The sequence below is a fragment of the Spirillospora albida genome (assembly GCF_000718255.1).
GTDB lineage: Bacteria > Actinomycetota > Actinomycetes > Streptosporangiales > Streptosporangiaceae > Spirillospora > Spirillospora albida.
This window is the reverse complement of record NZ_JOFJ01000012.1, coordinates 114,724-171,043: the sequence shown is the minus strand read 5'-3', so window position 1 is coordinate 171,043 and position 56,320 is coordinate 114,724. Positions and strand designations below refer to the sequence as shown.

The following is a 56,320-nucleotide window of genomic DNA, read 5'->3' as shown; positions in this document are numbered from 1 at the left end:
GGGCCTCCTCGGCGTACAGGAGGAACACCAGCCGCATCATGACGACCAGGGCGCTGCGGTAGGCGTCGCGCGGCTCCACCCCCGCGAGCAGGCGGCCCTCCACGGCCCGGTCGAGCTGGCCCATCTCGGCGACGAGCAGCTCCACCGCGTCCCGCACCTGGGCGCCGAGCGTCGTGGTGATCTCGGCCTGCGCCTCGGCGCTGCGCGCGAACAGGGCCGCGAGGCTCGCCGAGTGCCCGCCGTCCGGCGCCGTCGCCGGGGGCAGCACGCGCTGCGCCGACAGCAGGGTCGCGAAGGCGCGCAGGAGGTCCGTCTCCTCCAGCCACAGATCGGCGTCGAACGACGCGATCGTGGCGGGTTCGTTGGGCCGCGCGTGCACGAGCACCCACGACCGGCCGTTCGTCAGCAGGGCCAGCGGCGTTCCCCGGTGGCGGCACAGGTCGGCGGCGTGCTCGACGGGGGTGCCGATGGCGCGGCCCGGCCTGTCCAGCGCCTCCGTCCACGGCCGGCGGAACAGCAGCAGGCGCTCGGCCCGGCCGCCCTCGCCGTCCGGCCCGTACAGCACGCCGTCCGGCCGGGCCCGGTGGTCGCCGGGCGCCGTCCGCAGCGCGCCCGGGAGCGCCGCGCCCTCGGCGATGACCCCGCCCGTGAGCCTCAGGACCTCCTTCAGGACGAAGTCGCACCAGGCCGCGTTGAGAAGGTCCGGCGCCTCCTGGACCTCCTTCCACGCGAGCCGCAGGCGGTCCATCACCGGCCCGGGGACGGTGTCGAGCCCCTGCCCGAAGACGGCGGCGAGGACGGGGACGGCGATGAACGGGCCCTCCGTCGGCAGCAGCCGGACCCAGGCCGCGTGCTGCCGGGCGATGGACGGCGCCTTCGGCCTTCTTCCGCGCGGCGGCATCAGCGGTCACTCCCGTGGGCGATCGAAGCGGGCACGAGGAACGTCACGGCGGCGGGGAACCACCGCGCCTGCGGCTCGGCATAGCGGCGGCGGAGGGCATCGGTCTCGTCCTGGAGCTGCGCGGGGATCGTCGCGAGCCGGCTCCGGAGCGCCTCCCGGTCGGCGCGCAGCTGCCGCTGCTCGACCTCGAACAGGCTCGGCTGCTCCCACCGCGCCTCGTCGTCGAGCGCCGCGCGGATCGACTGCTCCAGCTCGGCCAGGACCTTCTCCATCGCGGCGATCTCCTCGGTGCACCGGGCGTCGAGGTCGGCGCCGAGCCGCCCCTTGCGCTGGTTGGCGCGGGTCTCCAGAAGGCGGGCGAGGCGCGGCTCCAGCTCCTCGTCCCAGAGACCGGTCAGGCGGTCGAGCACGTGCGCGGGCGGCCGCTCCTCCGACGCGGCGGCCAGCCACGCCTCCAGGTCCTCCGCCTTCACCCGGACGAGCCTGCCGCCCTCCAGCACCCCGCCGGCGACGATGATCTCCTCGTGCAGGCGGGTGCCCTCCGCGCCCGTCACCACCACCCGCATGTGCGCGGCGATGGCGGGCGTGCGCAGCAGGTCGCCGGGGACGACGCGGGCGGTCACGCGGTTCAGCCTCGTCCGCCGCGCGATGTCGTGCGCGCTCGACCACAGCTCCGCGCGCAGCAGCCGCAGGCACATCTGGACGAGGCGGTGGCCGAGGTGCAGCAGGACCACGTCCGTCCGGCCGCCCACGGCGTCGCCGTCGAACGTCACGACGCGCTCGGCGCCGGTGAGCGGGTGGTGCAGGCCGTCGTTGCGGGCGTCGGCCCAGGACCCCGACAGCGCGGGCAGCCGAAAGCACGCCGCAGGGAAGTCCGGCGGCGGCGGCGCCGGGACGAGGTCCTTGTTGTGCTCCAGGCGCAAGGCGGTGCGCACCACCCGCTCGATCGTCTCCGGCGAGAGGTTGAGCTGCGTCCGGCTCCCGGCGAGGGTGTCGGCGAGCCGCTGCAGATCCCGGGCGAGATCGTGCTTGACCTTCAGCGCGGCCCGGCCGCCGCGCGTGGTGATCTCCGCGTCGGCCGTCTGCCAGTCGGCCCGCCTGCCGAGCATCTTCTGCTCGACCTGCACGGCGATGACGTCACCGGCGCTGCCCAGGTCCTCGCGGATCTGCTCGACCTTCCTGGCCGCCACGTACAGGAAGTGCAGCTCGTCCTCCAGCGAACCGTCCTCGCCCGGCTGCGTCGCCTCCCAGCCCTCGGGGACGAAATGGAACACCTCGACGCGGTCGGCGCTCTGGCCGTGCCGGTCGATGCGGCCGTTGCGCTGCTCCAGCCGGTTCGGGTTCCACGGGATCTCCCAGTGCAGCAGCCGGTGGCAGTGGTTCTGCAGGTTGATGCCCTCGCTGGCGGCGTCGGTGGCCAGCAGCACGCGCATCTCGCCGCCCTTGATCCGCGGATCCTCCTGGAAGACGTTCTTGACGTGCTCGCGCTCCCCGACGTCCTGGCCGCCGTACAGCTGCGCGATCCGCGCCGCCGGATACCCGGCCGCGATCAGCCGGTCGCGCAGCCAGCGCTGCGTATCGAGGTACTCGGTGAACACGATGACGCGCTGGTCGGTCCAGCCGCCGTCCGGGGTCCGCACGATCGGGTCGAGCCACTCCAGGAAGGCCGCGAACTTGGCGTCCGGCCGGTCCATCGCCGTGCCCGCCCACGCGTGCAGCTCCTTGAGGAGCCGCTTGTCGTCGGCGCCGAGCGGCGCCATCACGCGGCGTGCCGCGCCGAGCGCCTCCGCCTCGGTCTCCGTGTACGAGTCGTCCTCCTCGGCCGTCTCGTCGAGACGCTCGATGAGAGGACGCAGGACCCGCTCGCCCGCCCTCTCCGCCGCCCGCTCCAGCTCGTCCGGCCGGTCGGCCGCGCGCTCCCGCTCGGTCATGGTGCGCAGGTGCGTGCCGACCGTCTCGTAAAACGCCTTCGGGGAGGAGAACAGGCGCTTCTTCAGCAGCATCGTCACGAAGTCGGCGGCCGTCCGGCCGCTGTCGGACGAGGCCGCCCTCCGGCGGTTCGCCGCGTACGCCGCGAGCTTGGCGTGTGCCTCGCGCTCCTCGTCCGAGTAGGCGGTCTCGAGGTAGGACGTGACCCGCTCGGGGAACTCCGGCGAGCCGTCCCAGCGCCGGGGCAGCTCCCGCTTGAGGCGGCGGACCATGATCTGGGCGAGCTGCTCCTCGCCCGGCGGGACGTTGCGCGCGAAGCGCTGGTCGTCGAGGAGTTCGAGGAGGGCCGTCCAGGACTCCTCGAAGCCGTTGTGCGGCGTCGCGGACAGGAAGAGGCGGTGCTCGCAGTGCGGCGCGAGCAGGCGGATCGCCTCCGTCCGCCGGGAGTCCATCGCGTACCGGCCCCGGGTCGTCGGCGCGCACGTGTGGACCTCGTCGACGACGAGCATGTCGAACCTGCGCGGATACCTCGGAGCGGCGGGAAGGACGTCGCGCAGCAGGCGCCTCGGGCGGTCGCGCTTCAGCCAGTCGACGCTGACGATGATGCGCGGATAGTGCTCCCACGGGTTCACGTACAGCCCGCGCGACCTGCGCAGCTCCTTCAGCCGCGCCGAGTCCAGCACGACGAAGTCGAGGCCGAACTTGTCGCGCATCTCGGCCTGCCACTGCAAGGTCAGGCCGGCCGGGCACACGATCAGCATCGTCCGGGCCCGGTGGCGGAGCATGAGCTCCTGCATCACCAGCCCCGCCTCGATCGTCTTGCCGAGGCCGACGTCGTCGGCGATCAGCAGGTTCGTCCGCGGCATCGACAGGGCCCGCACGACCGGGTCGAGCTGGTAGTCCTTGATCTGCACCCCCGAGCGGAACGGCGCCTGGAGCACCGTGCGGTCGGCGGAGGCGATGGCGCCCCAGCGCACCGCGTCCAGGAACGCGTCCAGCTCGCGCGGGTCGTCGAACCCCCTGCCCGGATGGGGGAGCGCGTGCTGATCGTGGGCGACCGCGTTCGGCTCCAGCTCCCAGACCACCTCCAGGCGCTCGTCGCGGGCGTCGTCCTCGATGCTGACGAGCTCCACCAGATGGGGCGTGCGTCCGGTCAGCGTGCTGTCGGTGGCGCCGCTCACCGTCCCCGGCACGACGTTGGCGGCGACCCAGACGCGATTGCGCACCGTGACGAGCTGCCCGTGGGCGGGAACGTCACCGTCGAGTGGCACCGTTTCCGTCATGCGCTCCCCACTCCCCGTTGCGTTCAGGTGGACATCGTGCCCTACCAATCACGAGAATTCACCGTGAACCGCCCGCATCACCGTGCGCTCTGAATCCTGATACCACGGAGGCGAACAAGCGTGCCGAGACTCGCGATCGCGAAGAGCTTTCTGACAGGCTATGCAAACCTGGAGAAAACGGTGCGCAAGTCCGTCGATGAGGCGATCGCCCGGTTCGAGCACCACACCTTCGCGGGCCTCCACCTGGAGAAGCTCCACGCCGCCGAAGACCCCAACGTGCGCACCATCCGGATCGACGGGGGCCGGCGCGGCATCGTGCTCAAACCCGAGACGGGCGACGTCTACTGCCTCATCGCGGTGATGGAGCACGACGCCGCCATCAAGTATGCCAAGAGCCGCAGGTTCAGCGTGAACCAGAGGCTCGGCGTCCTCGAGGTCCGCGACGCGACGGCACTCGCACAGGTCAGGCCCGCGCTCGACGCCCTCGCGCGGACGCAGCCCGAACGGCTGTTCGCGGCCTACGGCGACGGCGAGCTGATCAACCTCGGGCTGGACGCGGACGTGCTCCCGATCGTCCGCCTGCTGACCAGCGAGGACCACCTGGCGGCACTGGAGAGCATGCTCCCCGAGCCGCAGTACCTCGCGCTCGTGGCCCTCGCCAGCGGGATGACCCCGCAGGAGGCGTGGGAGGAGATCTGCCGGCTCCTGCCGGACGCCTCGCCGCCCCCCGCCGTGGACACCTCCGACCTGGTCACGGCCATGGAGCGGTCGCCGGGCGACGTGGTGTTCGTCTCCGGCCCGGACGAGCTGGCGCAGATGCTCGCCCACCCCTTCGACCTCTGGCGCGTCTTCCTGCACCCGGCCCAGCGCAGGCTCGCCCTGCGGCCCTCCTACAACGGAGCCGTCCAGGTCACGGGAGGAGCGGGAACCGGGAAGACGGTCACCGCCCTGCACCGCGCCCGCCACCTCGCCGAGCGGGGCTCGCCCGTACTGGTGACCACCTTCACCACCACCCTCGCCGACACCCTCGACGACCAGCTCGACCTCCTCATCGACGACCCGGACGTCCGCGCCCGGATCGAAGTGGTCAACATCGACAAACTGTCCTACCGGATCGTCAAGGACGCCGCCGGGCACAATCCCAAGATCGCGGGCGGCGCCGAAATCCAGGCCCTCTGGAACATCGCGATATCGCAGACCGAGACGCCCTACTCGGCGGCGTTCCTGCACCGCGAGTGGGAGCAGGTCATCCTGGCCCAGGACCTTTCCGGCCGGGAGGCGTATCTCGGCTCCACCCGCCGCGGGCGCGGCAAAGGGCTCAGCCCCGCCCAGCGGGAGAAGGCATGGGCGGCCATCTCCCGGTTCCTGGAACTGCTGGCCGAGACGGGCGCCCGCACCCACATGCAGATCGCGGCCGAGGCCGCGCGCGTCCTGGCCGCCGAAGCCGCCCCGCGCTACCGCCACATCATCGTCGACGAGGCCCAGGACCTGTACCCCGCGCAATGGCGGATCCTCCGCGCCGCCGTCGCGCCGGGGCCCGACGACCTGTTCATCGTCGGCGACCCCCACCAGCGCATCTACGACCACCGGGTCTCGCTGAAGAGCCTCGGCATCACCGTCACCGGCCGCAGCCACAAACTGAAGCTCAGCTACCGCACGACCGCGGAGATCCTGAACTGGGCCGTCCGCCTCCTCGGCGTCGAACCGGTCGCCGGGCTGGACGACAGGCAGGACAGCCTGGCGGGGTACCGGTCGTCCCTGCACGGGCGGCGCCCGGTCGTCCAGGGATTCCCCGACCGCGACGCGGAACTCGACGCGCTCGTCGAGCAGGTCAGGGCCTGGCTCGACGCCGGGGTCGAGCCCCACGCCATCGGGATCGCCACCCGCTTCCTCAGCGCCGCCGGCAGGACCGAGCGGGCCCTCGCCGCCGCGGGGATCGGCACGGCGTCCCTGGCGGCCGGCGGGTCCGCCCAGGACAGCGTCCGCGTCGGCACGATGCACCGCATGAAGGGCCTGGAGTTCCGCTGCGTCGCCGTGACCGGGGTGAGCGCCGACGCCATGCCGGCCGCCGTCGTCCTCACGGACCCCGACGAGGACCCCGCCACGCACGCCGACGACGTCCAGCGGGAACGCTGCCTGCTCTTCGTGGCCTGCACCCGCGCCCGCGACGCGCTCTACGTCTCCCACACCGGCGCCCCGAGCCCGTTCCTGCCGACCAGGGCCCGCTGATGTTCCGGGTCACCGACGCGGAGACCTCTACACCGCCGTCATGCACGCCTCCGGCGACGCCAACGAACGCCCGGAGACCAGTGCATCGACGGGCAACGGGACGTCGCGAACCAGCGCATCGAGGACGTGCCATGATCGCGGTCTGTGGTGAATAGGCTCCGGAATGCGTGCGTTCTTGCTGGTCAGGACCTGGGTGGCCTGGTTGTGGGGGCGCGCCCGGCAGGATTCGAACCCGCGACCGTCGGATTAGAAGTCCGATGCTCTATCCAGCTGAGCTACGGGCGCTCGGCGGCCCGGCGGGACGCCGGAACACAGTGTAAGGGTGCGCGTCCTCCGGCTCCACATCCATAACGGGCGTAACGGGCGGATGGCGCGGGTCGGGGGCAATATCTTGGGTCCCCTGGCGGTGGTCGTGGCGGTGTCGCGCACCGAGGGTGACGTTGGGTGCTCGGGAGGGGTGTCGATGCGGGTCTCGTCTGGAGGGCTGGCGGCCGGGGTGCTGCTGGACGCGCTGCTCGGGGATCCTCGGCGGTGGCATCCCGTGGCAGGGTTCGGGCGGGCCGCTTCGCGGGTCGAGCGCCTGGTCTACGGGGACTCGCGGGGGCAGGGGGTCGTCTTCGTCGGTGTGGTCGTCGGGAGTGCCGCGCTTTTCGGGGTCGGGCTCGAGCGGGTCGGGCGGGGACGGGTGGCGCATGGGATCGTCACCGCCGGGGTGACGTGGGCCGTTCTCGGCGGGACGTCGCTGGGGCGTGAAGGGCTGTTCATGGCCCGCGCGCTCGAGCGGGGCGATGTGAAGGCGGCTCGCGCGCGGCTTTCCCATCTGTGCGCGCGGGATCCCAAGGGGCTCGGGGCCGATGATCTGGCACGGGCGACCGTGGAATCGGTCGCCGAGAACACGTCGGACGCCGCCATCGCGCCGTTGTTCTGGGGAGCCGTCGCCGGGATTCCGGGAATGGTCGTCTACCGGGCCGTCAACACGCTGGACGCGATGGTCGGTTATCGGAATCCGCGCTACGAGCGGTTCGGGTGGGCCGCGGCGAAACTGGACGATGTCCTCAACTGGGTGCCGGCGAGGGTGACCGGTGCTCTGGTGGCCGCCTGTTCGGGGAGTCCGGACGCCTGGCGGGTGCTGGTGCGGGACGGCGGTGAGCACCCGAGCCCCAACGCCGGACGGTGCGAGGCGGCGTTCGCGGGGGCTCTCGGAGTGCGGCTCGGGGGCGTCAATTCGTACGGCGGGCTCGTCGAGCGGCGGCCTGAGATGGGGGATGGGCGCAAGGTGGAGGTCGCGGATATTCGTAAGGCCGTCCGGCTGTCGGCGAAGGTGACGTTCACGGCCGCGGCCGTCGCGGTGGTGGCGCGGTGGTGGCGGTGAGCGGGGCGCTGCTCGTCGCGGGGACGACATCGGACGCCGGGAAGAGCCTGGTGACGGCCGGGTTGTGCCGGTGGCTGGCGCGGCAGGGAGTGAAGGTCGCGCCGTTCAAGGCGCAGAACATGTCCCTCAATTCGATGGTCACGGCGGACGGGGCCGAGATCGGGCGGGCGCAGTTCATGCAGGCGCAGGCGGCCGGGATCGAGGCGCGGGCCGTCATGAACCCCGTGCTGCTCAAGCCGGGGAGTGACCGGCGCAGTCAGGTGGTGGTGCTCGGCAAGCCCATCGCCGATGTGGACGCGTTGCAGTACCGCGAGAAGAGGGAGTTCCTGCGGGGCGTTGTGCGGGAGAGCCTCGCGGAGCTGCGGAGCGAGTTCGACGTCGTCGTGTGCGAGGGGGCGGGGAGCCCCGCGGAGATCAATCTGCGCGATGGCGACATCGTCAACATGGGGCTCGCGAGGGACGCCCGCATCCCTGTCGTGGTGGTCGGCGATATCGACCGGGGTGGAGTCTTCGCCTCGCTCTACGGAACGGTCGGGCTGCTGGAGCCGGAAGACCAGGCGCTGGTCGCGGGATTCGTCATCAACAAGTTCCGCGGCGCCGTCGAGCTGCTCGAGCCCGGTCTCGAACAGCTGAGGGCATTGACGGGGCGTCCGGTATTCGGCGTCCTCCCCTGGCAGGACGGCCTCTACCTCGATTCCGAGGATTCCCTCGCCCTCGACAAGCCCGCCTTCGGCCCCGGGGCGCCTTTCGGGCGTGACACCCTCAGGATCGCCGTCGTGCGGTTCCCCCGCATCTCCAACTTCACCGACCTCGATGCGCTGGCCTGCGAACCCGGTGTCGTCGTCCGGTACGCGAACGGTGCGGGCGACCTCGCCGAAGCCGATCTGGTCGTCCTTCCGGGCAGCCGTGCCACCGTTCACGACCTGCGATGGCTGCGGGAGCGGGGAATGGCGGACGAGATCGTCCGGCGCCGCCTTCCCGTCCTCGGCATCTGCGGCGGCTATCAGATGCTCGCCCGGGAGATCCACGATGAGGTCGAGTCGGGCGCGGGCCGGACAGAAGGACTCGGCCTGCTCCCCACCCGTGTCGTCTTCCAGAAGGACAAGACGCTCGGACGCCCGGAAGGCAGCGCATACGGCGAAGAGGTCCGCGCCTACGAGATCCACCACGGCATCGTGGAGGTCGAAGGCGGCGAACCCTTCCTCGACGGATGCAGGCAGGGCGGTGTCTGGGGCACCACCTGGCACGGCGCGTTCGAGAACGACGCCTTCCGCCGAAGGTTCCTGACGGAGGTCGCGGAGCATGCCGGCCGCGATTTCACCCCCGCCCCAGACGTGACCTTCGAAGGCATCCGGCAGAGCGCCCTCGACACGCTCGCGGACATGGTGGAGCGCCATCTCGACACCGAGGCCGTCCGGCGGCTGATCGAACGGGGCGCGCCGGAGGGGCTGCCCGTGGTCGCGCCGGGTGGGGCGCCGCGCGCCGGGTGAGGCGGGGGAAACGGCTGTAGGCTGATCCATCCGGAGTCGGAGCCTGCGGAAGGCATCAGGAGGAGCGTCCCGTGACCGAGCCGCGGTCTGGTCTCGTCGTGCCGCTGATGAAGGCGCGGGTCCCCGCCGAGGTGCAGCTGGAGTTCCCGCTGCCGCCGGACGAGGAACCGGTCCGCGAGGCGTTCGCCGGGGATCTGTACGTCACCTACGCCCTGGAGATCGCGGACGAGGCCGCGCCCGACGGCCGCCGCTACGAGCATGTGGCCCGGCGGCACTGCGCCGCCCTCGGTGTCGAGCCGGGCGACCTGCGCCGGCTCGCGACGATCAACCTGCGGGACCGGCGTCCCGATCTCGTCCTCAGCTGGTACCCCGACGTCCGGGCCGTCACGGTGACGCTCGGCGACGGCCGGACGCCCGAGGGCGCGCCCCGCAGCGGCGGTCTCGAGGCCGCCCTGCTGCTGGACGAGGGGTTCCTCGACAAGCTGGCGCAGGACGTCGAGGGCGACCTCGTCGTGGCGGCCCCCGCGCGCGACGTGTTCGCGGCGTCCGGGACGGGCCACCCCGACGGGGTCGATAAGCTCCGCTGGGCCGTCGGCCAGATCTGGGCGGAGGGCGGTGCCGAGCCGGTCTGGCAGGTGTCGCCGTCGACCCTGCTGACGCATGAGCTGTTCGTCCGCCGCAACGGGTCCTGGGACGTCCTGCCCGCCTGATATCCGGTGGGATCGCCGCCTATGCGGCGTTAAAGTGCGCGAATGGTGTCACTGGAGCAGGTGCTGTCGTTCGGCGCGGTCGCGCTCGTCATCATTGTGATCCCCGGCCCGAACGTCCTGTTCGTCGTGGGGCGGGCGCTCGCGCACGGGCGCCGGACGGCCCTCGCCGGGGTGCTCGGCGGGGTCCTCGCGTCGGTGGTGCTGACCGCGGCGGTCGCGTTCGGGGTAGGTGCCGTCGTGGAACGATCCGTGATCGTGTTCACCACGTTGAAGATCGCCGGTGCGCTGTTCATCGTGTACCTGGGCGTCCAGGCCGTCCGGCATCGCGGATCGCTGCGGGACGCGGTCGGCGGCATCGACGGCGGCGAGACCCGGGGCGCCGGACGCGACCTGCTGCAGGGCTTCCTGGTCGGCGTCACCAACCCGAAGACGATCGTGTTCTTCGCCGCCGTCCTCCCGCAGTTCGTCGAGCGGGGGAACGGCCACGTCCCGCTGCAGATGGTCGTGTTCGGGCTGATCTTCGGGCTGCTCGCGCTGCTGTCGGACGGCCTGTGGGGCCTGGCCGCCGGGACGGCCCGCGCCTGGTTCGCCCGGTCACCGCGCCGCCTGGCCGCGATCGGCGGGACCGGCGGCCTCATGATGATCGGCTTGGGCGTCTCCATCGCGCTGACCGGCCGCAGGGACTGACCTCAGCCGGCGGACGGTCTCGGGCTCGCACCGTCGACGTCCGGGGACGTGGCACCCGCACCGGGGCCGAACGAGGCGAGTTCGAAGTCGTCGAACAGGCCCATCGGCCAGCCGGTGGCCGCGTTCGGTTTGGCGATGAGGAGGCCGGTCCGGCCGTTGTCGCCGCTGTCGCCCGCGTCGTCGGCCGTGACCCGCACGACCGGGTCGCCGTCCACCCACATGCCGAGCCGGACGGACGCGCCGTCCACCGCGCACGCGGCCTGGAGGCGGAGCTTGTCGTCGGGTTCGACCGTGCCGGTGGCGAGGGTCTTCAGGGTCATCGGGCCGTCCATGAGGGCGATGCGGGCGGAGCCGTCGGCGCGGACCAGGAACGCGAACCCGGTGTCCTCGTGCCGGTGGCAGAAGACGCCGGATTCGCCGCCGTGCGAGGCGGGGACGAGATCGACCTCGATGAGCTGCCGGCTGGGGATGTTCGGCGCCGGGGCGTCCACGACGGTGCTCGGCATGGGCGGATCCACCTGCATCGCGTACTTCCCGTCCTGGTAGGCGGCGTCCCAGGTGGCGGTGGCGTCATGCCTCCAGCCGGAGTCCTGCTTGTGGAACCGGTCGGCGAAGAGCCTCTCGCGCTCGTCCGGCGGGTCGCCGGTGAAGGCGCCGGACACCTTCCGCGCGCCGTCCGCGCCGGGGGTCTTCCCGCTCTCATCGAAGGGGTTGATCAGGCTGATCACGACCGCCACGGCCAAGAGGCCGAGCACGGCACCGATCCCCAGCAGGGTCTCGGGGCCTCGCCGGGGAAGGGGCCGCCGCGATGCCGCTCCGGAAGGCCGGGTCGGCGGATCGGCGTCCTGCGCGGTGGCGTGTGCCTGAGGGGGTGGGGAATCGACCGTCGTCGGCGGGGTCGGGGCCGTGAGGAGGGGCGGCGGCCCGGCCGGGGGCAGGGCCGGGGCGACCGGGGGCTCCTCCTCGCCGGTCAGCGTCTGGATCAGCCGCTTGACCGTCGGACGGGCCGCGGGCTCCTTCGCGAGCGCCCGGCTCACCAGGTCGCGGAGCGAGGCGTCCAGGCCGGTGAGGTCGGGGTCGGCGCTCGTGACCCTGTGGATGATCTCCGGGAGGGTGGCGCCGTCGAAGGGGACGCGGCCGGTGGCGGCGTAGGCGACGACGCAGCCCCAGGAGAACACGTCGGCGGCGGCGGTGATGTCGCCGCCGTGCATGATCTCGGGGGCGATGTAGGCGGGGGTGCCGACGAACTGGCCGGTGCGGGTGGGGCCGTCGGAGCCGGCGTCCAGGGCGCGGGCGATACCGAAGTCGATCACGCGCGGGCCGGTAGGGGACAGCAGCACGTTGGACGGCTTGAGGTCGCGGTGCACGATCCCGGCGCCGTGCACGGCGGCGAGCGCGGTCGCGATGTTGACCGCGAGGGCCTCCAGGTCACCGCCGCGCAGCGGGCCGCCCGCGCGGACGGCCTCGTCCAGCGAGGGGCCGTTCACGTACTCGGTCACGACGTAGACGGGGTCGCCGTCCAGGGACGCGTCCAGGACGGCGGCGGTGCAGAACCGCCGGACCTGGCGTGCCGCCGTCACCTCGCGGCGGAACCGCTCCTGGAAGTCGGGATCGTCCGAGAGGTCGGGGTTGATGACCTTGATCGCGACCTCGCGGCCCTCGGCGTCCGCGCCGAGGAAGACCGTCCCCATGCCGCCGCGCCCGAGGCGGGCGGTGAGCCGGTACGGCCCCAGCTCGGTGGGATCGCTCGGACGCAGCGGCGCGTGCATGCTGTGCGGCTCCTGGGGGGGAGGGGGTGTGACGGTCCCAGTCTCTCGGACGTCCGGCCCCGGCGGCGGGTTCCCGTACGCTTCCCCAATGAACGTCACCGCTGATGTGCTCGGGCCCGGCTACGAGGCGATCGAGCTGCCGATGGGACGGGACGCCGAGGGCGAGGTGGTGGCCACGCTGGTCCGCCGCCGCGCCACGGAGCCGTCACGCCGTGCCGTGCTCTACATCCACGGGTTCATCGACTACTTCTTCCAAAAGCACCTGGCGGACTTCTACACCGGCCTCGGGTTCGACTTCTACGCGCTCGACCTGCGCAAGTACGGACGCTCGCTGCGCCCGCACCAGACCCCGAACTACATCGACAGCATGTCGGACTACTTCCCGGAGATCGACGAGGCCGTCCGGATCATCCGGGACGTGGACGGCCACGGCGCCCTCCTCATGAACGGCCACTCCACCGGCGGCCTCATCGCCGCGCTGTGGGCCGACCGGGCGCGCGGCAAGGGCCTCGTGGACGCGCTGTTCCTCAACAGCCCGTTCTTCGACATCGCGGAGCCGCTCGTCATGCGCAAAATCGGCGCGGGCCTCGCGCGGGCGCTGCGCCCGCGGTTCCCCAAGGCGAAGCTCCCCGCGGGCGTGTCCGACCGGTATCCGCGCAGCATCCACAGCGAGCACGAAGGCGAATGGGAGTTCGACCTGGAGTGGAAGCCGCTCCTCGGATTCCCCGTTCGCGCGGCCTGGCTCGCGGCGGTGCGGCGCGGGCAGCTGCGCCTGCACAAGGGCCTCGACATCGACGTGCCGGTGCTGGTGATGGCGTCGACGCGCAGCGTCCGCCCGACCCGGCGGGTCCTGGACGTGACGGGCGCCGACGCCGTCCTCAACGTCGAGCACATGGTGCGCTGGGCGCCGCGCCTCGGACGGCACGTGACGCTCGTCCGCATCGACGGAGGGGTGCACGACCTCGTGCTCTCCGCGCAGCCCGCCCGCGACCGGGTGTTCGAGGAGCTGACCCGCTGGACGAACGGCTACCTGCCCGCGGACTAGTCCAGGATCTTCGACATGTCGAAGTCGTCGAAGTCGGCGACGACCTGCTGGGCCGCGTTGCCGCCGCGCTCGACCGTGATCCCCGAAGGCCCGTTGGGGAGGGGCTGGTCGGTGTCGGTGATGTCGAGAACCTGTTTATCGTTCACCCACAGCCGCAGCCGGACCTTTTTGCCGCCGTCCTGACTCTCGCAGGCGACCTGGAGCTTGTTGGTCTCCCCCTCGGCCCAGCCGGGGACGGAGTCGACGTTCACGAGCTCCTTGGTGCCGAGGTCGCCGTTGTTCTTGCGGATGAGCGCACCCTTGCCGTCGGCCCGGACAAAGATCATGTACTGCCGATCGCCGTTCTCGGTCGCCCTGGCGAGCATGCCGACGCGGGAGTCGGGAGCGCCCTGCTCGACCTTCACCGTCACGGTGGACAGGAGCCGGTCGGGAAGGTCCTGCGCGTCCTTGGGAGCCCCCCGGCTATGGGGGTTGTACGCGGAGTTCGTCTCGATGCGGAACTTGGCGTCCTTGTAGCCGTAGCCGCTGGTGAACTGGCCGCCGCCCCAGCCGGAGCCGTCCTGGGAGAAGTCGTCGCTGAAGACGGTGGCGAGCTTGCCGGGCGGGGCGTCCGACCCGAGGACATTGAATGCGACGACGGCCGCGACGATCAATGCGACCGCGGCCGCGGCCGCGCCGATGAGCACCGGCAGGGGCGGCTTGCCGCTCTTGCGGGAGGGAGGCGCGTCGTGGCGGGTCTCGTCGGCGCCGAGCATGGCCGTGGGCTGCTGGTGCGCGGCCGGCTGCGGGCCGGTGCCGGCGCGGTCGGGGCCGGCGTGCCAGGACGCCTGGACGGTCTCGGCGATCGCGGCCGGGTCGGTCTGGCCGTGCCCGACGAGGCGTCCGAGGAGGTCCTGGACGGTGGGGCGGTTGCGCGGGTCCTTGTCGAGCGCGGCGGTGACGATGTCGCGGAGGCCGGGGTCGAGGCCGTCGAGCTTCGGTGCGTCGTGCGCGACCTTGTAGAAGATCTCGGGGACGGAGCCGCGACGACAGCAGGACGTTCGCGGGCTTGAGGTCGCGGTGGACGATCCCGGCGCCGTGGATGGCGGCGAGCGCCGTCGCGACGCCGACCGCGAGGCCCTCGAGGTCGGAGCCGGGCAGGGGCCCCCGCTCCTGGACGGCCTGCTCCAGCGACGGCCCGTCGATGAACTCGGTGACGACGTAGAGGGGATCGCGGTCGAGTTCGGCGTCCAGCACGGGCGCGGTGCAGAACCGGCGGACCTGCCGCGCCGCCGTCACCTCGCGGCGGAACCGCTCCCGGAACGCGCCCTCGCCGGCCAGTTCCCGGTTGATGACCTTGACGGCGAGCCGCCGGCCGGCGCCGTCCTCGCCGAGGTAGACCGTCCCCATGCCGCCGCGGCCGAGCCGGCCGAGCAGCCGGTAGTGGCCGAGTTCGCGAGGGTCTCCGTCGCGCAGGGGCTCCTCGGGGCGCAGGGTCTCTCCGTTCTCACCGGCATGCGTGGTCATCGATCGGTGTCCTGTGTGAGGGGTTTCGGGAGTCTTCCGCAGCACCCTAGCGGCCTGCGGTGCGCCGTGCCTTCGGCAGTGTCCGGAACGGCGGGAGTTTCTCTCCGGTGAGCCCGAACGCGTAGGCGACGACGCGGGACGTCCAGCGCTGGCAGCCGGCGGCGAAGCCGTGCAGGCGGCGCGGGTAGCGGCCGGTGAACGGGATGACGAACCAGCTGAGCAGCATGATCGGCACGAGCGCCGCGCACAGCAGGAGCATGACGGTGAGGTGCGGGAGGACGAGCAGCCCCCGCAGCGGGGTGAGCCAGCGCCGGGGACCGTTCCAGGACGCCGGGTACGGAAGATCGACGTGGACGACCGTCTCCGCGGCCTCCGGAGCGGGGGCGGGCGGCGGAGCGGCGGGTGCCTCGGTGTCCGGAACCGGTCGCGGCGCGGGGACATGAGCCACCGGCGGCGCGGGCGCCGGCTCCTCGGCGGACAGGAACCCCTGCCAGGTCGTGGAGACGGTCTCGGCGGTGCGCGCCGGGTCGGCCCGGTCCTGCCCGACCAGCCGCGCCAGGAGCTCCCGCGCGGCCGGGCGGGCGCCGGGGTCCTTGCTCAGCGCGGCGGCGACGACGTCACGGACGGCGGGGTCGAGGCCGTCCAGCACCGGTTCCGCCGACCCGATGAGCCGGAACGTCTCCGCGACCGACGCGCCCTGGAACACCGGGCGGCCCGTCCCGGCGTAGGCGACGACGACGACAGCAGGACGTTCGCGGGCTTGAGGTCGCGGTGGACGATCCCGGCGCCGTGGATGGCGGCGAGCGCCGTCGCGACGCCGACCGCGAGGCCCTCAAGGTCGGAACCCGGCAGCGGCCCCCGCTCCCGGACGGCCTTCTCCAGTGACGGGCCGTCGATGTACTCGGTGACGATGTAGGGCGGGTCCTGGTCGAGTTCGGCGTCCAGCACGGGCGCGGTGCAGAACCGGCGGACCCGCCGCGCCGCCGTCACCTCCCGGCGGAACCGGGCCAGGAACGCGGGCTCCCCGGCCAGCTCCCGGTTGACGACCTTCACCGCGACCCGCCGGCCGTCGGGCTCGGCGCCGAGGTAGACGGTGCCCATGCCGCCGCGGCCGAGCCGGCCGAGCAGCCGGTACGGGCCGAGAACGCGGGGTTCGTCCTGGTCGAGCGGTCCGGCGGCGTACGTCGTCATGGGGAAAACGGCTCCTCTGGTGATCGTCTGCCGCGCCCACCCTACGGGAGCCCGGCGTCACCGGCCGGTGATCAAGGAGTGATCGGCGGCTTCCCGGTGGAGCCGCCGCGGACCGAACGGCGGGACCGCGCCGCCCGCCGGGGCCCGGCCGACCCTCAGAACCAGTCGCGCACCGTCGCGCGCGCGACCTCGATGGCGTCCTCGACCCGGCCGGCGACGGTCTCGGGGTCCCAGATGTCGCGGCGGGCGCAGTCCTCGAACGCGATCCGCGCCACCGACATCTGGAACGCGACGAGGATCTCGGGACGCAGGTCGCCCTCCGGGTCCACGCCCTCGCGGCGGGCGATCTCGGCGGCGAGCGCGTGCTGCACCTCCGAGTAGCGCGCCATCTGCGCCGCCTCCAGCATCGGGGTCGCCTCCACGACCTGCCGGACGCGCCGGAACCGGGCGCTGCCCCGCGGGTCCGCGCCGATCGTCCGCAGCACGACCCGGAGCGACTCGAACAGCGCGGTGAACGGCCGCTCCTCCGCCGGGCGCGCGGCGAGGGCCTCCTTCAGCACTTCGTCGTACTCGCCGAGGAACCCGGTGACCAGGTCCTCCTTGGTGGCGAAGTAGCGGAAGAAGGTCCGCTGCGACACGTCGACCGCCGCGACGATCTCGTCGATGGTCGTCGCCTCGTACCCCTTGGCGAGGAACAGGTCCAGGGCGGCGTCGATCAGCGCCAGCCGGGTCCGCCGCTTCTTGCGCTCGCGGAGCCCGGTGCGGCCCGGCTCGCCGGCGGGATCGGACGGCATGAGGCTGGCTCCTTCACCCCGGCGCGGGCATGGACGCGCCCGGCTCACGCCCCTGTGGTTCGCTACAGCAGGGTCTATCACGAACGGCGGCTCCGACACATGCCCGTTCCGGCCCGCGGTCGGCGCAGAGGCAAGGCCCGCCGGTGCGCCGCCGGTGCGCCGTTCGCGGCGCGCCGCGCACCGCTCACCGGACAGGCCCGCGCGTCCCGCCGATCCGCCTCCTCACTCTTCGTGTTCTCCCTGCGCGGCGGGTGCGGACAGGTCATGCTGGTGATCTGGTCACCAGTCGTCGCCGCCCGATGGCCATCGGTCACCGGGACGGCTCGGACCCCTGCTGAGGCGGCTGATCGTGGTGTCTGCAACCGGTGGACGGGAGATCGCCGACGTGCGTCGGCATCACCTCGCGGCCCTCGCCTACGAGGTGGAGGCGCGCGGCCTGCACTGGCGGCTCGCCGGTCCGGGGGACGCGGTGCTCGGTGTGCTCCACCCGCGGACGCGGCGGCACGTCATGGTCGTCGCGATGCCCGCCGGCGCGGGCTGGTCGTACCTGTGGACGGGCGGCGGCGCCGCCGATGTGGCGGCCGTCTCGCAGGTCGCGGACCGCCTCGCCCGCCTGCTGACCTGAGCCTTCCCGGGCCTTCGCGGGCGGGGGGCGGCTTGCCCGGCGGTGCCGCCGTTCCCTAGACTCGGTTGCGAACGTATGTTCGATTTGCCCGCATGCTCCTTCCCCCGTGCGGTCCATGCGAGGGGGAGGCAGATGACACGGGTGTTCGGCGATCCGGTCGACGTCCTGCTGGGCGGCGACGGGCGCCCGGTCCGGTTCGTCTGGCGCGGCCGGCGCCACACCGTCCGGAGGGTGCTGGAGCACTGGGTCACGACCCGGGACTGGTGGCACGAGCAGGACCCCGCCGTCGAGGCGGGCGGCGAGCGCGAGTTCTGGCGGGTCGAGGCGACGCCCGACCGCGAGATCGGCGTGTACGAACTCCGCCACGACACGGCCGCGGGCACCTGGCGGCTGTCCCGCGTGTGGGATTGAGGCGGCCGATGCACCTGCACGTGGCGTCCGCCTACTCCCTGCGGCACGGGGTCGCGACCCCGGCGGCCCTCGCGGCCCGCGCGGCCGAACTGGGCATGGAGACGCTCGCCCTCACCGACCGCGACGGCCTGTACGGCGCCGTCCGCCACGTCCGGGCCTGCGCCGCCGCCGGCATCGCCCCCGTCCTCGGCGGCGACCTCGGGCTCGGCGGGGACGAGCGGGTCGTGGTGCTCGCCGAGGGGGCCGCGGGATGGCGGTCGCTGTGCCGGCTCGTCACCGCGGCGCACGAGGCGGGGGGGCGGGGGGCTCCCGTCGCGACGCGCGAGCTGATCGGGGCGCACGCCGAAGGGCTCGTCGTCCTCCTCGGGCCCGCCTCCGACGTCGGGCGCGCGATCGCGGCACGGCGGCCGGACGTGGCCGCGCGGCGGCTGGCCGCCTGGCGCGGCACCGCCGAGACCGTGATCGAGATCGTGAACCACCACGACGCGGGCGAAGGGCCCCGGGCGGCGCGGCTGCTCGCGCTCGCCCGCGAGGCCGGGGTCCCGGCGGTGCTCGCCAACGCCGTCCGGTACCTGGAGCCCGCCGACCACCCGGTCGCGCAGGTCCTGGACGTGACGCGCCGGCTCGTCCCGCTGCACCGCCGGCACCTCGACGACCGGACCGGGCACGCCTACCTCAAGTCGCTCCCCGAGATGCGCAGGGTGGCGGCGCTGACCTGCGGCGACGACGAGGCCGACGCGCTGCTCGACGCCACCCGGCGGCTCGCCGAGCGGTGCGTGCTCGACCCGGGACGCGACCTCGGCATGGACGGCGTCCACCTGCCGCCCGTCGAGGGCGACGCCCAGGCGCGGCTCGCGGCCCGCTGCGCCGACGGCCTCGTCCGGCGCGGCCTGCGCGGCCGCCGCGTCGAGGAGCGGCTCGCCGCCGAGCTCGCCGTGATCGCCCGCAAGGGGTACGCGGCGTACTTCCTCACCGTCGCGGACGCCGCCGCGCTGATCCGGGGGCGCGGCATCCGGTGCGCGATCCGCGGGTCCGGCGCGGGCAGCCTCGTCAACCACCTGCTCGGCATCGGCGACCTCGACCCGCTCCGCCACGACCTGCTGATGGAGCGGTTCCTCGCCGACAGCCGCACCGGCCTGCCCGACATCGACCTCGACGTCGAGTCCGCCCGGCGCCTCGAGGCGTACGACGTGCTGTTCGACCGGTACGGGACGCGCAACACCGCGTGCGTGTCGATGATGGAGACCTACCGGGCGCGCAGCGCGATCCGGGACGTCGGCAACGCGATCGGCCTGCCGCCGGGCGAGATCGACGCGGTCGCGAAGGCGTTCCCGCGGATCCGGGCGAGCCAGATCGGCGCGGCCCTCGACGACCTGCCCGAGCTGCGGCAGAGCAACCTCGGCCGGGGCCTGCTCGGCGTCCTGTTCCGGATCGCCGAGCGGCTGGACGGTCTGCCCCGGCACATCGCCATGCACCCGTGCGGGGTCGTCCTGTCCAACGCGACCCTCCGCGACCGGACGCCGGTGGAGAGCAGCGTCCTCGGGTACCCGATGACCCAGTTCGACAAGGACGACGTGGAGGCGATGGGCCTGCTGAAGCTGGACGTCCTCGGCGTCCGGATGCAGTCGGCGATGGCGCACGCGGTCGCGGAGGTCGCCCGGACGGACGGGACGGAGATCGACCTGGAGGCCGTCCCGCTCGACGACCCCGCGACGTTCGAGCTGATCCGCACGTCCCGGACGCTCGGCTGCTTCCAGATCGAGTCGCCGGGGCAGCGCGAGCTCATCGGCCGCCTCCAGCCCCGGGACCTGGACGACCTCGTCATCGACATCTCGCTGTTCCGGCCGGGACCGGTCGCGTCCGACATGGTCTCGCCGTTCCTGGCCGCGCGCGAGGGGACGAGGGAGCCGGCGTATCCGCATCCGGACCTGGAGCCGATCCTGCGGGAGAGCCTCGGCGGGATCGTGTTCCACGAGCAGGTGCTCCGCGTGCTGGACGCGATGACCGGCTGCGGCCTGTCCACGGCGGAGGCGGCGCGGCGCGCGCTGAACGAGCCGGCCGTCGCCGCCTGGTTCCGGGAGGCCGCCCTCGCGCGGGGGTACGACACCGCCACGGTCGAGAAGGTGTGGGCGATGCTCGCCGCGTTCGGGTCGTTCGGATTCTGCAAGGCCCACGCCGCGGCGTTCGCGATGCCGACCTACCAGTCGGCGTGGCTGAAACGCCACCATCCCGCGGCGTTCTACGCGGGTGTCCTCACCCACGACCCCGGCATGTATCCGAAACGGGTCATCCTCGACGACGCCCGGCATTTCGGGGTTCCGATCCTGCCGCTGGACGTGAACCGCTCCGGCGCCGCCTGGCACGTCGAGCCCGTGTCGGCGGGCGGCCCGGCCGGGATCCGCGTCGCGCTCGCCGAGGTCAAGGGCATCAGCGACGCCGAGGTCGGCCGGATCACCGGCGGCCGCCCTTACGACTCGCTGACCGACTTCTGGGAACGCGCCCGCGTGTCCCGCCCGGTCGCCGAACGGCTCGTCCTCACCGGGGCGTTCGACGGGATCCACGGACCGGACGTGCCGCGCCGCGACCTGCTGTGCCGCGTCGGCGCCCTCGACCGGGGGACCGTCCGCCCGCCGGTGGAGGGGCAGCTCCCCCTCGACATGGACGTCACCGAGCGGATCCCCGCGGGCGAACTGCCCCCGATGACCCCCGCCGAGATCGTCGAGGCCGAGCTCGACATCCTCGGCATGGACGTCAGCCGGCACGTCCTCGGCTTCTACGACGGGCTCCTCGCCGCGCTCGGCGTCGTCCGCGCCGCCGACCTGCCGGGCCGCCCGGCCGGGGCGGACGTCCTCGTCGCGGGAGTGAAGGTCGCGACGCAGACCCCGGCCGTCCGGTCCGGCCAGCGGGTGATCTTCGCGACGCTGGACGACGCGACCGGCCCGGTCGACCTCGCGTTCTTCGAGTCCGTCCAGGACCGGTGCGCCGCCACCGTGTTCGGGTCGTGGCTGATGGTCGCCCGGGGCCGGGTGCGGCGCGCCGGGGCGCGGGCGGTTTCGATCACCGCGGCGGCCTGCTGGGACCTGTCGGTCCTGCACGAGACCTGGCGCCGGGACGGGCTGGACGCCGTCCGCGCCCTCATGGCCCGGCCGGGACCGCCGGGCCGTCCCGTGGGGCGCCGGATCGTCCGGCCGACGGGGTTCGCGATGTCGCCGTACGCCGACATCGGGCACGCCGGGCCGTCCGCGAAACGGATCCTGTGGCACACCAGCGGCGGCTCGTCCGGCCCGCTCCCGTCCTAGGCTTCGCGGCCGATCTGGATGCGGGTGATCTGGAAGACGGTCACCATGCAGAGCGCGGCGGCGAGCGCCTGGCACGCCGCCGCCGCGACGCCCACATGGACGTCGAACCGGGCGTCGGCGAGCGTCGCGACGCTGCCGTGGGTGAAGACGTGCGCGAGCAGGACGCCGAACAGCACGAACGTCCACCAGCCCGCCACGACCAGGCCCGCGAGCTGGCGCTCCGCCGTCCGGTACCGGCCGCTGTTCACCCACACCTCGTACACCATCCGCGGCGGCAGCCAGAGGTTCACGACGGGCAGCAGCCAGCCGAGCACCACCCACCCCCGGTGGTGCCGGTGCGGGCCGGGCGACTGCCCGTAGGCGCGCCAGAACCAGCCGACGTAGAGCAGCCCGGTGATGGCCGCCAGCACCGCGCCGATCGTGAACACGTCCGCGTACGGGGCGATGACCCTGCCGGTCGCCTCCGGGTCGTAGGTGTCATGGGTCGCGCCGCGCAGCGGGTCTCCGAGCCGCATCAGGCTGATCCCGGCGCCGAGCGCGATGAACGCGTTGAAGCCCAGCAGCATGAACAGCGCCACGCCGACGGCGCGGAAGTCCCGCCGCCGCGCCCACGCCCCGCACGCAGGGCAGCGGGCCACTTCGGTCGGGATGATGTCACCGCACAGGGCGCACGGCATGAACACACCTCCCGACGGTCGCTGGCACCCGCTTTCCACGGATACTACGTACCTTTGACCCACCCGTCCTATGACGGGTTCGGCACCCCCACGGTGCCTTCAGTGCAGGACGGTCTTTCCCGCCCACACCGCGCCCGCCGCGGCGAGGGCGGCCCAGAACGCGAGGCGGCGCAGGCCACCGGTGGTCAGGAGCCGTTCCGGACGCGTTCCCGTCACGAGCAGCAGCGCCCACCACTCCGCGGCGAGCGCGATCGCCCCGAACAGCGATCCGAACCCGATGTGGGCGAACAGCAGAATCGACGCGGCGGGGGTCGCGCAGTGCGCGAACAGGGCCGGCCCCCGCGCCGGCCCGCGCAGTCCGCGCAGCAGCCCGAGGAGGACGGCCCCCCATCCCGTGGCGCACAGGATCCACACGGCCAGGACCGCGGCCGGCAGGCCGCTCATCGACTCGGGTGCCACCGCAGCAGGTTAAGGGCCCCGACGTGCGAGCGCGGCCCGCCCGCCCCCGGGCAGGCGGACGATCGGACCACGAGTCCGGAGGTAGCGGGACGGAGCGGGCGCAGGGGTGAGGGGGCCCGGAGATATGAGCCGACTCGCCCGGTGGAACGCCGCGACAAACCGTTCGGAAAATGTCAGTGGCAGGTCCTACCTTGGTCATGTGACCTCGGGAGACGCGGGAATACCCGGTCGAACCGGGTTGCTTGTGCAGACGTACCTCTGGGCATGCGACAACCGGTGGTGGACAAGCCGCCGTGACCCACGAGGTCGAAGGAAGGGGTGCCGGCCATGAGCGAATTCCATCTCACCCACCCGCGCCTGGACGGGCCCGCGGAGCGGGTTCTCGTGCAGCCCTGGCTCACCGAACTCTCCAACGCGGCCCTGAACACCTACACCGAGACGTCCGCGCCCGCGCTGGCGGCGGTGGAGGCCCTGCCGACGCGGTCTGCGGCGCGTGCCGCCGATCGCCTTCCCATCGCCGCCTGACCTGCTCGAACATAAAAAGGGGGACCGATCGCGGTCCCCTTTTTCCATGCACGGTAATCTCACATAGTGATACATGTTTCTCAAAATATGAGAGGCTGATCTACGCTGGGGGCACCCCACACGAAGAGGTGATCCCATGTCCGCCGACGCCGTCTACACCCACGGCCACCACGCGTCCGTGCTGAGCTCGCACCAGTGGCGCACGGTCGAGAACTCCGCCGCCTACCTGGTCGAGCACCTGCGTCCGGGCGCCTCGGTGCTGGACATCGGCTGCGGCCCCGGCACCATCACCGCCGGGCTGGCCGACCGGGTCGCCCCCGGCCGGGTCGTCGCCGCCGACTCCGCGGAGACCGTCCTGGACGAGGCCCGCCGCAGCGCCGGGGGGCGGAGCAACATCGAGTTCGCCGTGGCCGACGTCCACGCCCTGGACTTCCCGGACGCCGCGTTCGACGTCGTCCACGCGCACCAGGTGCTGCAGCACGTCGCCGATCCCGTCACCGCCCTGCGCGAGATGCGGCGCGTCACGAGGCCCGGCGGCGTGGTGGCGGTCCGCGACGTCGACTTCGGCACCGTGACCTGGCACCCGGACCCGCCCGGCATGGACGGATGGCTGCCGGTCTACCGCGCCGTCGCGCGCGGCAACGGCGGCGAGCCGGACGCGGGCCGGTACCTGGTCTCATGGGCGCGCGCGGCCGGGTTCGCCGACATCACCGCCACCGCCTCCGCCTGGTGCTTCGCGACCCCGGAGGAGCGCGAGTGGTGGAGCGAGACGTGGGGCGGGCGCATGGTGCGGTCGGCCGTCGCCGACCAGGCCGTCGCGGGCGGCCATGCCTCCCGCGACGAGCTGGAGGGCTTCTACGCGGGCTGGAAGGCGTGGGCCGCGGCCGATGACGGCTGGTTCTCGCTGACCCACGGCGAGATCATCTGCCGCCGCTGATCAGCCTTCCGCGGCCTCCTTGACGGCGCGCAGCGTCGGCTCGTCCCGCACCCCGGCGATCAGCAGCGTGGTGACCGGGCTGTCGCGCCACAGCTGGAGCCGCTCCTTGACGCGGCCGATCGGGCCGAGCAGGGAGATCGAGTCGGCCAGCTCGTCCGGGACGGCCTTGACGGCCTCGTCGCGGCGGCCGGCCAGGAACAGCTCCTGGACGCGCGCGGCCTGCTCCGCGTAGCCGAGTCGGCCGATGAGGTCGAGGTGGAAGTTGCGCTCGCGGGCGCCCATGCCGCCGATATAGAAGGCGAGGGGGATCTTCGCGAACCCCAGCGCCGACTCCAGGTCGTCGGTGACGATCGTCGTGACGGTCGCGGCGATCTCGAACCCGGCGGGCCGGCCCGCGAGCGAACCGCCGAACAGCGGCTCGATCTGCTCGGGGTCGACGAACAGGGGCAGCCAGCCCTGCGCGAGCTCGGCGGCCAGCGCGACGTTCTTCGGCCCCTCCGCCCCGAGGTACACGGGGATCTCCGGGCGGAGGGGGTGGACGATCGACTTCAGCGGCTTGCCCAGCCCCGCGCCGCCCGGCAGCGGCAGCGGGTAGTGCGGGCCGGATGCGGTCACCGGCTCCTCGCGCCGCCACACCCGCCGAACGATGTCGAGGTACTCGCGGGTCCGGGCGAGGGGCTTGGGGAACGGCTGCCCGTACCAGCCCTCCACGACCTGCGGCCCGGACGCGCCGAGCCCGAGGATGAGGCGCCCGCCCGACAGCGCGTCCAGCGTGAGGGCGTGCATCGCGGTGGCGGCCGGCGTGCGCGCCGACATCTGCACCACGGCGGTGCCGAGCTTGATCCGGGAGGTGCGGGCCGCGTACCAGGTCAGAGGGGTGAAAGCGTCCGAGCCGTAGGCCTCTGCGGTGAACACCGAGTCGTACCCGAGCCGCTCGGCGGCGAGGACCGTCTCGGTCTGGTCGTCGGGGTCGCGCTGCCAGTAACCGACGTTGATGCCGAGCTTGAGATCCGCGGTCACGGTGCACCCTCCGATGGTCGACGCCGCCGCCGATACTAGAACACGTTCTAGTTCCGGCGGAAGCCCCCGGCGGGCATGATCGGGGGCCGCGACCATCGGGCCGCGGCCCCCGGTGGTGGCCGAACGGGCCGGCGCTCAGGCGCGCCGGCGGGTCACGACTCGCGCAGCGACCCCAGGAAGGCCCGCCACGCGTCCGGCGTCAGCACCAGTGCCGGACCGGCGGGGTCCTTCGAGTCGCGCACCGCGCACAGGTCGCGGGCGAGGGGCGCCACTTCGACGCACTGGTCTCCGCTCCCGCTGTGGGAGGACGTGCGCCAGCGGGCGTGGGCGAGTTCGTGGTGCAGGTTGGTCACAGGCTGCTCCTTGCTGCCTCGGCGATGAGGTGCGCGGAATCCTCAGGGGACAGGGCGGCCGCCTCGATGCGATCGAAGCGGTCCCTGTGTTTCGCTATTTCCCCGGCACTTTCAAGGTAAACGTCACCCATGGTGCCCTCGACGTAGGCGATATCGGGGTCTGCGGGGTCTGGATACGACAATATGGTGAATCGTCCGTCCAATCCCGCGTGGGCCGCGGCCGCGTAGGGAAGCACCTGAATGATCACCGAGGGGCGGGCCGCCGTGGTGGTCAGCGCGGCGAGCTGCTCGCGCATCACCTCCCGGCCGCCGATCGGCCGGTGCAGGACGGCCTCGTCGAACACGACGTGCAGCAGCGGCGCCTTCTCCCGGTCCAGGAGCGTCTGCCGGATCTTGCGGGCGGCGATGCGGCGCTCGATGTCCTCCTGCGCCGGCAGCAGCCGGCCCGCGGTGATCACCGCGCGGGCGTACGGCTCGGTCTGCAGCAGGCCGTGGATGAGCTGCGGGTCCCAGGTGCGGATGTGGGACGCCTCGTCCTCGAGCGCGACGTAACTGCCGGCGAAGACGTCCTGGTAGGCGGTCCACCAGCCGCGCTGGCCCGCCTGCCGGGCGAGCGTGATGAGCGCGTCCCGGTCGGGGCTGGGCACGCCGTAGAGGTCGAGGAGGTCGGCGATGTCGCCGGGGCGCGGCCGGGTCTGGCTGGTCTCGAGGCGGGAGACGGTGGCCCGCGACCAGTCGAGCCGATCCGCCACCTCCTGCAGGGTGAGGCCCTGCTCCTCGCGGAGCTTGCGCAGCTCACGTGCCAGGCGGCGGCCGCGGACGGTGGGGCGGTAGGTCATGGAAGTCGAGTCTTACCACTCGGGCCCCGCGTGACAACGCGAATGGCGAACCCGGCGGCCGGACGCGAAGCAATCTCGGCAACTCGCTTGCGGGGGTGAGAATCTCAGGGGACGCTGGGGTTCCGTGACCGTGCGGAGACAGAACGTGACACGACCGCACGACACCGCGCCGCGCACGCAACCGCCGGAGGGTAAGCGTGAAGATTTCGCCAGAGATCACCGATGACATCGTGTGCGCGGCACCGCACGTGGAACAGAGGACCGCCCGTGCCGCCCGAGCCGAAGCGGGCCCCGCGCCGGCCGGCGCCCCCGCGGGCCCGGAACCCGAGGCCGGCCGGCCCGGCTGGGTGTGGGCGCTGCCCGGCGGCGCCGGCTGCGCGCGGCACGCGCGGCGCGTCCTCGGCGAGGCCCTCGCCTCGCTCGGTGTCGACCCCGAGACCGTCGCGGACGCCCGGCTCATGGTGAGCGAGCTCGCCACCAACGCGCACCAGCACGCGGGCGGGCACGGCCCGCACGAGCTGTGGCTCTACCTCGGCGACGACCCCGCGGGCGAGGTCCGGTGCGCCGTGTTCGACGCGTTCGGCGACGCGGTCCTGCCCGGCTACTCCTGGACGTCCGGTGACTGCGGACGCGGGCTCGGCATCGTCCGGGAGCTGTCCGGCGACCGCTGGGGCCGGATCCGGACGATGTCGCGGCTGGGCCCGGCCGTCCGCGGCAAGGCCGTCTGGTTCGCGGTACCCGTCGACGGCCCGCTCGAACTCCCGCCGCAGCGCGGCTGAGCGGCCTGCCTCTCTCCTACCCGTGCTCGAGGCTGGGGGCGATGTCCGTCATGAGCACGAGCAGCGACCGGGCCAGCAGCGTGCGGGTCTGGGCGCGGTCGAGGGTCTTCTCCTGCAGCCACTGGCGGGTCGCGGCCTCCACCAGGCCCGAGTAGATCCGCAGGACGGCCCGCAATGTCTCCGTCGGCTCGCGCACCCGCAGCAGCGTGAGCATGTACTCGACCGTCGCGTCCCGGAAGCGGTTGACGATGCGCAGCAGCTCCGGGTCCTGCCCGAACCCCTCGGCGTCGAGCGCGGCGAACCACGTCGTCGCGTTCGCCTCCGCCGTGTCCAGGAAGAGGTCGACGCACAGCTCGACGGTCTGCGGCAGGGTCATGGACTCGTCCGGCGGCGGCGCCTGCACGGCGGCGAACTCCGTCAGGCCCTGGACGACCTTGAGGAACAGCTCCCGCTTCGTCCCGAAGTAGTAGTGGATCAGCCCCCGCTGGACGCCCGCCTCCCGCGCGATCGCGGTCGTCGACACCTCCGCGTAGGGGAGTTCGGTGAACAGCCGGCGCGCGACGGCGAGGATCTGGTCGCGCCGCTCGTCGCGGGACAGCCGCTGGTAGCTCGCCCGGGTGCGGGGCCGGCTGTTCGTGGCACCATCCATGGGGTCAGTAGAGCACCTTGTTGGCGCCATGCCAAAAGGATCCGTCCCACTGAGCGGCATGGCCGTCGGGGCGGGCCTCGGCTATCGTGCCCGGCGTGAGCGCCTTCGAGGAGAACGTGCGCCTTGCGGGTGAAGGAGTCGTCCTCCGCCGGTTCGGGCTGGACGACGCCGCCGCGCTGATCGAGGTGCTCCGCGCGGGCGAGGACTTCCTCCCGCCGAACTTCCCCACCGCTCTCGAGGCGGAGCCCATCGCGTGGTTCCTGACCGAGGGCGTGCACAGCGTCCAGCGGCTCGGCCTCGGCGTCCACCTCGCGGTGACCGACCGCGGCACGGACGCGTTCCTCGGCACCATCGGCCTGTTCCGCGTCGACCACGCGCAGGGGACCTGCGAGGTCGGCTACGGCATGCGGCCCGGCGCGCGGGGGCGCGGGCACGCCACCGAGGCACTGGCCCTGCTGTCCCGCTGGGCCCTGCGGGACGCCGGCCTGCACCGCGTCGAGCTGCGCGCCCTCGTCACGAACCGCGCCTCGATCCGCGTGGCCGAGAAGGCCGGGTACCGGCGGGAGGGCGTGGCGCGCGGCGCGGAACGCGGCCCGGACGGCCGCAACCACGACATGGTCGTCTTCGGCCTGATCGCCCCCGACCTGGGGCCGGACGGCGTGCCGGGTCCGCCGTCCGGCGCGGGCTCCGCCAAGCTCGATCCGCCGGTGGGGGCGAACGGGGGGAGACGGGAATGACGACGGACGCCGCGATGCGGGTCGCGGAGCTGGGCGAGCGCACGCTCGTCATGCACGGCCCGGGGGCGGCCGGGGCCGCCCGACGGATGCTGCCGCGGCTCCCGGACGCCTGCTTCGTCCCGGCGAGCCCGGACGCGCTGCGCGGCGCCGTCGAGCACGGCCTCGCCCAGATCGTCCTGATCGCGGGGGTGGGGGAGCAGGCCGGGATCGCGGGCGGCCCCGCCGTGCTCGCCGAGATCACCGCCGACATGGACGGCGGCCCCGCGCTCACGGCGCAGGTGGCCGCCGCCGAGACCCCCGAGCGCGCCTATGAACTGTGGGAGGCGGCGGGCCGCCTCGGCCCCTGCGGCCGCGAACTGTGCCGCCGGACCGCCGCCGAACTGGAGCGCCGCGCGGCCCGTCCGGACGGCGGCGCGCTCGCGGCCCAGGTCGTGCTCGTGGACGGGGGCGGGGAGCGGATGGTCGGGATGTTCGGGCGGATGGCGCGGTGACGCCGGCGGCGGCGCGGGCGTTCGCGAAGGCCGGGATGACCCCGGACGGCGCGCTCGTCGTGTCCGCCGCGGAGTTCCGGCGCGCGGTCAACGTGTGCCGGGCCCATCCCAAGGTGGCGGTGCTGACCGCCCCCGGCGCGGGCCCCGCGGAGCTGGGGCGCGCCCTGTTCCCCCAGACGCCGCGGTCCTTCGTCGTCTGCGAGGACCTCGACGGCCCGGACGAGCGGGTCGTGCACGTCCGTCCGGCGGAGGCCACGACGCGTCCGTGGCATGACCCGCAGGTGGTGCTGGTCCTGGACACCCGGCGTGCGGCCGGGGCGCCCGGCTGGATCGAGGGCGCCGTGCCCGGCCCCGCCGGCTGGGCGCCGCCCGGCTTCGCGCTGGCGCCGGAGGCGCTGGCGGTCGTCCTGGCGCGGCTGGGGCCGCGCCTCGGCGACCTCGTCTGGGACGTCGGCTCCGGTGACGGCTCGGTCGGGATCGAATGCGCCCGGTTCGGCGCCGCCGTCATCGCCGTCGAGCGCGACCGGGCCCGCTGCGAGGCGATCCGGGAGAACGTCCGGCTGCACGGCGTGCGGGCGGCGGTGTCGCGGGGCGAGATCCCGTCCGTCCTCGACCATCTCCCGGATCCGGACGCGGTGTTCACCGGGACGGGCGGCCCCGCGGCCGCCGCCGCGTGCGCCGACCGGGCGCTGCACCGCGTCGTGGCGGTGAGCGCGGCCGGGGAGGCCCCGGACATCGCGGCCGACCTGGCCCGGCGGGGTTTCGCCGCCGGCGCCGTCCGGCTGGACGCCACGCCCCTCGCCCCGTCCGGCGCCCCGTCCGCGCCGACCGTGATCGTGTGGGGGGAGCGGGGCGCCCGCCGTCCCGGCCGGCCGGTCCCGCCCACCCGCCGAGGCGTGGAGACCGCCGGCGAACTACCGGCCTGACCGGCACATATGCGTTGATCACGGCGCGTCCCCTACCCTGTGTGCGTGTCTGCGCAGGTAGAGCTTCCGGGCGCCGGGGACGGACGGGACGCCGCGGCGGCCATGCCACCCTGGAGTCCCCCGACAGCGAGTCCAGGAGGCGTGACGGTGCGGCAACCCCACCCGATCGAGGTCAGGTCGTACGAGATCCTGCGGTCGCGGGTCGACCTGAGCCCGATGCCGCCGCTGTGGCGGGCCGTCGCCGAGCGGGTGATCCACGCGAGCGCCGACCTGGAGTACGCGATCGACCTCTTCACCCGCGAGGAGCACCTGGAGCAGGGCTGGGCCGCGCTGAACGCGGGCGCCCCGATCGTCACCGACGAGGGCATGGTCGCCGCCGGGATCAGCGCCCGGCCGCCGCTGTGCGTCGCGGGCGACCCGGCCGTCACCCGGATGGCGCGCGCGGCGGGCATCCCGCACTCCGCGGCGGCCGTCCGCGTCTCCTACGCCGAGGTCGGCCCCGGTGCCGTCTGGGTCGTCGGGTCGGCGCCGGAGGCCCTGCACGAGATCATCGCGCGGCGCGTCCGGCCGGCCCTGGTGATCGGCATGCCGGTCGGGTTCGTCGGCGCCGCCGAGGCCAAGGAGGCGCTGCGGGCCAGCGGGCTGCCGCAGCTCAGCAACGTCTCGGAGAAGGGCGGCTCCGCCGTCGCCGCCGCCGCGCTGAACGCGCTGCTCTACCACGGGCCCGGACGCTGAGGCGTGCGGATCGCGACGGGGACGGGGGAGCCGTGAGCGGATGGCCCGAGGACGAGGTCGACCTGCGGCACCACGGTGACGCGGAGGTCGGCGGCGGTCTCGCCGACCACGCCGTCAACGTGCGGACGGGCACGCCGCCGACCTGGCTCGCCGAGCGGATCCGGGCGTCGGTCGCCGACCTCGCCGCCTATCCCGACCCGGCCGCCGCGCGCCGCGCCGTCGCCCGGCGGCACGGCCGCGCCGCCGGAGAGGTCCTGCTGACCGCCGGTGCGGCCGAGGCGTTCGTGCTGCTGGCGCGCGTCCTCGCGCCGCGCCGCGCCGTCGTCGTCCACCCCCAGTTCACCGAGCCGGAGGCGGCGCTTCGGGCCGCCGGGCACGAGGTGGAGCGGGTCGTCCTCGGCAAGGACTTCACGTTCGACCCCGCCGCCGTCCCCGCCGACGCCGACCTCGTCGTGATCGGGAACCCGACGAACCCGACGTCCGTGCTGCACCCGGCCGACGCGATCACCGCGCTCGCGGCGCCCGGCCGGACGGTCGTCGTGGACGAGGCGTTCATGGACTGCGTCCCGGGCGAGCCCGAGTCCCTCGCCGGACGGCTGCCGGCCGGGATCGTCGTGATCCGCAGCCTCACCAAGACCTGGGGACTGGCCGGCCTGCGCGCCGGATACGTCCTCGCCGACCCGCACCTCATCGGGCGGCTCGCCGAGGCGCAGCCGCTCTGGGCGGTCTCCACCCCCGCGCTCGTCGCGATCGAGGCGTGCTGCGCTCCCGAGGCCGTCGCCGAGGCGGAGGAGTGGGCCGTCGAGCTCGCCGCCGAACGCGACCGGCTCGCCGCCGAGCTCACCGCGCGCGGCCTCTACGTCGTCCCGGAGGCCCGCGCCTCCTTCCTCTGCCTCCGCGTCCCGGACGCCCTCGGCCTGCGCGCCCTGCTGCGGCAGCGCGGGTACGCGGTCCGGCGCGGCGACACCTTTCCCGGCCTCGGCCCCGACTGGCTGCGCATCGCCGTCCGGGACCGCTCCGCCGATGACGACCTGCTCCGCGTGCTGGGCGAGCTGGGCATCTGACGACCCGAAGGACAGAGGGGACACCGTGAACCTGATCGAGCAGACCGTCGCCGCGATCACCGAGCCGGACGAGGCCGCGCTGCGGGACGCCCGCGATCACCAGTCCCGGCTGACGAAGCCGCCCGGGTCCCTCGGCGTCCTGGAGGAGGTCTCCGTCCGGCTCGCCGGGCTCGCCCGGCGGTGCCCGCCGCCGATGCCCGAGCCGGCCGCCGTCGCCGTCTTCGCCGCCGACCACGGCGTCCACGCCCAGGGCGTCACGCCGTGGCCGCAGGAGGTGACCGCGCAGATGGTCGCCAACTTCCTGGCCGGCGGGGCCGTGGTCAACGCGTTCGCCCGGCAGGCCGGCGCGTCCGTCACCGTCGTCGACATCGGTGTCGCCGCCCCGCTGGACGCCGCGCCGGGCCTGCTGTCCCGCAAGGTCGCGTCCGGTACCGCCGACATGACCGCCGGGCCGGCCATGACTCCCGAGGAGGTCCGCCGCGCCGTCGAGACCGGCATCGACGTGGCCCGCGACCTCGTCGAGGGCGGCGCCCGCTGCCTCGTCACCGGCGACATGGGGATCGCCAACACCACCGCCTCCGCCGCGCTGATCGCCGCGTTCACCGGCCTGCCGCCCGAGGACGTCACCGGCCGCGGCACCGGCATCGACGACGCCACCCATGCCCGCAAGGTCGAGGTCGTCCGGACGGCCCTGGCCCGGCACGGCCTGCTCGCCGGGGCCGGCGACCCGCTCACCGCCCTCGCGGCGGTCGGCGGGCTCGAGCACGCCGGACTCGCCGGATTCATCCTCGGCGCCGCCGCCCGGCGGGTCCCCGTCATCCTTGACGGCGTGATCGCCGGCGCCGCCGCCCTCGCCGCCGTCGCCCTCTGCCCCGGCGCCCTGCACGCCTGTGTCGCCGGGCACCGCTCCGTCGAGCCCGGCCACGCCGCCGCCCTCCGCCACCTCGGCCTGCGGCCCCTCGTCGACCTGGAACTGCGGCTCGGCGAGGGCACCGGCGCGGTGCTCGCGGTGCCGCTGGTCCAGAGCGCCGTCCGGGTCCTGCACGAGGTCGCCACGTTCGATTCCGCCGGGGTCACCGAGAAGGACCTTCCCTCCAGTAACGGTGAGATCTCGGAATGAGTCACGCTCGGCTATCGACTGGCGGCGGCCCCTCACCATGAACTCCGCAACCCGAGTACCTTTGTGTCGCACAGACGATTGCCCACCGAAGGCGTCCCAGAACCGCCCCGCAGATTTGATCGAGAGAACCGCCACGTGCCCCCGTACCTGCTAGGCCTCCGGCTCGCCGGGCGACGCGTCCTCGTCGTCGGCGGAGGCCGCGTCGCCCAGCGGCGCGTGCCCACGCTGCTCGCCGCCGGCGCCCGCGTCGAGCTCGTCGCGCCCGAGGCCACCGCCACCCTGGAGGGGCTCGCCGACGCCGGCCGGCTCACCTGGCACCGCCGCCCGTACCGGCGCGGCGACTGCGCCGGGGCGTGGCTCGTGCAGGCGGTCACCGACGACGCCAAGGTCAACGGCGACGTCGTCGCCGAGGCGGACGCCGCGCGCATCTGGGCCGTGCGGGCCGACGACGCCGAGTCGTCCCCGGCCTGGACGCCCGCGAGCGGCCAGGCCGGCGAGACCACCGTCGGCGTCCTCGCCGCGGGCGACCCCCGCCGCGCCGCCGGCATCCGCGACGCGATCGTGGAGGGCCTCCGCGAGGCCACCCTCGAGTCCCGGCACAGCCGCCGCAAGCCCGTCGGCGTCGCGCTCGTCGGCGGCGGCCCGGGGGATCCCGGGCTGATCACCGTCCGCGGCCGCCAGCTCCTCGCCATGGCGGACGTCGTCGTCACCGACCGGCTCGCGCCCGGCGAGCTCCTCGACGAGCTCGCCGCCGACGTCGAGGTGATCGACGCCGCGAAGATCCCCTACGGCCGGACGGTCACGCAGGACCGCATCAACGACCACCTCGTCGAGCACGCCAAGCAGGGCAAGTTCGTCGTCCGGCTCAAGGGCGGCGACCCGTTCGTCTTCGGCCGGGGCGGCGAGGAGGCGCTGTACTGCGCCCGGCACGGCGTGCCCGTCATGGTCGTCCCGGGCATCACCAGCGCGATCGCCGTCCCGTCCGCCGCCGGGATCCCCGTGACCCACCGGGGCGTCGCGCAGGAGTTCCACGTCGTGTCCGCGCACGTGCCGCCCGGCCACCCCGACTCCACCGTCGACTGGGCGGCCCTCGGCGCCGCGCAGGGCACGCTCGTCCTGCTCATGGCCGTCGAGCGCGCGGCCCTCATCGCCGACGCCCTCGTGCGCTATGGTCGTTCGTCCGACACGCCCGTCGCCGTGATCCAGGACGGCACGCTCCCCGGCCAGCGGACCCTCACCGCGACCCTGGGCACGCTGGCCGACGAGATGGCCTCGGCCGGCGTACGGCCCCCCGCGATCGTCGTCGTCGGCGACGTCGTCAACGTGGCACGAGAGATCGACATGATTCGAGCGGACCTGGGACGGGACCCGTGACACCCCCGGCAGAGCAGAGCGCGGTCCACGAGGAGGAGACGGACGCCGCCGCCACGGGGGACGCCACCGAGGACTCCCCGATGCCGAAGGACGACATCGTGCCCGAGAACGCCCCCGGAAGCGAAGAGCCGGTGCCCGCACCCGAGAACACCGTGCCCGAGAACGGCGCGCCCGCGAACAGCGGCGCGCCCGCTCAGAAGGCGGAGCCCGAGCCCACCCCGGCGGCGGCGCCCGGCCCGGACCCCGAGGCCCCGGGGCGCGGCGCGTCCGGGGGCGGGGCGAGGTCGGACGCGGAGATCATCCGGCAGGGCGAGCTCGTCCGGGTGCTGACGCAGCTGCGCGACCGGCTCGGCTCGTTCGACTTCGTCCTGGACGTGCCGGGCGTGGCGGAGGCGCGTGAGGCGCGGGACGAGCTGCGCAACCAGCTGGAGGACTACGTCCTGCCCCGCGTCCAGGCGACGGCGGCGCCGATGCTGGTGGTGCTCGGCGGGTCGACGGGCGCCGGGAAGTCGACGCTGGTCAACACGCTCGTCGGGGCGCGGGTCAGCGCCACCGGGGTGCTGCGCCCGACCACCAGCAGCCCGATCCTCGTGTGCCACCCCGACCACGTCCAGTGGTACATGGAGGGCCCGCTCCTGCCCGACATGGGGCGCGTGCGCGGCCCCGCGCCGGACGCCATCGCGGGCGACCAGCTCGTCATCATCGGCAGCGAGGCGCTCCCGCCCGGCCTGGCCCTCCTCGACAGCCCCGACTTCGACTCGGTCTTCGAGGACCACTACGAGTTCGCCACGAAGCTGATGGCGGCCGCCGACCTGTGGCTGTGCGTCACGACCGCCGCCCGGTACGCCGACGCGCAGGTCTGGCAGATGCTCCAGCGCGCCAGGGAGAACGGCGCGACGATCGGTGTCGTCCTGTCCCGCGTCCCGCAGGGCGCCGGATCCGAGGTCGTCGACCACTTCGGCGAGATGCTGGACGAGAACCGCGTCGGGGACGCGCGGCGCTTCACCGTCCCGGAAACCCGGATCGAGAACAGCCGGCTCCCCGAGGAGGCCGTCGGCGACATCCGCGAATGGCTCGTCGGCGTCGCCGAGAGCTCCGACGACCGGGCGATCGTCGTCGGCGACACCCTCGCCGGGGTGCTGAACAGCTTCCGCACCCGCGTCCCGGAGGTCGCCCGTCAGGTCGAGGCGCAGGTCGAGCGGCGCGCCGAGCTCGCCGGCCTCGTCGACTCCGCCTACGGGACCGCCCTCGCCGAGCTGGACGAGGCCACCCGCAACGGGTCCCTCCTGCGCGGCGAGGTGCTGGCCCGCTGGCAGGACTTCGCCGGGACGGGCGACCTGCTGCGGTCGCTGCGCGTCCAGCGGCCCCGCCGCGGCCGCGCCGCGAACCGGCGCCGCCGCAGCCCCACGCGCGTCCGCGCGCTGAAGGCGGCGCTGCGCAGCGGCCTCGAATCGCTGATCATCGCGTCGGCCGAGCACGCCGCCGAGCAGGTCCTCGCCCGCTGGCGCGACCATCCGGCCGGCCGCCAGGTCCTCGCCGGCCCCGCCGCCGAGCTCGGCGGCGTCTCGCCGGAGCTGTCGCGCCGCGTCACCCGCGCCGTCAGCGCCTGGCAGGACCACGTCCAGGAACTGATCCGCACCGAGGGCGTCACGAAGCGGTCGGTCGCGAAGCTCGTGTCGTTCGACACCGAGGCCGTCTCGCTCGTCCTCACGATCGGGCTGCTCGGGTACGGCACGTCCGACGTCGCCGTGGAGGGCAACAGCGCCGTCCCGCAGCGGCTGCTGAAGGCGCTGTTCGGCGCCGAGTCGCTGCGCGGCATGGGCGCCAAGGCCCGCGCCGACCTGCGCAGCCGCATCGGGATGCTGTTCGACGAGGAGGCCATCCGGTTCGGGCAGGCGCTCGACGCCGCCGGCATCCCGGACGAGACCGTCCCCATCCAGCTCTACCAGGCCACCTACAACCTCGAGGTTGCCCGATGACCACCTCGGCCATCCCCGCGAACTCGCCGGGCTTCGGCGGCGTCCAGGTCCCGGCGTCCGCCGAGGGCTGGTTCGACTCCGAGGAGCCGCCGCAGCTGACCGGCCGGCTCGACGGCCTCGACCGGCTCGTGCGGGCCGGCGAGGGGCGCCTCGACCGGCCGCTCGTCGACGAGGCCGCCGCCCTGTTGGAGCGCGCCGACCAGCGGCTCCGGCTGTCGGGCGAGCACACCGTCGTGACCCTCGCCGGCGGCACCGGCAGCGGCAAGTCGTCGCTGTTCAACGCGATCTGCGGGCTCGACCTGTCGCCGACCGGCGTGCGCCGCCCGATGACGTCCAAGGCGCACGCCTGCGTCTGGGGCCTGGACGGCGCCGGCCCCCTGCTCGACTGGCTGGACGTCGACAAGCGGCACCGCTACGCGCGCGCCAGCGCCCTCGACGTGGACCGCGCCGACAACGGGCTGCAGGGCCTCGTCCTCATCGACCTGCCCGACCACGACTCCATCCAGGCGATGCACCGCGCCGAGGTCGACCGGTTCGTCACGATCGCCGACCTGCTCGTGTGGGTGGTCGACCCGCAGAAGTACGCGGACGCCGCCCTGCACCGCAACTACATCGTCCCGTTCGCCCGGCACACCGGCGTCACGCTGATCGTCCTGAACCAGGTCGACCGGCTCGCCCCCGTCGAGATCGACGAGTGCGTCGCCGACCTGCGCCGCCTCCTGGAGGCCGAGGGCCTCGCCGACCCGCGCATCGTCACGACGTCCGCCGTCGGTGAGGACGGCGTGCGCGGGTTCCGTGAGGTCCTCGTCGACACCGTCGCCGCCCGGCGCGCCCGCACCGAGCGCCTCTCCACCGACGTCGACCATGTCGCCGAGCGGTTCGCCGAGCAGCGTTACCCGGACGAACCGCCCACCGGCGTCGACGAGGGCAGGCGCGCCGAGCTCGTCCAGGCCCTCACCGACGCGGCCGGCGCCCCGGCCGTCGCCGAGGCGATGGAGAGCGCCTACGAGCTGCGCGCCGCCGACTTCATCGGCTGGCCCGTCACCGCCCTCATCGCCCGCCTGCGCTCCGACCCGCTGCGCCGGATGCGGCTCACCGAGCTCCGCGAGGAACTCCGCAACGCGTTCACCGGTCCGGTCGGCGCCCAGCAGGGCGATGTGGACAACGCCCTCGCCGACGTCACCGACGGCGTCACCGGCGAACTGCCCCCGCCCTGGGCCCGCTCGGTGCGCGCCGCCGCCCGCGCGCACGCCACCGAGCTCCCCGAGGCCCTCGGCGACGCGCTGAAGGACGCCCTCCCCGAGTTCAACCAGGTCCCGCGCTGGTGGTGGCTGGTGAAGACCTGGCAGTTCTTCCTCGTGCTGGTGGCCGTCATCGGTGTCGTGTGGATCGGCCTCCTCGTCGCGTACGGCGTCTTCGGCGACACGGACGGCCTGCTGGGGGAGGCCGGCCTCATCCCCTACGTCGCCGTCCTGGTGGTGTGCACGCTGGGGATGGGCTGGCTGACCGCGTCCGCGTGCCGGAACCTGGTGGCGCTGTCGTCCGCCAAGAACGGCGAGCGCATGGAGGTCCAGATGCAGGAGGGCATCGAGCGCGTGGCGGACGCCCTCGTCCTGGAGCCCGTGGTCGCCGAGCTCCAGGTGTACGCCCGCTTCCGCGAGGACGTCGACACGGTCCTGGGCGCCTCTCCCGCCTGAGCCGGGGTTATCCACAGAGCCGCGTTCCAATGCCGTCGCGCGGCGGGCCGCGCCACCGTTGGGAGCGTCACATGACGCAACGGAGGACGCGATGAACGAAGCGCTCATCACCATCGTCGGCTGGGTCGCCGCCGACCCGCACTACACGATCACGACCAACGGCACCCCGTTCCTGTCCCTGCGGGTGGCCTGCACCCCGCGCCGCTACGACCGCCAGACCGGCCAATGGCAGGACGTCGACACGATGTTCCTGACCGTCAACTGCTGGCGCGGCCTGGCCGACAACGTCCAGGCGTCGGAGTTCCGCCGCGGCCACCCCGTCATCGTCACGGGCCGCCTCCGCCTCCGGCAGTACGAGAAGGACGCTCGCTGGCACTTCTCCGCCGAGATCGAGGCGACCACTCTCGGCCACGACCTGACCCGCGGAACCGCCGACTTCCGGGCCGTCCAGCGCGGCACCGCCCTGACCGACGAGGACCGCAGGGCCGCCCGCGAGGTGGCCGACCAGTGGGCCGAGACCCCCGACCCGGACATCTCGGAGGAACCCGCCCAGGAAAAGGCGGCCTGACCCCCGATCCCCGTCGCGCGGGCCGCCGGTGCCCGGGATCGTCCCCGGTCCGCGGACGGGCGCGGTGACGGGTCTCGCCGAGGAGCCTTACCGGAAGGAGGGGAGCGGGGGTGCCGCCGGCAGGCGGGTCGCCGTCGGCACCCCCGCGCAGTCGGCGCTGGTCAGATCCAGGAAACGCCGCGCATGTCGATTCTCCCCCTTGTGCGCTGAGGGCCGGCGGATCAGCGGGCCGGCCCCTGCCGCGGGTGACGAGAAACGGTCACCCGGCCGTGCGATACAGAAGGTACCGGTTTCCCGCCCGCTCCGCACACGTTGCAACTATCGTGTTACACATCGTGAGGCGTTAGGGGGGAAGCATGACGGCAGTGCAGTCGTCCGCCGAGGACCGCGGCGGAGAGATCGCCCGCAGGCCCCGGAGCCGCGTGCTCGCAGGACGCCCGTCCCTGCTCGTGCTCTACGTTCCGGTGGTCGCGGCCGTCCATCTCGGGCTGATCGCCGCGGGGCTCGGCGGCACCGCCCTGCGGCCCGACGATGTGCTGACGTTCGGCGCCCTGCTCGGCTGCGGGGCGGTGTGCATCGAGGCGACGCGGCGGCTGGGGATGCCGGCCGGGGTCGCGCGCGACCTGCTGTCGTCGTGGTGGCTGCCGGTCGCGCTGCTGCTGCCGCCGGTGTACGCGCTGCTGATGCCGATCCCGCTGCAGGCCCTCCTGCAGTTCCGGGTCCGGCGGACGCTGGTGTACCGGCGGGTGATCGTCGCGTCGGCGCTCGGCATCGCGGGCGCGTGCGCCTCGTGGGTCTTCCACCTGGTCGTGCCCGAGCCCCTGGTGGGCGCGCCCGCCTGGATCGTCGACACCTATCCCGGCATCCCGGCGGCGGTCGGCTGCGCGGCGCTGTTCACGGTCGTGAACACCGCGCTCGTCGCCGTCGCCGCGCACGCGGCCAACCCCGAGGGGCGCTGGCGCGACGTGCTGTGGACCCGCGAGAGCCTGCTGCTGGACGTGGTGGAGCTGTGCCTCGGCATCCTCGTCGCCATCACCAGCGGCCTCAACCCGGGCCTGCTGCTGCTCGCGCTGCCGCCGGTGATGCTGCTGCAGCGCAGCCTGATGCACCAGCAGCTGCAGGCCGCCGCGCGGACCGACGCGAAGACGGGCCTGCTCAACGCGGCGGCATGGCAGCGCGAGGCCGACACCGAACTGTCCCGCTCCCTCCGCACCCACGAGCCCCTCGCCCTCCTGTTGATCGACATCGACCACTTCAAGCGGGTCAACGACACCCACGGCCACCTCGTCGGCGACCAGGTCCTGATCGCGGTCGCGGGGACGCTCTGCCACCAGCTCCGCGACTACGACGTGATCGGCCGGTTCGGCGGCGAGGAGTTCGTCGTCCTGCTGCCGGGCGCCGACACGGTCGAGGCGTGCCGGGTCGCCGAGCGCCTGCGCGGCCGCGTCCGCCGCCTCTCCGTTCCGGCCGACGACGGCACCGTGGGCGTCACCGTCTCGGTCGGCGTATCGCTCTTCCGCATGCACGGAGACGACCTGATCGAACTCCTGGCGGCCGCCGACCTGGCGCTCTACCGCGCGAAGGAGTCCGGCCGCGACCGTGTCTGCCTCCCCGCCCTGGACGGCGCCCGCGGCGCCGACGCCTGACCGGTCCTCCGGTCGTGACAGGGTCTGTCGCCCGACCTTGGACGGCCGGGGGGTGCTGATGGCTGACCGGATCCCCGGTGCCACCGGGGTGGGCTCGCCAGGGGGCGGGGAGCCTGCCCTGGCGGGTCCTGATCGGTGGCCGCGGTCGTCCGGTGGGCTTGGTGATGATCGTTCGCAGAGGGGCGGGCGCGGGCGGGCGGGTGGTGGGCCGCTGGGCGCCGAACCGGTGTCCGCGACCCTTTAGTCTTGCCTACATGGCCGAGTACATCTACACGATGCAGCGTGTCCGCAAGGCGCATGGCGACAAGGTCGTCCTCGACGACGTCACCCTGCACTTCCTGCCGGGAGCCAAGATCGGCGTTCTCGGTCCCAACGGCACCGGTAAGTCGACGCTGCTGCGCATGATGGCCGGTCTGGAGCAGCCCTCCAACGGGGATGCCCGCCTCATGCCCGGCTACACCGTCGGCATGCTGCAGCAGGAGCCCCCGCTGAACGAGGAGAAGACCGTCCTCGGGAACGTGGAGGAGGGCGTCGCCGAGACCAAGGCGATGCTCGACCGGTTCAACGAGATCGCCGAGCTGATGGCGACGGACTACTCCGACGCGCTCATGGAGGAGATGGGCAAGCTCCAGGAGCATCTCGACCACCGCAACGCGTGGGATCTCGACAGCCAGCTGGAGCAGGCGATGGACGCCCTGCGCTGCCCGCCGCCGGACGCCGAGGTCAGCACCCTGTCCGGTGGTGAGCGCCGCCGCGTCGCGCTGTGCAAGCTGCTGCTGGAGGCCCCCGACCTGCTGCTGCTGGACGAGCCCACCAACCACCTCGACGCGGAGAGCGTCCTGTGGCTGGAGCAGTTCCTCGCCAAGTACGAGGGCACGGTCCTGGCCGTCACCCACGACCGGTACTTCCTCGACAACGTGGCCACCTGGATCCTGGAGCTGGACCGGGGCCGCTGCTTCCCCTACGAGGGCAACTACTCCACCTACCTGGAGAAGAAGGCCGACCGCCTCAAGGTCGAAGGCAACAAGGACGCCAAGCGCAAGAAGCGCCTCGAGGACGAGCTGGAGTGGGTCCGCTCGAACCCGAAGGCGCGGCAGACGAAGAGCAAGGCCCGCCTGGAGCGGTACGAGGAGATGGCGGCGGAGGCCGCGAAGACCCGCAAGCTCGACTTCGAGGAGATCCAGATCCCGCCGGGCCCGCGCCTCGGCAACACGGTGATCGTCTCCGAGAAGCTCACGAAGGGCTTCGGCGACCGCGTCCTGATGGACGACCTGTCGTTCAACCTGCCGCCGAACGGCATCGTCGGCATCATCGGACCGAACGGCGTCGGCAAGACCACGCTGTTCCGCATGATCACCGGTGAGGAGCAGCCCGACTCCGGTCGGCTGCGGCTCGGCGAGACCGTGCAGATCTCCTATGTTGACCAGTCCCGCGGCGGCATCGACCCGAAGAAGACGGTGTGGGAGGTCGTCTCGGACGGTCTCGACCACATCAACGTCGGCCAGGTCGAGATGCCGTCCCGCGCCTATGTCGCGGCGTTCGGCTTCAAGGGGCCCGACCAGCAGAAGCCGGCCGGCGTCCTGTCCGGCGGCGAGCGCAACCGGCTGAACCTGGCCCTCACCCTCAAGCAGGGCGGCAACGTCCTGCTGCTGGACGAGCCGACCAACGACCTCGACACCGAGACCCTGTCGAGCCTGGAGAACGCCCTCCTGGAGTTCCCCGGCTGCGCCGTGATCACGTCGCACGACCGGTGGTTCCTCGACCGCATCGCGACGCACATCCTCGCGTGGGAAGAGGGCTCGAACTGGTTCTGGTTCGAGGGCAACTTCGCCGACTACGAGAAGAACAAGATCGAGCGCCTCGGGGCCGACGCGGCGCGCCCGCACCGCGTCACCCACCGCAAGCTGACCCGCGACTGACCTGCGGAGCGGAGCGGCCGTGCGATCCCGGTGATCGCACGGCCGTTCGCGTTCCCGCGCCCGGCCGGACCCCGTGAGCGGCACCGTGACCTGCCCTGGCGGGCGGTGGATACTGGGCCGGTAGCATCGGGCCGTCCGGTTTCCCCTAGTTGATCCCTGTCATTCGAACCCCAGGCGAGGACATGCAGCAGAGCGACCTGCGCGCGGCCGAGTACCGGCACGTGTACGAGTTCAACATCCGGTTCGGGGACATCGACTCCCAGGGGCATGTGAACAACGTCAAGTTCCTGGGATATCTGGAAGACGCGCGGCTCGAGATGTTCCATGGCGACCCGGTGCGGAAGGGCGAGGAGCCCGTGCGGGGCATGGTGATCTCCCGGCATGAGATCGAGTACCGGTCGCCGCTGCTGCCCACCGTCTATCCGATCCGGGTGGAGACGTGGGTGACCGAGGCGCGGGCCGCGTCGTTCACGCTGGCGTACGAAGTGCGGGACGACGAGAACGTGTACGCGACCGCCATGTCGAAGCTCGTCGCGTTCGATGTGGAAGCGGGGCGGCTGCGGCGGTGGACGCCGCACGAGCGGGAGTTCATCGGACGCTATCTCGGCCCTTCCGACCTGGGGTAACGATCACTCTTGCCGGGTATTACCGGTAAAAGTGAGTTCCTCTGCAAGGCGGTCCGGCCGTGTCCCCTTACGTCGCTGCGTGGATCCTGTGGATCCTCATGTTCCTCGCCATCGAAATGCCGGCCGTGTTCAACCGGAGGCCTGGCGACACCCTGTCCGAACTGGTGTGGAACGTGTTCGCGATACGTGGCAAGCCGCTCGGCTGGCAGCTGCGGCGGCTCGTCCTGGCGATCGGGCTGGTGTGGCTCGTCGCCCATTTCCTCAGTGGCGGGGCCATCTGAGCCGACCGTCACGGCTCCATAACAAGCGTCCCCGGGATCCCTTTCGCCGGGTCTTCTCCCTTAGTGTCACCACGAATTGTGGAGATCCCACGACGAAAGGGGCACCATGCGGCGCGTCTCACAAGGGGCACTGGCACTGCTGCTCGCGGCCGGACTGGCCGGAACCGGCGTCTCCTCGGCGGCGGCCGGGGCGGACGACATCGCGGACCGGCTGAAGGCCATTCCCGGCATGACGGTAACGGAGAAGACCTCGAACCTGCCCGGGTACCGCTGGTTCTGGCTGTCGTACCGCCAGCCGGTCGACCACCGCAAGCCGAAGGGGCAGTGGTTCGAGCAGCGCATCATGCTCCAGCACAAGGCGGCGGAGCGCCCGATGGTGCTCTACACGAGCGGCTACAACACCCCGGAGCGGATGTTCACGGCGGAGCCGACGGCGCTGGTGGACGGGAACCAGATCTCGGTCGAGTACCGGTACTTCACCCCGTCGCGGCCGGAGCCGGCGGACTGGAAGAAGGACACCATCTGGCAGGCCGCCACGGACGAGCACCGGCTCATCGGCGCGCTGAAGCGGATCTACAAGGCGAAATGGATCTCGACGGGGGCGAGCAAGGGCGGCATGACGGCCGTCTACCACAAGCGCTTCTACCCCCGCGACGTGGACGGCAGCGTCGTCTACGTGGCGCCGAACGACGTGGACAACAACGATGACCGGGCGTACGACCGGTTCTTCCGGACGGTCGGCACCGACGCGAAATGCCGCGCCCACGTGAAGGGCCTCGCCCGCGAATTCCTCGAGCGGCGCCCGGCGATGCTGCAGCGGTTCCAGAAGGCCATCGAGAAGGACGGCCTGACGTTCTCGATCCTGCTCACGCCCGACCGCGCGTTCGAGAACTCCGTCATGGACTACGAGTGGGCGTTCTGGCAGTACAGCCTCCAGTCGGACTGCGCGTCCCTGCCCGCCCTGGACGCCTCGGACGATGACATCTACGCGACGCTCGACGCCGTTTCGGGCCTGTCGTTCTACAGCGACCAGGGCCTTTCCCCGTACATCCCGTACTACTACCAGGCGGGAACGCAGCTGGGGTGGCCGTCGCCGAAGTTCGTGCACCTGCGCCCGCTGCTGCGGTACGAGAGCAGCTACCAGCCGCGCACCTACGTCCCGCGCGACATTCCGATGCGGTTCGACCGCGGCACGGCGATGCGGGACATCGACCGGTGGGTCCGGTCGCAGGGCAGCCGGCTGATGTTCCTGTACGGCGGGAACGACCCGTGGGGCGCGGAGCCGTTCCGGCTCGGACGGGGCACCCGTGACTCGTCCGTCTACGTCGTGCCCGGCCTGAACCACAGCGGCCGCCTGATCGGCGTGCTGCCGGCGGCGCAGAAGGAGAAGGCGGTCGCCGACCTGCTGCGGTGGGCGGACGTCGAGCCCGCCATGCGGACGATGACGACCGCTCCGGCTGCCGACGACCCGCTGCGGCTGCAGCGTCCGCCGCTGTAGCGCCGTCGTTCCGCGGCGCGTGGCGCTCGCCGGGCATCGCCTGGGCGCCACGCGCCGCGACTCACCCCCGGGTGCGGAGCCAGGCGGCCGCGTCGCCGGGCAGCAGGTCGCCGTACAGCGGTGCGGTCGTGAGCAGGGGACGTCCGGGCGGAAGCCGGACGGGGTGGTCGCCGCAGTTGAGCGCGAGCGTGAGCGGCCCGCGCCGGAAGAACAGCGCGGTCTCGGGCGCGTCGAGCCACGTCAGGTCTTCGGGGAGGTCGCCGCGCAGGGTGCGGCGCATGGCCAGCGCCTCCCGGTAGAACGCCAGCATGGAGGACGGGTCGGACGCCTGCGCCTCGACCGTCAGCGACGCCCAGCCGGCGGGCATCGGCAGCCACGGCCGGACGCCCGGAGGGCCGAACCCGAACGGCTCCTCGGTGCCCGACCAGGGGAGCGGGACGCGGCATCCGTCCCGTCCCGGCAGCCCTCCCCGGCTGCGCTTCCAGATCGGGTCCTGGCGGGCCCCGTCGGGCAGGTCGGTGACCTCCGGCAGTCCCAGTTCCTCGCCCTGGTACAGGTACGCCGAGCCCGGCAGCGCCAAGAGGAGGAGGAGCGCCGCCTTGGCCCGCGCCGTCCCGACCCCGGGCATGCTGAGCGGCCGCTCGTAACGGGTGCGGTGCCGGACGGAGTCATGGCTGGACAGCACCCAGGTGGGGGCCGCTCCGGTCGGCGCCACCGCCGCCAGTGCGGCCAACACGACCTCGCGGAACGCGGAGGCCGACCAGGGGGCGAGCTGGAGGTCGAACTGGAAGACCTGGTGCAGCTCGTCCGGACGGAGGTAGCGCGCGAGCTCCTCCGGCCCGTCCGTCCACACCTCGCCGATCGCCATGCGGTCGCCGCCGTACCCGTCGAGGACGCGCCGCCAGCGCCGGTAGATCTCGTGCACCTCGGGACGGCTGTAGATCGGGCCGCTCACGACGCGGTGGTCGCGTCCGGCGAGGTCGCGGAACGACGCGTCCTTCACCAGGCCGGCCGCGACGTCGATGCGGAAGCCGTCCACGCCCCGGTCCAGCCAGAACCGGAGGATGTCCTCGAACTCGCTCCGCACGGTGGGATCGCGCCAGTTGAGGTCCGGCTGCTCGGTCGCGAACAGGTGGAGGTACCACTCCCCGTCGGGCAGGCGCGTCCAGGCCGGGCCGCCGAACGCCGACGGCCAGTCGTTCGGCGGGTCCTCCCCGTCCGGGCCGGGCCTGCCCCGCCGGAAGATGTACCGGTCGCGGGCGGGCGACCCCGGCGGCGCGCCGACCGCCTCCCGGAACCAGGGATGCCGGTCGGACGTGTGGTTCGGGACGATGTCGATGATCAGGCGCAGCCCGTGAGCGTGGACGTCGGCGACCAGCGCGTCGAAGTCGTCCAACGTGCCGAAGCGGGGATCGACGCCGCGGTAGTCCGCGACGTCGTAGCCGCCGTCGGCCAGCGGGGACGGGTAGAACGGGGTGAGCCACAGCGCGTCCACCCCGAGGTCGCGCAGGTGGCCGAGCCGGGACCGCACGCCCCGCAGATCGCCCTCGCCGTCGCCGTTCCCGTCCGCGAAGCTGCGCACGTAGACCTCGTACACCACGGCGTCGCGCCACCAGGGGGAGACCGTCATACCCGGCGGCCTACCCGCCGCGCCCCTCCCCGAACGGGGTCAGGACGGGGCGTTCACGAGCGTCTTCGCCGCCATCGTGAAGTAGTCCCACAGCATCTTCTCGAGCTCATCGGGGAGGTCGAGTTCGTCGACCGCGTCGCGCATGTGCTTGAGCCACAGGTCGCGCTCCCTCTCCCCGATCACGAACGGGACGTGCCGCATCCGCAGGCGCGGATGCCCCCGCTGCTCGCCGTAGGTGCCGGGGCCGCCCCAGTACTGCATGAGGAACAGCCGCAGCCTGTCCTCGGCGGGGCCGAGGTCCTCCTCCGGGTAGAGCGCGCGCAGTTCGGGATCGTTCGCGACACCCTGGTAGAAGCGGTGGACCAGGCGCCGGAAGGTCTCCTCGCCGCCGACCGCCTCATAGAAGGTCACCTTGTCAGCCATATCGCCCCCCAGCTTATGCGATCATCAGCCGGCGGTGGGGGTGGCGACCGAGACGCCCGCCTCGTCGAACGCGTTCTTCACACGCTCGCGCAGCTCGCGGGCCACGTCGCCCTGCTTGCCCGGGGCGGTCTTCAGCACGACGCGGATCACGAGGGCGTCCCCGGCGAGGGCCTGCACCCCCCAGACGGAGGGCTGCTCCAGGATGAGCTCCTCCCAGTTGGGGTCCGCGGCCAGGACGTCGGCGGTCGCCTGGAGGATCTCCTTGACCTTCTCGGTGTCCTCGCTGATGTCGACCGGGATGTCCAGGACGGTCCGGCCCCAGTTCTGCGACTCGTTCCCGACCTTCTTGATCTCGCCGTTCGGGACGTACCACACGACGCCGTTGACGTCCCGCATCCGGGTGACCCGCAGCGTGACGGCCTCGACCGTGCCCTTGGCGGTGCCCACGTCGATGATGTCGCCCACGCCGTACTGGTCCTCCAGCAGCATGAACAGCCCGGCGAGGAGGTCGCGGACGATGCTCTGCGCGCCGAACCCGACGGCGACGCCGATCACGCTGGCGCTGGCGAGGATGGGCGTCAGGTTCAGGCCGAGCGAGCCGAGGATGCTGAACGTCGCCGTCCCCATGATGACGATGGACGCGATGGAGCGCAGCACCGAGCCGAGCGTCTTGGCGCGCTGGGCGCGCCGCTGGTTGAGCAGGGCGGGACTGCCGTCGAAGACGGTGCGCGTCCGTTCGCGGACCCGCTCGGACATCGTCCCCTCGGCCATCCGCAGCGTCACCCGTGTGATCGTGCGGTGCGTGAGGTTCCGGATGATCAGCGCCACCACGAACGTGATGACGATCCAGAGCGCCTTGTCGAGCCAGGTCGCCCAGAACCGGGTGAAGTCGGTGTTGTGCGAGACGTTCCAGACGATCCGGCAGGTCATCGTCGGCGTGCTGTCGTTGCACGCCTTCTCGGGTGTGCCGTCCTGGACCCAGGGCAGCAGCGATTCGAGAACGAGTGACATCGGGCGGACCCTCCCCGGCCGGCGGTGCGTCCGGCACCTCGCCGTGGACCTGCGGCACGTACGAGCCGATCGTAGGGGACCGTGCCGACCGGTTCGTACTCGCCGGGGAGACGGGGTGACGTGGCCGGGGAGGGCGAACGTGCCCCGTGGGGTCCGCGGCTGCCGCGCCGTTACCGGCCGCGGCCCCACGGGGCACGTCCGGTCTCAGCGGTGGCCCGAGGGCCACCCGGTCAGGGGCTGGAGGACGTTGGCGACCTTCAGGGCGGCGCCGCCGGGGTCGTCCACCCGGTGCATGCGCTCGCCCCAGGACCACCAGTAGTAGAGGGGGCACTCGGGCGCGCCGGGGGCGGGCGCGCACGTCACGTCCTCGGCGAGGCTCGCGGCCTCCGGGTTCACGACCCGGAGGAACGCCGGCCCGGAACGGGTCCGGACGACGCGGGCCAGGAGCCCCCGCGTGTCGAGCTCGTGCTCCAGCTCTTCGAGGTATCCGACGCGGCCGTCGCTGATCACCTGCGCACTCCCTCCGTCGGTCCCGCCGCGGACACGGACCGTCCGCGCCCGGTCTCCCGGACGGCGGGGCCTCGCGGCCCGGCGCCTCGCGGTCGATCCACTCTGCGGATCGAGTTCGTCACTCGCGGCGAGAATTGCAACTCTCACCCTCTCGGGTCAAGGGGCGATCCAGGGCGCAAAGAACCGGATTACCCCACCTCAGGCGGAAGTTCTTCCACCCCGGGAGGAAGAATCTCTACCTCTGTGCAGGAGGTCACACCCCGGGCCGCTCGTTTCTTGCGAATCGCTTGGCTGGCCCAGGGGTGAGGGTTACGCTGCGTGCGCGAGAGATTATCTGTCGTGGCCATCCACTTACCGGTCGCCGTGACGGGAACGTCCCACTTCCCCGAGATGGACGTTTCCGACCAGCGGTGAGGAGGCCGGAGACCTATGTCAGACCCCCCACGCAAGGAGACCGAGACCGCGCGCAGGATCCGGGCGACCGGCCTCGCCCGGGACCTCGGCCCCAACGAGATCGCGCGGCACGTCCACGAGCAGTGCGGGCCGCTGTTCGGCACCAGCCGGGTCAAGGCCCACCGGCTGGCCCACGGCGTCGCGCTGTCCGACATCGTCGCGCAGGTCAGGGCGCTGTACGAGATCGACGGCAAACCGCCGCCGCGGCTCGGCGAGACGCTGCTGTCGGCCTACGAGAGCGGCTACAAGAGACCCGGGCCGGAGTACCTGCACTACCTCTGCGCCGTGTACCGGGTCGAGCCCGACGACCTGGGCTACCAGAGCCCCTGCATCTGCGGCCGCGGGCACGCCGTGCGACCCTCCGCCGGCGCCGCGGTCCCGCCGCCGCGCGGTGGGGAGCGGGCGCGGGTGCGCGAACCCGAGGCCCCGCTCGTCGGGGCGATCATCCCCCGGGCCGAGGAGCGGCCCTGGACCACCGTCAACGACCTCAGGGGCCTCACCCGCGCCGACGGCCCCCCAACGATGGATGTAGGAGAGGAGGACATCGTGCTTCGCAGGACCCTGCTGCAACTCCTGGCCGGAGCGGGCGTGGCGCTCGACGGCCAGTTCCTCGGTGCGGTCGACAACCTTCGCCGCAAGATGGACGACACGCTCGTGGGGGCGACGGTCTCGCCCACGATGCTCGACCAGTGGGAGGAGACGACCTACGGGTACGGCCAGCAGTACCAGGCCACCCCGTCCCTGCGGATGCTCTGCGACGTGCTGCTCGACTTCAGCGAGGTGCGCCGCATGTGCGACAAGCGGCAGCCGGTCGAGCTGCAGGAGCGGCTGTGCCGGATCGCCGCGCAGCTGTCGGGGCTGTCCGGCCTGATCATGATCAATCTCGGTGACCACCGGCTCGCCCGGTCGTTCTTCCGGACCGCCCGCACCGCCGCCGACGAGACCGGCGACCGGCAGCTGCGCGCCTGGGTGACCGTCCGGGAGGCGCTCGTCCCGATGTACTACGGCGACCCCCGCGAGGCGCTGCACCTGGCCCGCAAGGCGCAGGACCTCGCCGGCCGCACGCCCGGCGTGGCCGCCGCGATGGCGCCCGCCGTGGAGGCGCGCGCGCTCGGAATGCTCGCGATGCGCGGCCGCGGCGACGCCGCGCCCAGCGCCCGGCGCGCCCTGGTCCGCGGCCGGTCGGTGTTCGACCAGCTGTCGAAGGCCGACACCGGCGACCTCGTGTTCGGCTTCACCGACCGGCAGATGGCGTTCTACGAGGGCGACACGTTCACCAGCCTCGGCGACCACCGGCACGGCGACGAGGTGCTGAGCCGCGCGCTCACCCTCTACGCCCCGACCGACCGCGTCGACCTGACGCTCGTCCGCCTCGATCGCGCCATGTGCCGGCTGCACGCCGGTGAGCCGGACGCGGCGCTGCACGGCGGCCGGGAGGCGATCCTCGACCTGCCGGAGCCCCACCGGTCGGACATCCTCGTCCACCGCGCCCGGCAGATCGGTGCCGCCGTCGGGGCCAAGCACCCGGACTTCCCCGGGCTGAAGGACTTCTACGAGGCCCTGTCCGGCTCGTGGGTGACGAGCCCCACCGGCGATCCGGCCCCCAGCGAGCAGGTCTGACCGCGGATGGGCACACCCGACGGCGCCCCCTCGCACGGGTCCGGCGACCGCGCAGAGGGCGCCCTGCCCCCGCGTCCCGCGTCCGAGCCGACCGGGGCCGGCGCGCGCGCACTCGTCCGCCTCCAGGTGGAACCGCCCGTCTGGGCGTTCGGCGACCTGCGGCTGCGGCGCTACCGCGCCGCCGACCACGCCACCGTCCTCGCCCTGCACCGCGAGGGTCTGGCCCAGGTCGGTCTCCGCCCCGGTGACGGCGTCTACTACGACCACGACTTCTTCCGCATGGAGGACATCTACCTGCGCAACGACGGGGAGTTCCTCGTCGGCGAGGCGGGCGGCGCCATCGTCGCGATGGGCGGCCTCCGCCGCGCCGACCTCGTCCCCGGCGGCCGCGCCCGCGCGTTCGGCGGCTACGCCCCCGGCGGCTCCACCCTCGACGCCGTGGAGATGGTCCGTCTGCGCGTGCGCCCGGACGTCCAGCGCCGCGGCTACGGCACCGCCGTGGTCACCGCGCTGGAGGAGCGCGCCCGGGAGTACGGCTACCGCGTCCTGCGCGCCGACACCACCGAGCTGCAGCGCCCCGCGCTCGCGCTCTACGACAACTTCGGCTGGACGGAGACGCGCCGCGAGACGATCGGCGGCATCGTCAACATCTATATCGAGAAGACACTCCGCTGAGCGCCGGCGCCTCGCGGAGTGGCTCGTCAGGCACCCGGGCCGCGGTGGACACGCCGGCGGCGCGGCGCGGCGTGGGCCGCGGCCCGGGGCTCCCGTCTTCCGCCGGTCATGGACGACGGCCCGAGACCAGCTGCATCAGCGGGTAGCGGTGCTGCTCGACGGCCGTGAAGCCCCGGTCCGCGAGGGCCGTCGTGACCTCGCGGTCGCCGAAGACGGTGAGGCCGGCGGCGCGGCCGACGAGGGCGCTGCCCAGGCCGGCGAGGGGCAGCAGCGGGCGCCGGGACGTGAGGATGACGAGGCGGCCGCCCGGTCTCAGGACGCGGGTCATGCCGTCGACCGCCGTCCACGGATCGTCGAAGAGGTACAGGGCGCCCAGGCAGGAGACGGCGTCGAAGACCGCGTCGCGGAACGGCAGGTCGGCGGCGTCGCCGCGGACGTAGGCGATATCCGGAGCGCCGGTATCGTCGGTGCCGAAAACGCCGGTGCCGGCGGAGCCCATGGCGCCGGTGTCGGCGACGGCGCGGGCGAGCATCGTGGCGGACGCGTCGAGGCCGACGGTCAGGCCGCCCTTGCCGACGCCGGCCGCGAGCGCGCGGGTCGTGTTGCCGGGGCCGCAGGCCACGTCGAGGACGGTGGCGGCCGGCCTGTCCGGGGCGCGGGGCCGGCCGAGGCCGAGGCGGCGGCGGACGGTGGCCTGCTCGGTGGCGGTGTCGGGGCCGATCGGCCAGCCCTTGGCGAGGTTGAAGCCGATGGGCCGCCACACCTTCTCGTAGATCTGCGGCAGGAACGCCGACTGCATCGCCGCCTGGGCGGGCGAGCGCGCGGGCTCGGCCCGCGGCCCGAGCAGGTCGAGGTATCCGGCGCCGGCGTCGGGGTCGGCGGGGGCGTGCGCGAGCAGGTCGAGCACCCGTTTCAAGGACGTGTTCTCCACCGTGGCGGTCACCCCCGCATTAGGCCACGTGTCAAATAAGGGCCGGAAGCGTATCGGGCCTCCTACCCCCGCGTGATCCGCCTCACCCCGCCAGATCGAGGCCGGTCTGCGCGGCGAGGAACGACAGGGTGTCCGTCATCAGGGCGATCGAGCGCGACACCGAGCGGGCGGAATGCCCGACCTCCTTCTCGTTGCGGAGCAGGATCGGGGCGTCGGACGCCGTGGCGTGCTGGAGCGCGGCGCACAGCTTGCGGGCGTGCAGGGGGTCCACCCGCGTGTCGCTGCCGAAGACCGTGAAGAGGACGGCGGGGTAGGCCGTCCCCGGGTGGACGTGGTGGTAGGGGGAGTAGGAGAGGAGCCAGCCGAGCTCTTCGGGGTCGTCGGCCGTCCCGTACTCGTCGTTCCAGGTCTGGCCCAGCCCGAACCGCTCGTAGCGGACCATGTCGAGCAGCGGCGCGGAGCAGACGACCGCCCGGTACAGGTCCGGCCGCTGGGTGAGCGCGGCGCCGACGAGCAGGCCGCCGTTCGACCCGCCGGAGACGGCGAGCTGCGCGGGCGTGGTCAGGCCGTCCGCGATCAGCTTCTCGGCGGCGGCGTGGAAGTCGTCGAAGACGTTCTGCTTGCGGTCGCGCATGCCGGCGCGGTGCCATTCCTCGCCCTCCTCGGAGCCGCCCCGCAGGTTCGCGACCGCGTACACGCCGCCCGCCTCGACCCAGGCGAGGATGGACGCCGAATACGCGGGCGTGAGCGAGATGTTGAAGCCTCCGTACCCGTACAGGATCGTGGGCCTCGGCTCTGGCGAACCGGGCCCGGACATGCCCGGACGGGACGACACCAGCATGCGCACCCGCGTCCCGTCCCGCGAGGTGTAGGTGACCTGGCGGGTCTCGATCTCGGGGACGGAGACCGTCCCCGGCGCCGAGGCCCACAGGGTGGTCTCGCCGGTCCGCGCGTCATAGCGGTAGACGGCGGACGGGGTGACGTTGTCGGTGTAGCCGAACCACGCCTCGTGGCCGCCTTCGGGCCGTTCCATGATCCCGCCGATGGAGCCGAGCCCCGGGGTGGGGACGGTGCCGAGCCGCTCACCGGTCTCCAGGTCATGGACGGTGATCTCGCTGATGGCGTGCCGCGTCCAGCCGGCGAGGAGGACCGGCCGCTCCAGATCGTCGAGGACGGCGAAGTCGCTCAGGACGGCCTCGGGGTCCTCCGGGAGCAGCTCGCGCCACGTCTCGTAGGACGGGTCGGACGGGTCGGCCACGCACAGCCGCGACCGGGGCGCGTCGCGGTCGGTGAAGATGTACGCGCGGCCGTCGCGGCCCACGTACAGGCCGGTCTCGGCGTCCACCCCCTCCTGGACGGCGCGGAGCTCGGGCGCCTCCGGGGACGATGCGGCGAGGTCGGCGATCCACAGGTCGTTGCGGGGCGCGGTGCCCTGCGACGCGGAGACCGTGAGCCAGCGGCCGTCGCGGCTGACACCGACCCCGTAGTAGTTCGTCTTGTCCATCCCCGCGCCGAAGATGAGGGTGTCCTCGTCGGGGTCGGTGCCGAGGCGGTGCAGGTAGACGCGCCGGTGGTACTGGTGCTCGCCCGCCGGGACCTCGTCGCCGGGCAGCCGCCGCGCGTAGTAGAACGCCTCGCCGCCGGGCAGCCAGGCGACCGACGACTCGCGGCTGCGGTCGATCGGCCCGTCGACCCGTTCGCCGGACGCGACGTCGATGACGTAGAGGAGGGACTCCTCGTCGCCTCCCGTCGACACCTTGTAGGCGAGGAGCCGGCCCTCCTTGTCGGGCTGCCAGCCGTCGAGCGTCGTCGTCCCGTCCGGGTCGAGGCGCATGGGGTCGACGAGCGCGCGCTCCGTGCCGTCCGGGTCGACGGTGTAGAGGACGGGATGCTCCTGCTCGGCGGTGCGGCGGGTGAAGAACCGCCGCTCGCCGCGCCAGACGGGGGAGCCGACGCTGCCCGAGCCCAGCAGCTCGCCGAGCCGTGCGCGCAGCCGGTCGCGGCCGGGGAGCGCGTCGACGACCTTGTGGAACAGCTCGTCCTGCGCGGCGAGCCAGCTCAGCGTCGCTTCGCCGTCGGCGTCCTCCAGCCAGCGGTACGGGTCGGGGACCCGGTGGCCGTGGAGGTCGTCGACGATGTCCTGGCGGTGCGCGGGCGGGTACGGCGTCATGACCCGCACTGTATTGCGCGGCGGGGAGTATCCGCTCGTCACGGCGATCCGGTCGAGACCTTTACGTTCGATTCCGCGCGCGAAGGGGGAGCAATGGGGTAGCGGATCGCGTCCTCAAGAGGCCACACTGAGGTGGGTCGGTTCGCCCCTGGGGAGGTCCTCATGGCGGGTTCACAGGTGCCGGAGACGATAACCGGGCCTCGGTGGGAGGCGCGCGGAGCCGCGCCCACCGGGGCGAACAGCCGGTATGCCCCGGTGGAGGGCGTCTGATGCGGCAAGTCCTCCTCCTGAACGCGACGTACGAACCCCTCACCACGCTTCCGCTCCGGCGGGCGGTCTGCCTCGTGCTCCGGGAGAAGGCCGAGATCGTCCACCACGACACCTCGGGCGCGGTCCTCCACTCCGCCACGATGGCGATCGAGGTCCCGTCGGTCATCCGGCTCCGCCGCTACGTCCGGATCCCGTTCCGCACGCGCGTGCCGCTGACCCGCGCGGCGCTGATGCGGCGTGACAACTTCCGCTGCGTGTACTGCGGCCGCCGCGCCGAGACGATCGACCACGTCCAGCCGCGCAGCCGCGGCGGCCCCCACACCTGGGAGAACTGCGTCGCGTCCTGCACGACGTGCAACCACCGCAAGGCCGACCGGCTGCTGGAGGAACTCGGCTGGACGCTCAGCGTCACGCCCGGCGTGCCCCGCGGCGCGCACTGGCGGCTGATCGGCATCGTCCACGACGGGGATCCGCAGTGGGCGCCGTACGTGTCCGAGCCGGCCGCCTGACCGCCACCACCCGGCCGCGCGACCTTATGCTGGGCGCGTGCCACGCTATGACTACCGCTGCCGCGCCTGCGGGTCCACCTTCGAGGTCTCCCGCCCGATGATCAACGCGTCCGATCCGGCGCCGTGCCCGGAGGGGCACGACGACACGGTCAAGCTGCTGTCCACGGTCGCCGTCACCGGCACGTCCCGGGGCACGGCGCCCCCGCCGAAGCCCGCGGGCGGCGGCGGTTGCTGCGGCGGAGGCTGCTGCTCGTAGCACCGCCCCGCGAGACCGGCTACGAGCCCTGCGCCGCGCGCAGGGCCTTGCCGGTGGCGGCGGCGTCGTAGTCCGCGGGGACGCCGTCGAGCAGGACGGCGGTGCCCGCGATGTGGTCGGCGCGCATGGGGAGGATCGCCTGGTAGGCGTCCGACGCGTACCAGGCGCGGGCCTGCTCCATGTCGGGGAACCCGATCAGGACGTAGGTGCCCTCCACCGGCCCCTCTTTCACCTCGGGGGTGGTGCCGTGGACGAGGAAGCGGCCGCCGAACGGGTCCAGCGTCTCCTGGATGCGCTCCATGTAGACGAACACGTCCTCGTGCAGGGGCGGCTGCGGGCGAAGGTGGGCGAGAGCGTACGCGGTCATCGACGTCTCCTGAGGGAGCGGGTGGCCGGGGCCACCGGTCCGATGGCCCCGCCTGACGTCACCCACTCTGCCGCCGCGGCGGAACGGGCGCGATTACGCGGCGGGTAATGCTCAGCGTTCGAGCTGGGAGACGTCGCGTGCGGCGCCGGTCGCGGCGGACGTCGCCATCGCGGCGTAGGCGCGGAGGGCGGCGCTGACCGGGCGGTACCGGTCGCGGGGGCGGTAGCCGCCGAGGTCGGCGAGCAGCTTCTCGCGGCGGATCTCCAGCTCGTCGGCGGGGACGTCCAGCTCCAGCACCCGGTTCGGGATGTCGATGACGACGCGGTCGCCGTCCTGCACGAGGGCGATGACGCCGCCGCCGGCGGCCTCGGGGGAGGCGTGCCCGATGGACAGCCCGGACGTGCCGCCGGAGAACCGGCCGTCGGTGATCAGGGCGCACGCCTTGCCGAGGCCGCGGCCCTTGAGGAAGCTCGTCGGGTAGAGCATCTCCTGCATGCCGGGGCCGCCCTTGGGGCCCTCGTAGCGGATGACGACGACGTCGCCCGCCTTGACCCGGCCGCCGAGGATGCCCTCGACCGCGTCGTCCTGCGACTCGAAGACGACGGCGGGACCGGTGAAGGTCCACAGCTCCTCCTCGACGCCCGCCGTCTTGACGATGGCGCCGTCGGGGGCGATGTTGCCGCGCAGGACGGCGAGGCCGCCGTCGGCGGTGTAGGCGTGCTCGGCGGAGCGGATGCAGCCGTGCTCGCGGTCGAGGTCGAGCTCTTCCCAGCGGGCGCTCTGGCTGAACGCGGACGTGCTACGGACGCCGCCCGGCGCCGCGTGGAACAGCTCCACCGCCTCGGGAAGCGCGGCGGGGGACAGGACGTCCCACTTGGCGAGGAACTCCGCCAGGGACGCGGAGTGGACCGAGTGGGTGCCGCGGTGCAGCAGGCCGGCGCGGTCCAGCTCGCCGAGCAGGGCCGGGATGCCGCCGGCGCGGTGGCAGTCCTCCACGTGGTACTTGCCGGTCGCGGGGGCCAGCTTGCAGACGCACGGGACGCGGCGCGACAGCTCGTCGATGTCGGTCAGGCCGAAGTCGACGCCGCCCTCGTGGGCCGCGGCGAGCAGGTGCAGGATCGTGTTGGTGGAGCCGCCCATCGCGATGTCGAGGACCATCGCGTTCTCGAAGGCCTCCTTGGTGGCGATGTTCAGCGGCAGGACGGACGCGTCGTCGCCGTCGTAGTACCGCTTCGCGATCTCCACGACGGTGCGGCCCGCGTCCTCGTAGAGGCGGCGGCGGGCGGTGTGGGTGGCGAGGACGGTGCCGTTGCCGGGCAGCGCGAGCCCGATCGCCTCGGTGAGGCAGTTCATGG

General features: G+C 73.2%; 53 protein-coding genes, 1 tRNA gene and 1 pseudogene (2 of these 55 running past the window's edge). 32 read left to right on the top strand and 23 right to left on the bottom strand.

The window, feature by feature from the left end; translation table 11 throughout:
• Both IE99_RS0117035 and drmD read right to left on the bottom strand, forming a co-directional pair.
• Window positions 1–901, bottom strand: partial view of an Eco57I restriction-modification methylase domain-containing protein gene (locus tag IE99_RS0117035; RefSeq protein ID WP_030171217.1) — the 5' portion only. 3,374 nt of this gene lie to the left of the window's left edge; only the first 901 of its 4,275 coding nucleotides appear in the window; its start codon is at window positions 899–901; its stop codon lies off the left edge, out of view.
• Window positions 901–4,113 carry a DISARM system SNF2-like helicase DrmD gene (gene drmD / locus IE99_RS0117030; RefSeq protein WP_030171214.1) on the bottom strand — a complete coding sequence of 1,071 codons (3,213 nt, stop codon included), beginning with the start codon at window positions 4,111–4,113 and terminating at the stop codon, window positions 901–903. Before drmD ends, IE99_RS0117035 begins: the two co-directional genes overlap by 1 nt.
• A 180-nt stretch (window positions 4,114–4,293) precedes the next feature.
• Here drmD and IE99_RS0117025 point away from each other — a divergent pair, with 180 nt between their 5' ends.
• Window positions 4,294–6,342 carry a UvrD-helicase domain-containing protein gene (locus tag IE99_RS0117025; protein ID WP_245623239.1) on the top strand — a complete coding sequence of 683 codons (2,049 nt, stop codon included), beginning with the start codon at window positions 4,294–4,296 and terminating at the stop codon, window positions 6,340–6,342.
• 211 nt (window positions 6,343–6,553) lie between these two features.
• Here IE99_RS0117025 and IE99_RS0117020 read toward each other — a convergent pair.
• A tRNA-Arg gene (locus IE99_RS0117020) sits at window positions 6,554–6,627 on the bottom strand.
• A 178-nt stretch (window positions 6,628–6,805) separates the two neighbouring features.
• Between IE99_RS0117020 and IE99_RS0117015 the strand changes: the two genes are divergently transcribed.
• The 4 genes from IE99_RS0117015 (at window position 6,806) to IE99_RS0117000 (ending at window position 10,601) form a co-directional block, all read left to right on the top strand.
• Window positions 6,806–7,714 (top strand): cobalamin biosynthesis protein, encoded by a 909-nt coding sequence (locus IE99_RS0117015; protein ID WP_030171207.1) that lies wholly within the window; start codon window positions 6,806–6,808, stop codon window positions 7,712–7,714.
• Entirely contained in the window at window positions 7,711–9,204 is a 1,494-nt protein-coding gene (locus tag IE99_RS0117010) for a cobyric acid synthase (protein WP_030171204.1), read from the top strand. The genes IE99_RS0117015 and IE99_RS0117010 overlap by 4 nt, the downstream gene beginning before the upstream one ends.
• A 71-nt stretch (window positions 9,205–9,275) precedes the next feature.
• On the top strand, window positions 9,276–9,914 hold the full coding sequence (locus IE99_RS0117005) for a DUF1444 domain-containing protein (RefSeq protein ID WP_030171201.1): 639 nt from the start codon (window positions 9,276–9,278) through the stop codon (window positions 9,912–9,914).
• A 42-nt stretch (window positions 9,915–9,956) separates the two neighbouring features.
• Window positions 9,957–10,601 carry a LysE family translocator gene (locus tag IE99_RS0117000; RefSeq protein ID WP_030171198.1) on the top strand — a complete coding sequence of 215 codons (645 nt, stop codon included), beginning with the start codon at window positions 9,957–9,959 and terminating at the stop codon, window positions 10,599–10,601.
• A gap of 2 nt (window positions 10,602–10,603) precedes the next feature.
• On the opposite strand, the gene IE99_RS32720 is transcribed toward IE99_RS0117000, so the two are convergent.
• Complete coding sequence (locus tag IE99_RS32720) at window positions 10,604–12,370, bottom strand: serine/threonine-protein kinase (protein WP_051712591.1); 1,767 nt, start codon at window positions 12,368–12,370, stop codon at window positions 10,604–10,606.
• Between the two features lie 88 nt (window positions 12,371–12,458).
• Here IE99_RS32720 and IE99_RS0116990 point away from each other — a divergent pair, with 88 nt between their 5' ends.
• Window positions 12,459–13,415, top strand: coding sequence for an alpha/beta hydrolase (locus IE99_RS0116990; protein ID WP_051712590.1), 957 nt, complete (start codon window positions 12,459–12,461; stop codon window positions 13,413–13,415).
• Here the strand turns inward: IE99_RS0116990 and IE99_RS33100 are convergent.
• Window positions 13,412–14,170: a hypothetical protein gene (locus IE99_RS33100; RefSeq protein WP_030171189.1), complete on the bottom strand. Its 759-nt coding sequence runs from the start codon at window positions 14,168–14,170 to the stop codon at window positions 13,412–13,414. The genes IE99_RS0116990 and IE99_RS33100 overlap by 4 nt on opposite strands.
• On the opposite strand from IE99_RS33100, the gene IE99_RS33095 reads away from it, so the two are divergent.
• A complete protein-coding gene (locus tag IE99_RS33095) occupies window positions 14,144–14,467 on the top strand; it encodes a hypothetical protein (protein ID WP_169744441.1) in 324 nt (107 codons plus the stop codon). The genes IE99_RS33100 and IE99_RS33095 overlap by 27 nt on opposite strands.
• Before the next feature lie 28 nt (window positions 14,468–14,495).
• Here the strand turns inward: IE99_RS33095 and IE99_RS33660 are convergent.
• From IE99_RS33660 to IE99_RS0116965, 4 genes and pseudogenes are all read right to left on the bottom strand, one after another.
• Window positions 14,496–14,804: pseudogene (locus IE99_RS33660) on the bottom strand (protein kinase family protein); the annotation flags it as partial.
• 163 nt (window positions 14,805–14,967) lie between these two features.
• The gene (locus IE99_RS32705) at window positions 14,968–15,627 is read right to left on the bottom strand and encodes a DUF4389 domain-containing protein (protein ID WP_211258829.1); all 660 of its coding nucleotides are present in this window, start codon (window positions 15,625–15,627) and stop codon (window positions 14,968–14,970) included.
• Window positions 15,519–16,112, bottom strand: coding sequence for a protein kinase domain-containing protein (locus IE99_RS0116970; RefSeq protein WP_030171180.1), 594 nt, complete (start codon window positions 16,110–16,112; stop codon window positions 15,519–15,521). The genes IE99_RS32705 and IE99_RS0116970 overlap by 109 nt, the downstream gene beginning before the upstream one ends.
• Before the next feature lie 155 nt (window positions 16,113–16,267).
• Complete coding sequence (locus tag IE99_RS0116965; RefSeq protein WP_030171177.1) at window positions 16,268–16,906, bottom strand: TetR family transcriptional regulator; 639 nt, start codon at window positions 16,904–16,906, stop codon at window positions 16,268–16,270.
• Window positions 16,907–17,255: 349 nt separating this feature from the next.
• Between IE99_RS0116965 and IE99_RS0116960 the strand changes: the two genes are divergently transcribed.
• From IE99_RS0116960 to IE99_RS0116950, 3 genes are all read left to right on the top strand, one after another.
• Complete coding sequence (locus IE99_RS0116960) at window positions 17,256–17,531, top strand: hypothetical protein (RefSeq protein WP_245623238.1); 276 nt, start codon at window positions 17,256–17,258, stop codon at window positions 17,529–17,531.
• A 132-nt stretch (window positions 17,532–17,663) separates the two neighbouring features.
• On the top strand, window positions 17,664–17,942 hold the full coding sequence (locus IE99_RS0116955) for a DUF6504 family protein (protein ID WP_030171172.1): 279 nt from the start codon (window positions 17,664–17,666) through the stop codon (window positions 17,940–17,942).
• Window positions 17,943–17,950: 8 nt separating this feature from the next.
• On the top strand, window positions 17,951–21,241 hold the full coding sequence (locus IE99_RS0116950; RefSeq protein WP_030171169.1) for a DNA polymerase III subunit alpha: 3,291 nt from the start codon (window positions 17,951–17,953) through the stop codon (window positions 21,239–21,241).
• On the opposite strand, the gene IE99_RS0116945 is transcribed toward IE99_RS0116950, so the two are convergent.
• Entirely contained in the window at window positions 21,238–21,918 is a 681-nt protein-coding gene (locus tag IE99_RS0116945) for a DUF4328 domain-containing protein (protein WP_030171166.1), read from the bottom strand. The two genes, IE99_RS0116950 and IE99_RS0116945, sit on opposite strands and share 4 nt — an antisense overlap.
• 99 nt (window positions 21,919–22,017) lie before the next feature.
• Entirely contained in the window at window positions 22,018–22,377 is a 360-nt protein-coding gene (locus IE99_RS0116940; RefSeq protein WP_030171164.1) for a hypothetical protein, read from the bottom strand.
• 327 nt (window positions 22,378–22,704) lie between these two features.
• On the opposite strand from IE99_RS0116940, the gene IE99_RS0116935 reads away from it, so the two are divergent.
• Window positions 22,705–22,902: a hypothetical protein gene (locus IE99_RS0116935; protein WP_030171161.1), complete on the top strand. Its 198-nt coding sequence runs from the start codon at window positions 22,705–22,707 to the stop codon at window positions 22,900–22,902.
• Window positions 22,903–23,038: 136 nt separating this feature from the next.
• Window positions 23,039–23,839 (top strand): methyltransferase domain-containing protein, encoded by an 801-nt coding sequence (locus tag IE99_RS0116930; protein WP_030171158.1) that lies wholly within the window; start codon window positions 23,039–23,041, stop codon window positions 23,837–23,839.
• Here IE99_RS0116930 and IE99_RS0116925 read toward each other — a convergent pair whose 3' ends face one another.
• From IE99_RS0116925 to IE99_RS0116915, 3 genes are all read right to left on the bottom strand, one after another.
• Window positions 23,840–24,859, bottom strand: coding sequence for an LLM class F420-dependent oxidoreductase (locus IE99_RS0116925; RefSeq protein ID WP_030171155.1), 1,020 nt, complete (start codon window positions 24,857–24,859; stop codon window positions 23,840–23,842).
• A 152-nt stretch (window positions 24,860–25,011) separates the two neighbouring features.
• The gene (locus tag IE99_RS0116920) at window positions 25,012–25,212 is read right to left on the bottom strand and encodes a DUF397 domain-containing protein (RefSeq protein WP_030171152.1); all 201 of its coding nucleotides are present in this window, start codon (window positions 25,210–25,212) and stop codon (window positions 25,012–25,014) included.
• A complete protein-coding gene (locus IE99_RS0116915; RefSeq protein WP_030171149.1) occupies window positions 25,209–26,051 on the bottom strand; it encodes a helix-turn-helix domain-containing protein in 843 nt (280 codons plus the stop codon). The genes IE99_RS0116920 and IE99_RS0116915 overlap by 4 nt, the downstream gene beginning before the upstream one ends.
• A gap of 197 nt (window positions 26,052–26,248) precedes the next feature.
• On the opposite strand from IE99_RS0116915, the gene IE99_RS0116905 reads away from it, so the two are divergent.
• Window positions 26,249–26,830 carry an ATP-binding protein gene (locus IE99_RS0116905; protein ID WP_245623237.1) on the top strand — a complete coding sequence of 194 codons (582 nt, stop codon included), beginning with the start codon at window positions 26,249–26,251 and terminating at the stop codon, window positions 26,828–26,830.
• 16 nt (window positions 26,831–26,846) lie between these two features.
• Here the strand turns inward: IE99_RS0116905 and IE99_RS0116900 are convergent, their stop codons facing one another.
• Window positions 26,847–27,479: a TetR/AcrR family transcriptional regulator gene (locus tag IE99_RS0116900; RefSeq protein ID WP_051712587.1), complete on the bottom strand. Its 633-nt coding sequence runs from the start codon at window positions 27,477–27,479 to the stop codon at window positions 26,847–26,849.
• A 95-nt stretch (window positions 27,480–27,574) separates the two neighbouring features.
• Here IE99_RS0116900 and IE99_RS0116895 point away from each other — a divergent pair, with 95 nt between their 5' ends.
• The 15 genes from IE99_RS0116895 (at window position 27,575) to IE99_RS0116825 (ending at window position 44,140) form a co-directional block, all read left to right on the top strand.
• On the top strand, window positions 27,575–28,216 hold the full coding sequence (locus IE99_RS0116895) for a GNAT family N-acetyltransferase (protein WP_030171141.1): 642 nt from the start codon (window positions 27,575–27,577) through the stop codon (window positions 28,214–28,216).
• Window positions 28,213–28,707 (top strand): hypothetical protein, encoded by a 495-nt coding sequence (locus tag IE99_RS29295; RefSeq protein WP_030171138.1) that lies wholly within the window; start codon window positions 28,213–28,215, stop codon window positions 28,705–28,707. The genes IE99_RS0116895 and IE99_RS29295 overlap by 4 nt, the downstream gene beginning before the upstream one ends.
• Complete coding sequence (locus IE99_RS0116885; protein WP_037559592.1) at window positions 28,704–29,633, top strand: hypothetical protein; 930 nt, start codon at window positions 28,704–28,706, stop codon at window positions 29,631–29,633. Before IE99_RS29295 ends, IE99_RS0116885 begins: the two co-directional genes overlap by 4 nt.
• 147 nt (window positions 29,634–29,780) lie before the next feature.
• Window positions 29,781–30,368 (top strand): precorrin-8X methylmutase, encoded by a 588-nt coding sequence (locus tag IE99_RS0116880; protein WP_030171132.1) that lies wholly within the window; start codon window positions 29,781–29,783, stop codon window positions 30,366–30,368.
• A 32-nt stretch (window positions 30,369–30,400) separates the two neighbouring features.
• A complete protein-coding gene (gene cobC, locus IE99_RS0116875; protein WP_030171129.1) occupies window positions 30,401–31,432 on the top strand; it encodes an Rv2231c family histidinol phosphate aminotransferase CobC in 1,032 nt (343 codons plus the stop codon).
• 25 nt (window positions 31,433–31,457) lie between these two features.
• Window positions 31,458–32,552, top strand: a complete 1,095-nt coding sequence (gene cobT, locus IE99_RS0116870; RefSeq protein ID WP_030171127.1) for a nicotinate-nucleotide--dimethylbenzimidazole phosphoribosyltransferase — start codon at window positions 31,458–31,460, stop codon at window positions 32,550–32,552.
• A 135-nt stretch (window positions 32,553–32,687) separates the two neighbouring features.
• Complete coding sequence (gene cobA, locus IE99_RS0116865; protein ID WP_030171124.1) at window positions 32,688–33,926, top strand: uroporphyrinogen-III C-methyltransferase; 1,239 nt, start codon at window positions 32,688–32,690, stop codon at window positions 33,924–33,926.
• The gene (locus IE99_RS0116860) at window positions 33,923–35,905 is read left to right on the top strand and encodes an AAA family ATPase (protein WP_245623236.1); all 1,983 of its coding nucleotides are present in this window, start codon (window positions 33,923–33,925) and stop codon (window positions 35,903–35,905) included. Before cobA ends, IE99_RS0116860 begins: the two co-directional genes overlap by 4 nt.
• Window positions 35,902–37,602: a GTPase family protein gene (locus tag IE99_RS0116855; protein WP_037559588.1), complete on the top strand. Its 1,701-nt coding sequence runs from the start codon at window positions 35,902–35,904 to the stop codon at window positions 37,600–37,602. Before IE99_RS0116860 ends, IE99_RS0116855 begins: the two co-directional genes overlap by 4 nt.
• A gap of 91 nt (window positions 37,603–37,693) precedes the next feature.
• Window positions 37,694–38,170: a single-stranded DNA-binding protein gene (locus tag IE99_RS0116850; protein ID WP_051712585.1), complete on the top strand. Its 477-nt coding sequence runs from the start codon at window positions 37,694–37,696 to the stop codon at window positions 38,168–38,170.
• Between the two features lie 356 nt (window positions 38,171–38,526).
• On the top strand, window positions 38,527–39,816 hold the full coding sequence (locus IE99_RS0116845; protein WP_030171111.1) for a sensor domain-containing diguanylate cyclase: 1,290 nt from the start codon (window positions 38,527–38,529) through the stop codon (window positions 39,814–39,816).
• A 254-nt stretch (window positions 39,817–40,070) separates the two neighbouring features.
• Complete coding sequence (gene ettA / locus IE99_RS0116840; RefSeq protein ID WP_030171108.1) at window positions 40,071–41,735, top strand: energy-dependent translational throttle protein EttA; 1,665 nt, start codon at window positions 40,071–40,073, stop codon at window positions 41,733–41,735.
• Window positions 41,736–41,917: 182 nt separating this feature from the next.
• Window positions 41,918–42,361 carry an acyl-CoA thioesterase gene (locus IE99_RS0116835; RefSeq protein WP_030171105.1) on the top strand — a complete coding sequence of 148 codons (444 nt, stop codon included), beginning with the start codon at window positions 41,918–41,920 and terminating at the stop codon, window positions 42,359–42,361.
• A gap of 59 nt (window positions 42,362–42,420) precedes the next feature.
• Window positions 42,421–42,642: a hypothetical protein gene (locus IE99_RS0116830; protein ID WP_030171103.1), complete on the top strand. Its 222-nt coding sequence runs from the start codon at window positions 42,421–42,423 to the stop codon at window positions 42,640–42,642.
• A gap of 106 nt (window positions 42,643–42,748) precedes the next feature.
• Window positions 42,749–44,140, top strand: a complete 1,392-nt coding sequence (locus IE99_RS0116825) for a S28 family serine protease (protein WP_030171101.1) — start codon at window positions 42,749–42,751, stop codon at window positions 44,138–44,140.
• A 61-nt stretch (window positions 44,141–44,201) separates the two neighbouring features.
• Here IE99_RS0116825 and IE99_RS0116820 read toward each other — a convergent pair whose 3' ends face one another.
• From IE99_RS0116820 to IE99_RS0116805, 4 genes are all read right to left on the bottom strand, one after another.
• Window positions 44,202–45,770, bottom strand: coding sequence for a glycoside hydrolase family 13 protein (locus tag IE99_RS0116820; RefSeq protein ID WP_030171098.1), 1,569 nt, complete (start codon window positions 45,768–45,770; stop codon window positions 44,202–44,204).
• Window positions 45,771–45,809: 39 nt separating this feature from the next.
• Window positions 45,810–46,193, bottom strand: a complete 384-nt coding sequence (locus IE99_RS0116815; protein WP_030171095.1) for a globin — start codon at window positions 46,191–46,193, stop codon at window positions 45,810–45,812.
• Window positions 46,194–46,217: 24 nt separating this feature from the next.
• Window positions 46,218–47,204 (bottom strand): mechanosensitive ion channel family protein, encoded by a 987-nt coding sequence (locus IE99_RS0116810; RefSeq protein ID WP_030171092.1) that lies wholly within the window; start codon window positions 47,202–47,204, stop codon window positions 46,218–46,220.
• Between the two features lie 204 nt (window positions 47,205–47,408).
• Complete coding sequence (locus tag IE99_RS0116805; protein WP_030171089.1) at window positions 47,409–47,714, bottom strand: hypothetical protein; 306 nt, start codon at window positions 47,712–47,714, stop codon at window positions 47,409–47,411.
• 429 nt (window positions 47,715–48,143) lie between these two features.
• On the opposite strand from IE99_RS0116805, the gene IE99_RS0116800 reads away from it, so the two are divergent.
• Together IE99_RS0116800 and IE99_RS0116795 are read left to right on the top strand one after the other, a co-directional pair.
• Window positions 48,144–49,787, top strand: a complete 1,644-nt coding sequence (locus IE99_RS0116800; protein ID WP_030171086.1) for an NsdA family TPR-like regulatory protein — start codon at window positions 48,144–48,146, stop codon at window positions 49,785–49,787.
• Window positions 49,788–49,793: 6 nt separating this feature from the next.
• Window positions 49,794–50,462, top strand: coding sequence for a GNAT family N-acetyltransferase (locus tag IE99_RS0116795; protein WP_084219552.1), 669 nt, complete (start codon window positions 49,794–49,796; stop codon window positions 50,460–50,462).
• A gap of 106 nt (window positions 50,463–50,568) precedes the next feature.
• Here the strand turns inward: IE99_RS0116795 and IE99_RS0116790 are convergent, their stop codons facing one another.
• Together IE99_RS0116790 and IE99_RS0116785 are read right to left on the bottom strand one after the other, a co-directional pair.
• Complete coding sequence (locus IE99_RS0116790) at window positions 50,569–51,405, bottom strand: class I SAM-dependent methyltransferase (protein ID WP_245623235.1); 837 nt, start codon at window positions 51,403–51,405, stop codon at window positions 50,569–50,571.
• A gap of 70 nt (window positions 51,406–51,475) precedes the next feature.
• The gene (locus IE99_RS0116785) at window positions 51,476–53,563 is read right to left on the bottom strand and encodes a prolyl oligopeptidase family serine peptidase (protein ID WP_030171072.1); all 2,088 of its coding nucleotides are present in this window, start codon (window positions 53,561–53,563) and stop codon (window positions 51,476–51,478) included.
• A gap of 269 nt (window positions 53,564–53,832) precedes the next feature.
• Here IE99_RS0116785 and IE99_RS0116780 point away from each other — a divergent pair, with 269 nt between their 5' ends.
• Window positions 53,833–54,342, top strand: a complete 510-nt coding sequence (locus IE99_RS0116780; protein ID WP_030171069.1) for an HNH endonuclease — start codon at window positions 53,833–53,835, stop codon at window positions 54,340–54,342.
• Window positions 54,343–54,379: 37 nt separating this feature from the next.
• Window positions 54,380–54,598: an FmdB family zinc ribbon protein gene (locus tag IE99_RS0116775; RefSeq protein WP_030171066.1), complete on the top strand. Its 219-nt coding sequence runs from the start codon at window positions 54,380–54,382 to the stop codon at window positions 54,596–54,598.
• A 19-nt stretch (window positions 54,599–54,617) separates the two neighbouring features.
• Here IE99_RS0116775 and IE99_RS0116770 read toward each other — a convergent pair whose 3' ends face one another.
• Together IE99_RS0116770 and ilvD are read right to left on the bottom strand one after the other, a co-directional pair.
• A complete protein-coding gene (locus IE99_RS0116770; RefSeq protein WP_030171063.1) occupies window positions 54,618–54,965 on the bottom strand; it encodes a DUF1330 domain-containing protein in 348 nt (115 codons plus the stop codon).
• A 111-nt stretch (window positions 54,966–55,076) separates the two neighbouring features.
• On the bottom strand, window positions 55,077–56,320 hold the 3' portion of the coding sequence (gene ilvD, locus IE99_RS0116765; protein ID WP_030171061.1) for a dihydroxy-acid dehydratase. 610 nt of this gene lie beyond the right edge of the window; only the last 1,244 of its 1,854 coding nucleotides appear in the window; the start codon falls outside the window, past its right edge — the gene reads right to left on this strand; the stop codon is at window positions 55,077–55,079.

Bases quoted from the DNA above. Each gene is read 5' to 3' on its own strand.
- drmD (WP_030171214.1), bottom strand. From the start codon at position 4,113: ATGACGGAAACGGTGCCACTCGACGGTGACGTTCCCGCCCACGGGCAG.
- IE99_RS0117015 (WP_030171207.1), top strand. From the start codon at position 6,806: ATGCGGGTCTCGTCTGGAGGGCTGGCGGCCGGGGTGCTGCTGGACGCG.
- IE99_RS0117000 (WP_030171198.1), top strand. From the start codon at position 9,957: ATGGTGTCACTGGAGCAGGTGCTGTCGTTCGGCGCGGTCGCGCTCGTC.
- IE99_RS32720 (WP_051712591.1), bottom strand. From the start codon at position 12,370: ATGCACGCGCCGCTGCGTCCGAGCGATCCCACCGAGCTGGGGCCGTAC.
- IE99_RS0116990 (WP_051712590.1), top strand. From the start codon at position 12,459: ATGAACGTCACCGCTGATGTGCTCGGGCCCGGCTACGAGGCGATCGAG.
- IE99_RS33100 (WP_030171189.1), bottom strand. From the start codon at position 14,170: ATGCTCGGCGCCGACGAGACCCGCCACGACGCGCCTCCCTCCCGCAAG.
- IE99_RS0116970 (WP_030171180.1), bottom strand. From the start codon at position 16,112: ATGACGACGTACGCCGCCGGACCGCTCGACCAGGACGAACCCCGCGTT.
- IE99_RS0116965 (WP_030171177.1), bottom strand. From the start codon at position 16,906: ATGCCGTCCGATCCCGCCGGCGAGCCGGGCCGCACCGGGCTCCGCGAG.
- IE99_RS0116955 (WP_030171172.1), top strand. From the start codon at position 17,664: ATGACACGGGTGTTCGGCGATCCGGTCGACGTCCTGCTGGGCGGCGAC.
- IE99_RS0116950 (WP_030171169.1), top strand. From the start codon at position 17,951: ATGCACCTGCACGTGGCGTCCGCCTACTCCCTGCGGCACGGGGTCGCG.
- IE99_RS0116945 (WP_030171166.1), bottom strand. From the start codon at position 21,918: ATGCCGTGCGCCCTGTGCGGTGACATCATCCCGACCGAAGTGGCCCGC.
- IE99_RS0116935 (WP_030171161.1), top strand. From the start codon at position 22,705: ATGAGCGAATTCCATCTCACCCACCCGCGCCTGGACGGGCCCGCGGAG.
- IE99_RS0116930 (WP_030171158.1), top strand. From the start codon at position 23,039: ATGTCCGCCGACGCCGTCTACACCCACGGCCACCACGCGTCCGTGCTG.
- IE99_RS0116915 (WP_030171149.1), bottom strand. From the start codon at position 26,051: ATGACCTACCGCCCCACCGTCCGCGGCCGCCGCCTGGCACGTGAGCTG.
- IE99_RS0116900 (WP_051712587.1), bottom strand. From the start codon at position 27,479: ATGGATGGTGCCACGAACAGCCGGCCCCGCACCCGGGCGAGCTACCAG.
- IE99_RS29295 (WP_030171138.1), top strand. From the start codon at position 28,213: ATGACGACGGACGCCGCGATGCGGGTCGCGGAGCTGGGCGAGCGCACG.
- IE99_RS0116855 (WP_037559588.1), top strand. From the start codon at position 35,902: ATGACCACCTCGGCCATCCCCGCGAACTCGCCGGGCTTCGGCGGCGTC.
- IE99_RS0116850 (WP_051712585.1), top strand. From the start codon at position 37,694: ATGAACGAAGCGCTCATCACCATCGTCGGCTGGGTCGCCGCCGACCCG.
- IE99_RS0116845 (WP_030171111.1), top strand. From the start codon at position 38,527: ATGACGGCAGTGCAGTCGTCCGCCGAGGACCGCGGCGGAGAGATCGCC.
- ettA (WP_030171108.1), top strand. From the start codon at position 40,071: ATGGCCGAGTACATCTACACGATGCAGCGTGTCCGCAAGGCGCATGGC.
- IE99_RS0116835 (WP_030171105.1), top strand. From the start codon at position 41,918: ATGCAGCAGAGCGACCTGCGCGCGGCCGAGTACCGGCACGTGTACGAG.
- IE99_RS0116825 (WP_030171101.1), top strand. From the start codon at position 42,749: ATGCGGCGCGTCTCACAAGGGGCACTGGCACTGCTGCTCGCGGCCGGA.
- IE99_RS0116820 (WP_030171098.1), bottom strand. From the start codon at position 45,770: ATGACGGTCTCCCCCTGGTGGCGCGACGCCGTGGTGTACGAGGTCTAC.
- IE99_RS0116815 (WP_030171095.1), bottom strand. From the start codon at position 46,193: ATGGCTGACAAGGTGACCTTCTATGAGGCGGTCGGCGGCGAGGAGACC.
- IE99_RS0116810 (WP_030171092.1), bottom strand. From the start codon at position 47,204: ATGTCACTCGTTCTCGAATCGCTGCTGCCCTGGGTCCAGGACGGCACA.
- IE99_RS0116800 (WP_030171086.1), top strand. From the start codon at position 48,144: ATGTCAGACCCCCCACGCAAGGAGACCGAGACCGCGCGCAGGATCCGG.
- IE99_RS0116795 (WP_084219552.1), top strand. From the start codon at position 49,794: ATGGGCACACCCGACGGCGCCCCCTCGCACGGGTCCGGCGACCGCGCA.
- IE99_RS0116785 (WP_030171072.1), bottom strand. From the start codon at position 53,563: ATGACGCCGTACCCGCCCGCGCACCGCCAGGACATCGTCGACGACCTC.
- IE99_RS0116780 (WP_030171069.1), top strand. From the start codon at position 53,833: ATGCGGCAAGTCCTCCTCCTGAACGCGACGTACGAACCCCTCACCACG.
- IE99_RS0116770 (WP_030171063.1), bottom strand. From the start codon at position 54,965: ATGACCGCGTACGCTCTCGCCCACCTTCGCCCGCAGCCGCCCCTGCAC.